This window comes from Streptomyces sp. NPDC051315 (assembly GCF_044455165.1).
GTDB lineage: Bacteria > Actinomycetota > Actinomycetes > Streptomycetales > Streptomycetaceae > Streptomyces.
This window is the reverse complement of sequence record NZ_JBITEN010000003.1, coordinates 451773-509443: the sequence shown is the minus strand read 5'-3', so window position 1 is coordinate 509443 and position 57671 is coordinate 451773. Positions and strand designations below refer to the sequence as shown.

The 57671-nt window shown below is 70.6% G+C and carries 44 protein-coding genes, 1 tRNA gene and 4 pseudogenes (2 of these 49 cut by a window edge); 22 read left to right on the top strand and 27 right to left on the bottom strand.

What is annotated here, in order from left to right; translation table 11 throughout:
* On the top strand, positions 1 to 300 hold the end of the coding sequence (locus ACIBBD_RS08690) for a pyridoxal phosphate-dependent aminotransferase (RefSeq protein WP_399418564.1). It extends 897 nt beyond the left edge of the window; the window shows 300 of its 1197 coding nt (coding positions 898–1197); the start codon falls outside the window, past its left edge; the stop codon is at positions 298 to 300.
* 300 nt (positions 301 to 600) lie between these two features.
* Here the strand turns inward: ACIBBD_RS08690 and ACIBBD_RS08685 are convergent, their stop codons facing one another.
* Positions 601 to 1134, bottom strand: a complete 534-nt coding sequence (locus ACIBBD_RS08685; RefSeq protein WP_399418563.1) for a YbjN domain-containing protein — start codon at positions 1132 to 1134, stop codon at positions 601 to 603.
* A 675-nt stretch (positions 1135 to 1809) separates the two neighbouring features.
* Positions 1810 to 4419 carry an ATP-dependent chaperone ClpB gene (gene clpB, locus ACIBBD_RS08680; protein WP_399418562.1) on the bottom strand — a complete coding sequence of 870 codons (2610 nt, stop codon included), beginning with the start codon at positions 4417 to 4419 and terminating at the stop codon, positions 1810 to 1812.
* 116 nt (positions 4420 to 4535) lie between these two features.
* On the opposite strand from clpB, the gene ACIBBD_RS08675 reads away from it, so the two are divergent.
* Positions 4536 to 4949 carry a TIGR03618 family F420-dependent PPOX class oxidoreductase gene (locus tag ACIBBD_RS08675; protein WP_399418561.1) on the top strand — a complete coding sequence of 138 codons (414 nt, stop codon included), beginning with the start codon at positions 4536 to 4538 and terminating at the stop codon, positions 4947 to 4949.
* A gap of 467 nt (positions 4950 to 5416) precedes the next feature.
* Here the strand turns inward: ACIBBD_RS08675 and ACIBBD_RS08670 are convergent, their stop codons facing one another.
* Together ACIBBD_RS08670 and ACIBBD_RS08665 are read right to left on the bottom strand one after the other, a co-directional pair.
* Complete coding sequence (locus tag ACIBBD_RS08670) at positions 5417 to 5755, bottom strand: hypothetical protein (protein WP_399418559.1); 339 nt, start codon at positions 5753 to 5755, stop codon at positions 5417 to 5419.
* Positions 5756 to 5760: 5 nt separating this feature from the next.
* Entirely contained in the window at positions 5761 to 5946 is a 186-nt protein-coding gene (locus tag ACIBBD_RS08665) for a hypothetical protein (RefSeq protein ID WP_399418557.1), read from the bottom strand.
* A 104-nt stretch (positions 5947 to 6050) separates the two neighbouring features.
* Here ACIBBD_RS08665 and ACIBBD_RS08660 point away from each other — a divergent pair, with 104 nt between their 5' ends.
* Together ACIBBD_RS08660 and ACIBBD_RS08655 are read left to right on the top strand one after the other, a co-directional pair.
* Complete coding sequence (locus ACIBBD_RS08660; RefSeq protein WP_399418556.1) at positions 6051 to 7064, top strand: helix-turn-helix transcriptional regulator; 1014 nt, start codon at positions 6051 to 6053, stop codon at positions 7062 to 7064.
* A 102-nt stretch (positions 7065 to 7166) separates the two neighbouring features.
* Positions 7167 to 8149 (top strand): annotated as a pseudogene (locus ACIBBD_RS08655) (helix-turn-helix transcriptional regulator).
* Here the strand turns inward: ACIBBD_RS08655 and ACIBBD_RS08650 are convergent.
* Together ACIBBD_RS08650 and ACIBBD_RS08645 are read right to left on the bottom strand one after the other, a co-directional pair.
* Complete coding sequence (locus ACIBBD_RS08650) at positions 8112 to 9143, bottom strand: LuxR C-terminal-related transcriptional regulator (protein WP_399418554.1); 1032 nt, start codon at positions 9141 to 9143, stop codon at positions 8112 to 8114. The pseudogene ACIBBD_RS08655 and the gene ACIBBD_RS08650 sit on opposite strands and share 38 nt — an antisense overlap.
* A 472-nt stretch (positions 9144 to 9615) precedes the next feature.
* The gene (locus ACIBBD_RS08645) at positions 9616 to 10722 is read right to left on the bottom strand and encodes a sugar ABC transporter substrate-binding protein (protein ID WP_399418553.1); all 1107 of its coding nucleotides are present in this window, start codon (positions 10720 to 10722) and stop codon (positions 9616 to 9618) included.
* Between the two features lie 313 nt (positions 10723 to 11035).
* Between ACIBBD_RS08645 and ACIBBD_RS08640 the strand changes: the two genes are divergently transcribed.
* From ACIBBD_RS08640 to ACIBBD_RS08625, 4 genes are all read left to right on the top strand, one after another.
* Positions 11036 to 12997 carry a fibronectin type III domain-containing protein gene (locus ACIBBD_RS08640; RefSeq protein WP_399418552.1) on the top strand — a complete coding sequence of 654 codons (1962 nt, stop codon included), beginning with the start codon at positions 11036 to 11038 and terminating at the stop codon, positions 12995 to 12997.
* Between the two features lie 264 nt (positions 12998 to 13261).
* Entirely contained in the window at positions 13262 to 14551 is a 1290-nt protein-coding gene (locus ACIBBD_RS08635) for a hypothetical protein (protein ID WP_399418551.1), read from the top strand.
* A gap of 111 nt (positions 14552 to 14662) precedes the next feature.
* Positions 14663 to 15325, top strand: a complete 663-nt coding sequence (locus ACIBBD_RS08630; protein WP_399418550.1) for a hypothetical protein — start codon at positions 14663 to 14665, stop codon at positions 15323 to 15325.
* 118 nt (positions 15326 to 15443) lie between these two features.
* Positions 15444 to 17495, top strand: coding sequence for a fibronectin type III domain-containing protein (locus tag ACIBBD_RS08625; protein ID WP_399418549.1), 2052 nt, complete (start codon positions 15444 to 15446; stop codon positions 17493 to 17495).
* Between the two features lie 82 nt (positions 17496 to 17577).
* Here ACIBBD_RS08625 and ACIBBD_RS08620 read toward each other — a convergent pair whose 3' ends face one another.
* The 5 genes from ACIBBD_RS08620 to ACIBBD_RS08600 all read right to left on the bottom strand — a co-directional run bounded on the left by ACIBBD_RS08620 (position 17578) and on the right by ACIBBD_RS08600 (position 22965).
* Positions 17578 to 18027 carry a heat shock protein transcriptional repressor HspR gene (locus ACIBBD_RS08620; RefSeq protein ID WP_399418548.1) on the bottom strand — a complete coding sequence of 150 codons (450 nt, stop codon included), beginning with the start codon at positions 18025 to 18027 and terminating at the stop codon, positions 17578 to 17580.
* Positions 18028 to 18032: 5 nt separating this feature from the next.
* Entirely contained in the window at positions 18033 to 19208 is a 1176-nt protein-coding gene (dnaJ, locus tag ACIBBD_RS08615; RefSeq protein ID WP_399418547.1) for a molecular chaperone DnaJ, read from the bottom strand.
* 33 nt (positions 19209 to 19241) lie between these two features.
* Complete coding sequence (gene grpE / locus ACIBBD_RS08610; protein ID WP_399418546.1) at positions 19242 to 19901, bottom strand: nucleotide exchange factor GrpE; 660 nt, start codon at positions 19899 to 19901, stop codon at positions 19242 to 19244.
* Complete coding sequence (gene dnaK / locus ACIBBD_RS08605; RefSeq protein ID WP_399418545.1) at positions 19898 to 21745, bottom strand: molecular chaperone DnaK; 1848 nt, start codon at positions 21743 to 21745, stop codon at positions 19898 to 19900. The genes grpE and dnaK overlap by 4 nt, the downstream gene beginning before the upstream one ends.
* A gap of 95 nt (positions 21746 to 21840) precedes the next feature.
* Positions 21841 to 22965, bottom strand: a complete 1125-nt coding sequence (locus ACIBBD_RS08600; protein ID WP_399418678.1) for an MraY family glycosyltransferase — start codon at positions 22963 to 22965, stop codon at positions 21841 to 21843.
* A gap of 260 nt (positions 22966 to 23225) precedes the next feature.
* Between ACIBBD_RS08600 and ACIBBD_RS08595 the strand changes: the two genes are divergently transcribed.
* Positions 23226 to 25517, top strand: coding sequence for a (Fe-S)-binding protein (locus tag ACIBBD_RS08595; RefSeq protein ID WP_399418544.1), 2292 nt, complete (start codon positions 23226 to 23228; stop codon positions 25515 to 25517).
* 287 nt (positions 25518 to 25804) lie between these two features.
* A complete protein-coding gene (locus ACIBBD_RS08590; RefSeq protein ID WP_399418543.1) occupies positions 25805 to 26845 on the top strand; it encodes a Yip1 family protein in 1041 nt (346 codons plus the stop codon).
* Between the two features lie 146 nt (positions 26846 to 26991).
* Here ACIBBD_RS08590 and ACIBBD_RS08585 read toward each other — a convergent pair whose 3' ends face one another.
* From ACIBBD_RS08585 to dcd, 3 genes are all read right to left on the bottom strand, one after another.
* On the bottom strand, positions 26992 to 29505 hold the full coding sequence (locus ACIBBD_RS08585; RefSeq protein ID WP_399418541.1) for a DUF6185 family protein: 2514 nt from the start codon (positions 29503 to 29505) through the stop codon (positions 26992 to 26994).
* Between the two features lie 296 nt (positions 29506 to 29801).
* On the bottom strand, positions 29802 to 30341 hold the full coding sequence (locus ACIBBD_RS08580; RefSeq protein WP_399418540.1) for a phosphoribosyltransferase: 540 nt from the start codon (positions 30339 to 30341) through the stop codon (positions 29802 to 29804).
* A 7-nt stretch (positions 30342 to 30348) separates the two neighbouring features.
* Positions 30349 to 30924: a dCTP deaminase gene (dcd, locus tag ACIBBD_RS08575; RefSeq protein ID WP_399418539.1), complete on the bottom strand. Its 576-nt coding sequence runs from the start codon at positions 30922 to 30924 to the stop codon at positions 30349 to 30351.
* A 519-nt stretch (positions 30925 to 31443) separates the two neighbouring features.
* On the opposite strand from dcd, the gene ACIBBD_RS08570 reads away from it, so the two are divergent.
* From ACIBBD_RS08570 to ACIBBD_RS08560, 3 genes are all read left to right on the top strand, one after another.
* A tRNA-Gly gene (locus tag ACIBBD_RS08570) sits at positions 31444 to 31517 on the top strand.
* Positions 31518 to 32344: 827 nt separating this feature from the next.
* The gene (locus tag ACIBBD_RS08565; protein WP_399418538.1) at positions 32345 to 33781 is read left to right on the top strand and encodes a hydrolase; all 1437 of its coding nucleotides are present in this window, start codon (positions 32345 to 32347) and stop codon (positions 33779 to 33781) included.
* Between the two features lie 81 nt (positions 33782 to 33862).
* Entirely contained in the window at positions 33863 to 34105 is a 243-nt protein-coding gene (locus ACIBBD_RS08560; protein ID WP_399418537.1) for a hypothetical protein, read from the top strand.
* A 101-nt stretch (positions 34106 to 34206) separates the two neighbouring features.
* Here ACIBBD_RS08560 and ACIBBD_RS08555 read toward each other — a convergent pair whose 3' ends face one another.
* The 3 genes from ACIBBD_RS08555 to ACIBBD_RS08545 form a co-directional block, all read right to left on the bottom strand.
* Complete coding sequence (locus ACIBBD_RS08555) at positions 34207 to 35397, bottom strand: HTTM domain-containing protein (protein WP_399418536.1); 1191 nt, start codon at positions 35395 to 35397, stop codon at positions 34207 to 34209.
* Positions 35387 to 36076, bottom strand: a complete 690-nt coding sequence (locus ACIBBD_RS08550) for a DUF5819 family protein (RefSeq protein WP_399418535.1) — start codon at positions 36074 to 36076, stop codon at positions 35387 to 35389. The genes ACIBBD_RS08555 and ACIBBD_RS08550 overlap by 11 nt, the downstream gene beginning before the upstream one ends.
* 159 nt (positions 36077 to 36235) lie before the next feature.
* Complete coding sequence (locus ACIBBD_RS08545) at positions 36236 to 37555, bottom strand: ice-binding family protein (protein ID WP_399418534.1); 1320 nt, start codon at positions 37553 to 37555, stop codon at positions 36236 to 36238.
* Positions 37556 to 37895: 340 nt separating this feature from the next.
* Here ACIBBD_RS08545 and ACIBBD_RS08540 point away from each other — a divergent pair.
* Positions 37896 to 38788, top strand: a pseudogene (locus ACIBBD_RS08540) (Tn3 family transposase); the annotation flags it as partial.
* Positions 38789 to 38986: 198 nt separating this feature from the next.
* Here the strand turns inward: ACIBBD_RS08540 and ACIBBD_RS08535 are convergent.
* The 3 genes and pseudogenes from ACIBBD_RS08535 to ACIBBD_RS08525 form a co-directional block, all read right to left on the bottom strand.
* Positions 38987 to 40030 (bottom strand): SGNH/GDSL hydrolase family protein, encoded by a 1044-nt coding sequence (locus tag ACIBBD_RS08535; RefSeq protein WP_399418533.1) that lies wholly within the window; start codon positions 40028 to 40030, stop codon positions 38987 to 38989.
* Positions 40031 to 40239: 209 nt separating this feature from the next.
* A pseudogene (locus ACIBBD_RS08530) lies at positions 40240 to 40696 on the bottom strand (VOC family protein).
* A gap of 57 nt (positions 40697 to 40753) precedes the next feature.
* Positions 40754 to 41035 (bottom strand): annotated as a pseudogene (locus tag ACIBBD_RS08525) (flavoprotein); the annotation flags it as partial.
* Between ACIBBD_RS08525 and ACIBBD_RS08520 the strand changes: the two are divergent.
* The gene (locus tag ACIBBD_RS08520) at positions 41025 to 41177 is read left to right on the top strand and encodes a hypothetical protein (RefSeq protein ID WP_399418685.1); all 153 of its coding nucleotides are present in this window, start codon (positions 41025 to 41027) and stop codon (positions 41175 to 41177) included. The pseudogene ACIBBD_RS08525 and the gene ACIBBD_RS08520 sit on opposite strands and share 11 nt — an antisense overlap.
* Positions 41178 to 41288: 111 nt before the next feature.
* Here ACIBBD_RS08520 and ACIBBD_RS08515 read toward each other — a convergent pair whose 3' ends face one another.
* The 3 genes from ACIBBD_RS08515 to ACIBBD_RS08505 form a co-directional block, all read right to left on the bottom strand.
* Positions 41289 to 41720: an STAS domain-containing protein gene (locus tag ACIBBD_RS08515; protein WP_399418532.1), complete on the bottom strand. Its 432-nt coding sequence runs from the start codon at positions 41718 to 41720 to the stop codon at positions 41289 to 41291.
* Between the two features lie 444 nt (positions 41721 to 42164).
* Entirely contained in the window at positions 42165 to 42329 is a 165-nt protein-coding gene (locus ACIBBD_RS08510) for a hypothetical protein (protein ID WP_399418531.1), read from the bottom strand.
* Between the two features lie 5 nt (positions 42330 to 42334).
* Complete coding sequence (locus ACIBBD_RS08505; RefSeq protein ID WP_399418530.1) at positions 42335 to 42970, bottom strand: DUF5994 family protein; 636 nt, start codon at positions 42968 to 42970, stop codon at positions 42335 to 42337.
* A 1128-nt stretch (positions 42971 to 44098) separates the two neighbouring features.
* Here ACIBBD_RS08505 and ACIBBD_RS08500 point away from each other — a divergent pair.
* The gene (locus ACIBBD_RS08500) at positions 44099 to 44299 is read left to right on the top strand and encodes a hypothetical protein (protein WP_399418677.1); all 201 of its coding nucleotides are present in this window, start codon (positions 44099 to 44101) and stop codon (positions 44297 to 44299) included.
* Between the two features lie 319 nt (positions 44300 to 44618).
* Here ACIBBD_RS08500 and ACIBBD_RS08495 read toward each other — a convergent pair whose 3' ends face one another.
* Both ACIBBD_RS08495 and ACIBBD_RS08490 read right to left on the bottom strand, forming a co-directional pair.
* The gene (locus ACIBBD_RS08495) at positions 44619 to 44948 is read right to left on the bottom strand and encodes a LysR family transcriptional regulator substrate-binding protein (protein ID WP_399418529.1); all 330 of its coding nucleotides are present in this window, start codon (positions 44946 to 44948) and stop codon (positions 44619 to 44621) included.
* Positions 44949 to 45161: 213 nt separating this feature from the next.
* Positions 45162 to 46298 carry an FAD-dependent oxidoreductase gene (locus tag ACIBBD_RS08490; RefSeq protein WP_399418528.1) on the bottom strand — a complete coding sequence of 379 codons (1137 nt, stop codon included), beginning with the start codon at positions 46296 to 46298 and terminating at the stop codon, positions 45162 to 45164.
* Between the two features lie 503 nt (positions 46299 to 46801).
* Here ACIBBD_RS08490 and ACIBBD_RS08485 point away from each other — a divergent pair.
* The 4 genes from ACIBBD_RS08485 (at position 46802) to ACIBBD_RS08470 (ending at position 52769) form a co-directional block, all read left to right on the top strand.
* Positions 46802 to 47473, top strand: coding sequence for an SGNH/GDSL hydrolase family protein (locus ACIBBD_RS08485; RefSeq protein WP_399418527.1), 672 nt, complete (start codon positions 46802 to 46804; stop codon positions 47471 to 47473).
* A gap of 393 nt (positions 47474 to 47866) precedes the next feature.
* Positions 47867 to 48889, top strand: coding sequence for a LacI family DNA-binding transcriptional regulator (locus ACIBBD_RS08480; protein WP_399418526.1), 1023 nt, complete (start codon positions 47867 to 47869; stop codon positions 48887 to 48889).
* Positions 48890 to 49308: 419 nt separating this feature from the next.
* Positions 49309 to 50436 carry a cellulose binding domain-containing protein gene (locus tag ACIBBD_RS08475; protein WP_399418525.1) on the top strand — a complete coding sequence of 376 codons (1128 nt, stop codon included), beginning with the start codon at positions 49309 to 49311 and terminating at the stop codon, positions 50434 to 50436.
* A 131-nt stretch (positions 50437 to 50567) separates the two neighbouring features.
* On the top strand, positions 50568 to 52769 hold the full coding sequence (locus tag ACIBBD_RS08470; protein WP_399418524.1) for a glycoside hydrolase family 3 N-terminal domain-containing protein: 2202 nt from the start codon (positions 50568 to 50570) through the stop codon (positions 52767 to 52769).
* A gap of 88 nt (positions 52770 to 52857) precedes the next feature.
* Here ACIBBD_RS08470 and ACIBBD_RS08465 read toward each other — a convergent pair whose 3' ends face one another.
* On the bottom strand, positions 52858 to 54054 hold the full coding sequence (locus tag ACIBBD_RS08465) for an NAD(P)/FAD-dependent oxidoreductase (protein WP_399418523.1): 1197 nt from the start codon (positions 54052 to 54054) through the stop codon (positions 52858 to 52860).
* Between the two features lie 93 nt (positions 54055 to 54147).
* Complete coding sequence (locus ACIBBD_RS08460) at positions 54148 to 55092, bottom strand: RNA polymerase sigma-70 factor (protein WP_399418522.1); 945 nt, start codon at positions 55090 to 55092, stop codon at positions 54148 to 54150.
* A 351-nt stretch (positions 55093 to 55443) separates the two neighbouring features.
* Between ACIBBD_RS08460 and ACIBBD_RS08455 the strand changes: the two genes are divergently transcribed.
* Both ACIBBD_RS08455 and ACIBBD_RS08450 read left to right on the top strand, forming a co-directional pair.
* Positions 55444 to 56181 carry a flavodoxin family protein gene (locus tag ACIBBD_RS08455; RefSeq protein ID WP_399418521.1) on the top strand — a complete coding sequence of 246 codons (738 nt, stop codon included), beginning with the start codon at positions 55444 to 55446 and terminating at the stop codon, positions 56179 to 56181.
* A 149-nt stretch (positions 56182 to 56330) separates the two neighbouring features.
* On the top strand, positions 56331 to 57671 hold the 5' portion of the coding sequence (locus tag ACIBBD_RS08450; protein WP_399418520.1) for a PA14 domain-containing protein. The gene runs 54 nt beyond the window's last position; only the first 1341 of its 1395 coding nucleotides appear in the window; its start codon is at positions 56331 to 56333; its stop codon lies off the right edge, out of view.

Below are 57671 nucleotides of genomic sequence, written 5' to 3'. Positions count from 1 at the left end.
TTCCGCGCGGACATGCTGGCCAAGCGGGACCTGCTGGCGGCGGGCCTGGCGGAGGCGGGGTTCTCGGTGTTCCGGCCGGCGGGCACCTACTTCGTCACCACCGACATCCGGCCCCTCGGCGTGAGCGACGGCTTCGCCTTCTGCCGCTCGCTGCCGGAGCGGGCGGGCGTGGTGGCCATCCCGAACGCCGTGTTCTACGACCACCGGGAGGCGGGCGCCCCGTTCGTGCGGTTCGCGTTCTGCAAGCAGACGCACGTCCTGGAGGAGGCCGTGCGGCGGCTCAAGGCGCTCGCGGGCTAGGCCCTGTCGTCACATTCCCGTCGTCGCCCGAAGGGCGGCCCTGCGGCGTCAGGTGCGTGCTCTCGGTGTGCCGGGCCCTGACCCTCGTACTGGATGTACTCGGGTCTGGGCCCGGTGCGGCGAGAGTGCGTGCATGGCGTCGCGGGGCAGACGGGAATGTGACGACAGGGCCTAGGGCCGCCCCTTCACGGCGAGAGCCCGGCCCCGGCACAACGACCGTGGTCGTGGGCCTGGCCGGGCTCTCGTGCGCGTACGGGGCGTCTGCGGCGGTGGTCGCCGGGACGCCGTTGTAGCGGGGCGTTACGCGTCGTCGCCCTCGTCGGGCTTGTCCGCGTCGTTGACCTCCTTCTCGAGGCCCAGCTGCTCCACGAGCCACTTGTCGAACTCGATGGCCGCCCGGACCCAGCTCACCGTCGAGGAGACGAAGAGCTCGATGTTGACGCCGGCGCCGATCAGCATCTGCGCCTCGCCGATGAGGCGGACGGTGCCGTCGTCGTGGGTGTGCGTGTAGACCTTGGGCCACAGGGTGCGGCGGTTCCAGTCGTCGACGGACTCCAGCAGCTGCACCTTGTCGTCGATCTGGTGGGGCCGGTCGTAGAACGTCCGTACCGAGTAGACCGCCTGGTCGCCCTCGCCGCGGAACATGAAGTACGTACGGAATTCCTCCCACGGCGCCGCGAGGTCACCCTCGTCGTCGACGACGTACTTCAGCTCCATCTGGTCGAGAAGCTGCTTCACGAGGTCCTGATCCGGAACGACGGGGCCCGCCGGTCCCTGGGGCTGCGGCTCGGGCTGGCCCCCGAAGTTCGGAATCGAGGACGGGTCGATGGTCACCGTGATTTTCCCTTCGTACGGATCCTGCCATCCTCCCCCAGAGGGGGCGGGGGATGGCAACCCCGGCTCGGTGTGTATGCCGTGGGCTGACTCGATCCGGCCGTCTCACTTCCATGGTGCGGCCAGACGGGCCGCCACCGCACGGCGGTCGGTCTTCGGTCGGGGCTCAGCGGGAACGCGTCGAAGTGGGTGAACGCGCGCGGCAGCATGTACGTCGGCAGGCGGTCCGCGAGGTGGGCGCGCAGGGCCGACGGGTCCTGGGGGCTGCCGGTGCGGGCGGGCCTCCAGGGCGGGCTCGGCGCCCTCGGCCGCGCGGACCGTCACGACCGCCTCCTCGACGCCGTGGGCCGTGCGCGGTGCTGCCTCGACGTCACCGAGCTCGACGCGGTGGCCGCGGATCTCGACCTGGTGGTCGAGGCGGCCCAGGCGGCCAGGACGGCTCCCGCGCCGACACGCCGGGGGCGAGCTGGTCGGCCGGCCCGACTACGACGTGCGGCTGGGACCGGCGGACCGTCGGATACGCGACGGCGACGCCGAGGCCCCCGGTCACCCGCCCAGACGCAGCCCCAGCCCCCACCGCCCCACCCCGACCGCGACGGGGCGGCGAGGGCGAAGAACCGCCCCGCCGCCCCGTCCGAGGCTCCGGACCCGCGTCAGACGGACCCCCGGCCCGCGTCAGAGGGCCTTCGTCGCCGTCTCCGCTGTCGCCGGACCCACGATCAGGCCGTCGCCGAAGGCGTCCACGCGGACCGTGTCGCCGTCCTTGACCTCGCCGGACAGGATCTCCTTGGCCAGCCGGTCGCCGATGGCCGTCTGGACCAGGCGGCGCAGCGGGCGGGCGCCGTACGCCGGGTCCATGCCCTCGTCGGCGAGCCAGGTCAGGGCCTCGTCGGTGACGTCCAGGGTGAGGCGCCGCTCGGCCAGCCGCTTGGCGAGCCGGTCGATCTGGAGGCGGGCGATCCGGCTCAGCTCGTCCTTCGTCAGGGCCGAGAAGACGACCAGGTCGTCGAGCCGGTTGAGGAACTCGGGCTTGAAGGAGGCCCGGACGACCTCCAGGACCTGCTCCTTCTTCTCCGCCTCGGTGCTGATCGGATCCACCAGGAACTGGCTGCCCAGGTTCGACGTCAGCACCAGGATCGTGTTGCGGAAGTCGACCGTACGGCCCTGCCCGTCGGTCAGCCGCCCGTCGTCCAGCACCTGGAGCAGGATGTCGAAGACCTCCGGGTGCGCCTTCTCCACCTCGTCGAGGAGCACGACGCTGTACGGCCGCCGCCGCACCGCCTCCGTCAGCTGGCCGCCCTCCTCGTAGCCGACGTAACCGGGCGGCGCGCCGACCAGCCGGGAGACGCTGTGCTTCTCGCTGTACTCCGACATGTCGATACGGACCATCGCCCGCTCGTCGTCGAAGAGGAAGTCGGCGAGCGCCTTGGCCAGCTCGGTCTTGCCGACACCGGTCGGGCCGAGGAAGAGGAAGGACCCGGTCGGGCGGTCCGGGTCGGCGATCCCGGCGCGGGACCGTCGTACGGCGTCCGACACCGCCCGGACGGCCTCGCTCTGCCCGATGAGCCGCCGGCCCAGCTCGTCCTCCATCCGCAGCAGCTTCTGCGTCTCGCCCTCCAGCAGGCGGCCGGCCGGGATGCCGGTCCAGGAGGCGACGACGTCGGCGATGTCGTCGGAGCCGACCTCCTCCTTGACCATGGTGTCCCTGGCGGCCTCCTCCTCGGCCTCGGACGCGGCCTCCAGATCGCGCTCGACGGCCGGGATCTCGCCGTACAGCAGCTTGCTGGCGGTGTCGAAGTCGCCGTCGCGCTGGGCCCGTTCGGCCTGGCCGCGCAGGTCGTCCAGCTTCTCCTTCAACTCGCCGACCCGGTTGAGGGACTGCTTCTCCTTCTCCCAGCGGGCGTTGAGCCCGCGCAGCTCCTCCTCCTTGTCGGCGAGGTCGCGGCGCAGCTTCTCCAGACGCTCCCGGGAGGCCGGGTCGGTCTCCTTGGCGAGCGCCAGCTCCTCCATCTTCAACCGGTCCACGGAACGCTGGAGTTCGTCGATCTCGACGGGGGACGAGTCGATCTCCATGCGCAGCCGGGAGGCGGCCTCGTCGACGAGGTCGATGGCCTTGTCGGGCAGGAAGCGGGAGGTGATGTACCGGTCGGACAGGGTGGCCGCCGCGACCAGCGCGCTGTCCGCGATCTGCACCTTGTGGTGGGCCTCGTAGCGCCCCTTGAGACCGCGCAGGATGGCGATGGTGTCCTCGACCGTCGGCTCGGAGACCAGCACCTGCTGGAAGCGCCGCTCCAGGGCGGGGTCCTTCTCGATCCGCTCGCGGTACTCGTCGAGGGTCGTCGCGCCGACCATGCGCAGCTCACCTCGGGCGAGCATCGGCTTGAGCATGTTGCCGGCGTCCATGGCGGAGTCCCCGCCGGCCCCGGCCCCCACCACCGTGTGCAGCTCGTCGATGAAGGTGATGATCTGCCCGTCGGAGTCCTTGATCTCGGCGAGGACGGTCTTCAGCCGCTCCTCGAACTCACCCCGGTACTTGGCACCCGCGACCATCGCGCCCAGGTCGAGCGCGACCAGCCGCTTCTCCTTGAGGGACTCCGGCACGTCCCCCTTCACGATCCGCTGGGCGAGCCCCTCGACGACGGCGGTCTTGCCGACGCCCGGCTCACCGATGAGGACGGGGTTGTTCTTGGTGCGGCGGCTCAGCACCTGCACCACCCGCCGGATCTCCTGGTCCCGCCCGATGACGGGGTCGAGCTTCCCCTCGCGCGCGGCGGCGGTGAAGTCGGTGCCGAACTTCTCCAGGGCCTTGTACTGCCCCTCCGGGTCGGCGGTGGTCACCCGGCGTCCGCCGCGGGCCTTGCGGAAGGCCTCGACCAGCTTCTTCGGGGTGGCGCCCTGCGCGCCGAGCACCTCACCGGCCTGCCCGCCCTTGGCGGCGATCCCGATGAGCAGGTGCTCGGTGGACAGGTACTCGTCCCCCAGCTCCCTGGCCCGCGCCTGCGCGTCGGCGATCACGGCGAGCAGCTCGCGGTTGGGCTGCGGCGGCGCGACGGTGGACCCGGTCACGCTGGGCAGCGAGCCGAGCACCCGCTCCGTACCGGCGCGCACGGCGGCCTGGTCGGCGTCGACGGCGGCGAGCAGATCGACGATGTTCTCGTTGTCCTGCCCCTGGAGCAGCGCGAGGAGCAGGTGGGCTGGGGTGAGATCGGGGTGTCCCTCGGACACGGCCCGGTTGCCGGCCGCCTGGATGGCGTCCCGGCTCCGGTTGGTCAGCTCGGCGTCCACGTTCGCTGTCTCCTCCTTGCGTCAGCCGTGAGCACTGACTCGGGCAACGTACACAAAGTTGAGTCTATTCCACTCAAGGGGGCCTGCGGGAGCCATGGAGCGGCTAAGTTCCGACCATGGCCGCATACCCTCAGAACCCGGGCGCTCCCGACGCGCCGTACCTCGCCTTCTGGCGTGAACGACACTTGTGCACCCTGACCACACCACGCCCGGACGGTTCTCCGCACGTGGTGCCGGTCGGCGTCACCTACGACCCGGAGGCCCGGCTGGCTCGGGTGATCTCCGACAAGGCCAGCAAGAAGGTCAGGAACGTCCTGGCCGCGGGTCCGGCGGGTGCGCGGGCGGCCGTCTGCCAGGTGGCCGGCCGCCGCTGGGCCACCCTGGAGGGCCGTGCCTTCGTCCGCACGGAACCGGACCGGGTCAAGGAGGCGGAACACCGCTACGAGGAGCGCTACGGCCACGCCCCACGCCCGAACCCCACCCGCGTGGTGATCGAGATCCAGCTGACCCGGGCCATGGGCCGCGGCTGAGGGGGCGACAGGCCGCGGCCGACGGGCGACGGGCGAGCCCGCCGGAGCGACCGGCGACCGGTCGGTGGCAGACGGGCGGCCGAGACCGGCGGACAGCGACCAGCAGACCGGCGACGGAGACCGGCGGACCGACGACGGAAACCGGCAGGCCGGCGATGGAAACCGGCAGCCCGGCACCGACGCGGCGACGGAATCCGGCAAGGCCGGCAACCGAGACGGGCGACCGGGAGGCCGGGACCGGCGACCGACGGACGGCAGCCCCGCCCCGGAACCCGGCACATCAGCACACCGGCGACCACGTGACCGGATGCACACCCGCCCCTTTCCAGCCACCCCGCACGCGGTCCGCGTCACCCGCGAACCCGACATGTCCCCACGAACTGCAGCGGCGTCACCGTGTTCAGGTCACGGTGACGCCGCTGCGGGGGGAAGCGCCTGAGGCGATCTGTTACGACGGGGGAATCGCGTCAGGCACTGCGGGGGGTGGCTGAAATGGTCCTGGGGGCGGTCGGACTCGCCGACTCCGCCAGCTGGTGGTCGCGCTGGTCGAGGTTCACGAAGATCATTCCGTATCGGATGGCACACCGAACCGGCTGCGGCGCCCCCCGAGGCCGTCGCAGACACCGGTAGGCCCGTACGTCCCCGTCATCGTCCCGCGTGACGACCACGGGCTCTCCGAAGACGGTCACCATCAACGAGTCACCGCTGTGGGGGATGGCGGTGACCAGGTCGATGAAGTGCCAGCCGGAGCGGTAGGCGGTGGCCATTTCGCGGCGGAACGAACGGTCGTCAGGTGGTGTGGTCATCACGATCAGTCCCACCTGCTGTCAAGGGGGACGGCCGGCGCTTCCTCGATGACGACCGCGGCGACCACGGCCTGAGCACCACCCGTCTTGTGCGCGTCGCTTCTCGCTTCGGAGAGGCCGATCAGTGTTCCGACGGCCACAACGGCGGAGAAGGCGGCGACAAGCCCCGAGCGAAGCATTCTCTTACGCATAGTCGGCTTCGTCCTCACTTGAAGGTCCCCTCTTCCCCCGTCGAGTAAGACGATGGCTCATTCAGGCACGTCATGGCCACACGATCGGTGCATCATGTTCCTGCATGTTCAGGACCCTGGGGGGTGGAGATTTGGCAACAAATGGGACTAAGGCGACACATCCCCATGCGGTGACCGAGCTGTGTGAGGAGGGAAGCCGCCTCTACGCGAACGCCCTGCGCACCGGCCGCATCCAGCGGGCGGATGTCGAGCCCGCTCCCTGCCTGATGGACTTCGCCCTCCTCCACCCCGACCCCGACGACGCCGGCTGGCTGCGTCCGGTTCCCCCCTCCGTCGCCCTCGCCCAGCGGCTGCATCCCATCGAACGCGAGATCACCGAGAGCCGGCGGCTGTCGATCGCGCTCACCGAGGTCTTCGAGCCGTTCATGGCCCTCAGCGCCCAGGAGACCGCCCCCACCCACTCCATCACGGTGCTCGAGGGCCTCGACCGCATCAACGCGGCGCTCGACCTCGCGACCTCCCAGTGCCGGACCGAGATGCTCACCGTCCAGCCCAGCGGCCGCCGCAGCCCCGAGAACCGCCTCCTGGAGGCGCTGGAGCGCGACAGGCCGCTGATCGAGCGCGGGGTGCGGATCCGCACCCTCTACCAGCACACGGCCCGCTACAGCCCCGACCGGCTGGCCTACGTGGACCAGTTCACCGACGGCAAGGTCGAGTACCGCACCATCGACGAGCTCGTCGAACGGCTCGTCATCTGCGACGACGCCGTCGCCTTCATCCCCATCCGCGAGGACCGGCAGGTGGCCCTCGAACTGCGCCACCCCGGCCTCGTCCGCTACCTGATCAAGGTCTTCGAGTTCATGTGGGGCCGCGCGGTGCCGCTGAGAGCGGGGACCCCGTACGAGACCGACCCGGACGGCATCACCGACATCCAGCACTCCATCGCCAAGCTCCTCGTCGAGGGTCACGTCGACGAGGCCATCGCCCGCCGGCTGGGGATGAACGTCCGCACCTGCCGGGCCCACATCGCCAAGCTCGCCACCGCCCTCGGCAGCGGCAGCCGCGCCCAACTGGGCTACCTCATCGCCCAGTCGGGAATCCTGGAACGGCAGCACTGACTCCGGAACCGAACCGCGCCCACCGACCCTCACACTGAACCGGGAGCACACGACCGGGAGCAGCGCCCCGGGAGCACCGACCCCCCGAGGAGAGGGCCACGCGTGACCGCCGTAGCGCACGACCATGGACCGGACGGGCCCTGCGAGGCGGCCCTGGAGCTCTATGCGCGCGCCCTGCGGTCGGGCCACCTCCCGGCGCGGGAGGCGGAGTCGCACCCCTGCCTGGTCGACACCGGGCTCCTGCGGCCGGAGCACGACGCCCCCACCGGCTGCGCCCCCTGGCCCCGGCCGTCGCCCTGCCCCGGCTGCTGCGCACCATCGCCGACGACATCGCCCGCCGCCGTCGCCGCGAGACCTGGCTGGCGGAGGCCTTCGAACCGCTCCTCGCGCTGGCCGTACCGGGAGCCGATCCGGCGGACGCCTCCGAACTCCGTCTGATCAGCGGGCTCGGCCGGATCAACCAGGTCATCACGCGGACCATGACCGAGGCCTGCGGCGAGCTGTTCACCATCCAGCCCCACGCCGGCCACGTGGGCCCGCTGCCCGAGGTCCACGCCGAGGCCCTCGACCGCGACCAGGCCTTCCTCGACCGCGGCGGCCGCATCCGCACCCTGTACCAGCACACCACGCGCCACATCCCCACGGTCCAGGCCCGCTACGAGCGGCTGCGGGGCGACGTGGAGGCCCGCACCCTCGACGAGATCACCGAACGCCTCGTCATCGTCGACCGCGCGGTCGCCTTCATCCCGGCCAGCAAGGACCGCACCCTGGCCCTGGAGGTCCGCCACCCCGCCCTCATCGGCTACTTCGCCACCACCTTCGACCGCCCCTGGCGCCTGGCGACACCGATGTACCCGGAGACCGTCCGCCGGCCCAGCCTCAACGGCGTCACCCCCCGCCAGCGCGCGATCGCCGCCCTCCTCGTCGAGGGCCACACCGACGCCGTGATCGCCGACCGCCTCGGCATGAACGTGCGCACCGCCCGCGTCCACATCGCCAAGCTGGCCGCCACCCTCGGCAGCGTGAGCCGCGCCCAACTCGGCTACCTCATCGGACGGTCCGGGATCCTCGACCGGGAAGGATGACGGGAGCCGCCACCCCGGGCAGCGGCCCGTCCAGGCCCACCTGGGCGATCCGTACGCCCAGCTGCGTACGGCTGGCCGCGCCGAGCGTCTCCGACAGACGGGCGATGTGCGCCCGGCAGGTACGGACGCTGATGCCCAGGCGTTCCGCGATCACCGCGTCCTGGTGTCCCTCCGCCAGCAGCGCCGCGATGGACTGCTCCCGGTGCGAGATGCCCTCGATGCGGGTCTCGGGCAGCGGCGCGGTCAGCGGGATCGCCAGCCGCCAGAGCCGTTCGAAGACGGTGACCAGGTAGGCGATCAGGGCCGGGTGGCGCAGCTCCAGCGCCATCGTGCGGTCGGCGTTCGCGGGGATGAAGGCGACCGTGCGGTCGAAGAGCATCAGCCGGTCGATGACCTCGTCCAGGGTCCGCGCCTCGACCGCGTCGCCCATCAGCTCAAGGTAGTTCAGCAGTCCCTGGCCGTGCCGGGCGACATGGTTGTACAGGTCCCGCATGCGCACGCCCCGCCCGCGCAGCGCCAGCGCCCGGTGCAGGCCCTCGGAGAGCTCGTGCTCGCGCCGGATACCGCCCGGCTGGACCGTCAGCACCTCCGTCGTACAGGCCTCCGTCGCCTGGTCCAGGGCCGCCTGGATGCGGGCGGCACCGTCCAGGACGCGGATCGCCGCCCCTTCCCCGGCCGCCGGGGCCGGCCCGCCCAGGCCCGCGTACCACTCGAAGGCGGCCACCGCCGAACCCATCCGCCGCTGGCTCGCGCTGACCTCGTCGTACAGTCCGCGCAGCAGCCGGGTCATGACCTCCTGCGGGGAGGTCGGCACCAGCCAGTCCATGTCGTCGGGGTCCGGGTGGAGCAGGGCGAGGTCCAACAGGCAGGGCACCGGCTCGGCGTCCCGGCGCGGCACACGGCCCCGCCGTACGGCCCGGGAATACACGCGATCCCCGGCCTCGCACAGTCGGTCAGCACCGTGAGGATGCTCCTCCGTCCCGTGCCCGGCCATCGCCCATCCCACCCCCGCTGTCCGCCTCTTCCGCAGCGCAACTATGCGCGGCCCCGGACCGGCTCCGCAACACGGCTCCGTCCGCCGCCACCGAGGAAAACCGCCCATCCGTACGGGTATCTCCCGGCCTCCGCCCCTCGCACTGCAACAAGCTGACGGTGGCGGGCCCGCGGACAGCCCGGGTCCGCCTCGGCGCGCTCTCCGACATCCCTACCCCGCTCGGGCCGTCCCACGGCGGTCACGGGGCGACGCCCGCCTCCGGCGGCAGGCGCCCGCCCGCGAGCGGGACCATGGCCGAGACGGAGCGTGGACGCCCCGGCAGGCACACCGCGCGTCCCCCGCAAGCGGGACCATGGCCGAGACGGAGCGTGGACTTCCCGGCAGGCACACCGCGCGTCCCCCGCGAACGACACGAGGGGTACGCGGTGTCGCGTACCCCTCCCGTCGACGTCCCGGCCCGCCGGGTGCCGGATCACTCCAGGTCGATCGCCTTGCAGTCCGCCGCGTACTTGGCGGTGCAGATGTCGGAGACCTTGTAGATGCCGTCCGCGATGACGGTGCTCTCGATGTTGCTCTTGGTCAGGGCGACCACCGTGATCAGCTGGGCCGGGATGTCCTTGTCGGTGGGGCTGTCGACCGTGTCGCGGGTGAGGGCGTCGAACTGGATGTCACGTCCCTGGACCCTGGCGACGGCCATCTCGGCGGCGGCCTCCGCCAGCTGCGGGTAGGGCTTGTACACGCTCATGTACTGCTCGCCGCTGACGATCCGCTGCACCGCCGACAACTCCGCGTCCTGGCCGGTGATCGGCGGCAGCTTGCTGACACCCGCGGCCTCCAGGGCCTTGATGATGCCGCTCGCCATGGCGTCGTTGGCGGAGTAGACGGCCGCGATGTTGTTCTTGCCGATCTCGTTGATCGCCTCGGTCATGTTGGCCTGGGCGGCCTCCGGGCTCCACGCCTTGGTGTCGTAGGAGGCGGAGATGGTCACCCGGTCCTTCAGCTCCGACAGCGCGCCGTCCTTGAACTGCTTGGCGTTCGGGTCGGTCGGAGAGCCGTTCATCATGACGATCTTGTCGGAGGTGTCGACGTCGCCCAGCGCCTCCACCAGGGTGCGCCCCTGCACCTCGCCGACCAGCTCGTTGTCGAAGGAGACGTAGGCGTCGATCGGGCCCTCGGCCAGGCGGTCGTAGGCGATGACGGGGATGCCCGCGTCCTTGGCCTTGCGCACGGTGTCCACGATGGCGTGCGCGTCGACGGCGTCCAGCAGGATGATGTCGACCTTCTCGTCGATCATGCGCTCCATCTGGGTCACCTGGGTGTCCGAGTCGGCGTCCGCGTTGGCGTACTCGGTCCTGCCCTTGTTCTGGGTGAGCGAGGCGACCTTGTCCCGGATGATGGGGTAGTCGAACTCCTCGTACCGGGTGTTCGTCTTCTCCGGCATCAGCACACCGACGGTGATGTCGTTGGTCTTGGTCGGCGTCGCTTCACCGGCGTCCTCCGTCGCGCTCAGCATCCCGCATCCCGCGAGCGAGAGGGACAGCGTGGAGACGGCCACGGCCATGGCGGTACGACGACGCATTCGGGGGCTCACTTCAGGTGCGTTTCGGACATGGGTGCGACATGTTGACCCAGGTGTCTGAAAAGACAACGCGTCGGCGACCGCCGACGTCAAGCCGAACTACTTAACGAAGTAACAACATCGCACTCCGCTCAGCGTGTGAAGACGCATGGAGACGGAGCGGAAACCTCTCCGGACACTCTTTACGGTCCCTCCACCGCACCGGACTTCACGGGAAGGCGAACAACCGCACAACCAACCCGGTCACTCGTGAGTCGATCTCCCGACGGCCGATTTCGCCGTTTCCACTCGAGCGGGGGACCTCATGGACCGTATGAAGCCAGCCAGACTCTCGACGGCCGTCGTGCTCGCCACGACCGGCGGTCTGCTCACCACGGTCACCGTGGCCGCCACACCCGCCTCGGCCGCCGCCAGTTGCGTCTCGCCGGTCTACCAGCGGCAGATGTTCGCCAACACCACCTTCTCCGGCGGGCCGAAGAGGACCGACTGCGACTCCGCGATCGACCAGAACTGGGGCACGGGCGCCCCGGCCGCCGGGCTGCCGTCCAACCACTTCGGTGTCCGCTGGACGGTGACGCGGGACTTCGGCTCCGGCGGCCCCTTCGCCCTCACCGCCTCCAGCCAGGACGGCATCCGGGTCTACGTCGACGGCGTCCGCAGGATCGACCTGTGGCGAAACGTCTCCGCCACGGTCTCCCGGACGCTCAACCTCACCGTCCCCGCCGGCAAGCACACCCTGCGGATCGACTACGTGAACTGGACGGGCAGGGCCGACGTCAAGTTCGCCTACGCGCCCCGCACGTCGGCGACCGTCGACAAGGTCAGGCCACTCGCCCCGACCGAGGTGGGGGTCGGCTACTACCCCGACACCAACCGGGCGAAGTACACCTGGGCGAAGAACAAGGAGATGGACCTCGCCGGGTACCGCGTCTACCGGCGCCTGGCCGGCTCCTCCACCTGGACGAAGCTCACCACCACGACGTCGAACACGTACACCGACTCCCCGCCGGCCGACGGCCGGACCTACTACTACGAGATCCGCGCCTACGACAAGGCGGGCAACGTCTCGCCCGGCTCGGCCGACCGGGGCATCATCAGTGTCGACCGGGTGGCCCCCACCGCCCCGACCGGCGTGACCGCCACGTCGACGAAGACGGCCAACACCCTGTTCTGGGCCCCGGTACCGACCGCGGTCAAGTACGAGGTGGCCCGCGCGGAGACGGTCGACGGCCCGTACACGAGCATCGTGCACGTCCCCTCCACGTCGTACGCCGACGCCTTCGCCCCGGCCGACGTGCCGGTGTTCTACAAGGTGCGGGCCCTGGACGCGGCCGCGAACCCGTCGCCGTACTCGAAGGCCGTCACCGCCACCCGCGACACCGTGGCACCCGGCGCCCCGCAGGACCTGAAGGTCGTCGCCCAGGACGTCGGCGGGGTGACCCTGACCTGGCTGAACGGCGGCTCGGACGCGACCGGTTACGTCGTCTACCGCTCGGCCACCACCACCGGCGGCCAGACCAGGATCGGCACGACCGGCACGCTCACCTACCGGGACACCACGGGCGAGCCGGGCCGGCCGTACACGTACCACGTGGCCGCCGTGGACGCGGCCGGCAACGAGTCGGCGGCGCAGGCGACGACCGCCACCCGCACCGTCGACCAGAACAGCGCCCCCGCCACCCCGACCTGGAACACCGCCAGGATCGTCGGTGACCAGCTCGTCCTCGACTGGGCTCAGGACGGCTACGTCGAGGTCGGCGGCTACCTCGTCTACCGGTCCCGCTCGGCCACCGTGGACACCTCCGAGACGGCGATGCCGTACGCCTCCGTCGACGGCCCCCTGTCCCAGTACCAGGCCACCGTCCCCGCCACCGAACGCGACTACTACTACGCCGTCGTCGCCACCTCGGCCGGCCACGGCGTCCGCTCGGCCGCCTCGAGCGCGGTCCTGCCGTCGGTGAGCGCGACACCGCCGCCGCAGCCCACCCAGGTGGACCAGGTCACCGCCGGCGACGGCCGGGTGACGCTGACCTGGGGCACCGCGCCGGACCTCCCGGGCGAGTCCCGCATCACCGGGTACCGCGTCCACCGCTCGACCACCCCCGGGGTCACCAGGGAGAACGCCGAGGCGGTCCTCTCCACCACGGCGTCCGACCTCACCGACACCGGCCTGACCAACGGCACGACGTACTACTACGCCGTCACCACGGTCAACGCGGCCGGCCTGGAGTCGACGCTGTCCTCCGAGGTCTCGGCGACCCCCACCGCGCCGTAGCGCGGAAAGGCCGTGACACGTCCGTGACCTGCGGGGTCGCCGCTTCCGGCGCTGTTGCGAAGCGGTGACGAAGTGACGGTCGATCAAGGATGAACGCCGGGTGAGGATGGGTGCACCGCGGGCCGCCGGGGGGAACGCAGGAACCGGCCGCGCGCGGGGCACCCTCTTCTTCTTTCTCAGCTCTCAGCGTCACCGCCGTCACGGATGCGGACTTCCGGCACCGTCACCGCAGTGCGCCCCTAGCGATTCCTGGGGGAATCCACCATGTCCGCGTCCGCCGTGACCGCCGCGCCCGCCCGTCCCGTCGCCGCCCGCCGCCTCCGCGCCCTGGCCGCGACCACCGTCGCCGCCGCCGTCGCCGGCACCGTCCTCGCCCCGGTGACCGCCCTCGCCGCCGACGGGGCGACCGGCGGCGCCCCGCTGACGATGACGCTGGGCGCGCCCACCCCGGACGGCCCGCTGAAGCGGGGCGGGGCGACGGAGTCGATGCTGCTGACGGTCACCAACTCCTCCGCCAAGGCACAGGAGTTCGCGGCGTGGCTGCCCGGCGAGGCGGACGGCCCGAGCCCGCTGCTCGCGGACTCGGTCGTCTTCGACGTCACCGCGGTCGACGCGCCCGCCACCACGTCCCGGGTCGGGCGGCAGGACGGCTCCTGGCAGGGCCTGTTCTTCCCCGCCTCCGGCGACGCGTCGACCAGCTTCTCGATCCCCGCGAAGAGCGAGTTCACCTGGAAGGTCACCGTCGGTCTCGGCGCCACCTACCCCACCAACGACGGCGACTTCACGCTGACCGCGGGCGCGCTGGCCGGTGACGTCGACGACGACCCGGCCCGCAACACCGTCGTCTTCACGACGGACCCGAAGATCACGCCCGGCACGCTGGACCTGACCTGGGTGCGGGACGACAACGTCGTCGCCCGCCCGGGCCGGCGCGCCGGCCTGACGCTGACCGCGACCGCCACCGGCCCCGGCGAGTTCCCCGCCGAGCTGCGCCGCACGATCTCCGCGCAGGGCTTCCGCGACGGCGCGGGCGACCCGGACTTCATCCTGGAGGCCGAGGTCGGCGGCAGGATCGTGAAGCTGGAGGAGACCAACGAGAGCCAGTGGGAACTGCCCGCCCTCCCGAAGGGCTTCGGGGCCGCCTCCGGCACCGCGAGCATCGACGTCTACCTCTCGCTGGGCGAGAACACCGACATCACCAAGGACACGGAGGTCCCGCTGGAGGCCCTGTTCTCCATGGGGGACACCTACGGCTTCACCGGCATCCCGACCGAGGTGACGGCCGGTCCCGCGAAGTCCACCCCGGGCTCCCCGTCGGCCACCCCGTCGACCGAGCCGTCCGAGTCCCCGTCCGCCCCCGCCTCCGCGACCCCGCCGGCGTCCGCCTCCACCACCCCGGCCGCCGCCACGACGACCACCACCACGACCAGCGGCTCCCTGGCCGCCACCGGTTCCGGCGGCACGGGCCGGTACGCGGCCCTCGCCGCCGTCCTGGTCGCACTGGGCGGCGCGGCCACCTGGTTCGGCGTCCGCCGCCGGGGCTCGCGCGTCTGACGGTGGGTCACCGCCCTCGCGGGCCCGGAGGGTGACGCTCCCTCCGGGCCGTTTCCCCGTGGACCGGTACCGTCGTCCCGATCATGCTTCATCACGGGGAACGGACACTCCATGCGCATCGGGCGAGCACTCACCGTCGGCGTCACCCTCCTCACCCTGACGGTGGTCACGGGGTGCGGCGGTGACGACGGGACCACCACGGACAACGGTGCGGAGGCCGCCGCCACCCCGGACCGGGCCCGCACCACGGCTCCGGCCGGCGGTGACACCGCGGGTGACGGCACGACCGGCGGCAGCTCCACTGCCGGCGGTACCACCGAGCAGGGCTTCGACGGCGCGCTCCCCGAGGCGTCGGACATCGCCACCCTCGCGCGGTACGTCGACCTCTTCACCTCCTGCAAGGAGGTGGAGACCGGTGACGCGTACGACGCCGGCCACGACGCCTCGGACGCCGCCTGGGGTTCGCAGGAGGCGGCGGACGCCTCGTGGGGCATCGGGGAGCGCGCCGTGTGCAAGGACTTCACGTACCCCATAGCCCTGCTGACGGTGTCGGACATGAGGACGTTCCAGACCGCGGCCAAGGCCGCCGGCGACGAGTTCGCCGTCGGGGAGAACATCGCGGTCGTCCCGGTCGGCGACGAACAGGTCGAGGCCCTGTCGAACTCGGAACTCGTCTTCCTCAGCTGCGACCCGGACTTCGCGCCGCCGAGCGGCTACCGGACGGAGTCGGCCCTCGTCGACGGTTGCGTGCTGAGCGACTACTGGCCCGCCTGACCCCGGCCACCCGGCCGCCCCCCGCTCGATCCCGCGCCCGTACAACCAATCCCCGTCCTGACCGGTCCTTTTCGCGACGGCTGATCTGCGCCGTCGCCGAAGAGGACCGAAGGACGGAATGAACCGAGCCAGACGCACGACCGCCGCGGCAGCGACCGCGCTCGTGCTCGCCACCGCGGGCGGCCTGATCGCCGTCACGGCCGCGCCGGCCTCCGCCGCCGGCTGCGTCCCGCCCGCCTACACGCGGCAGATCTTCGCCAACACCACGTTCTCCGGTACGCCGAAGCAGACCGGCTGCGACGCCGTGATCAGCGAGAACTGGGGCACCGGCGCACCGGCCACCGGGGTGCCGTCGAACTACTTCGGCGTCCGCTGGGCGGTGACCCGCGACTTCGGCTCCGGCGGCCCGTTCACGTTCACGGCCGCCGCCCGGGACGGCATCCGCGTCTACCTCGACGGCGTCCGCAAGGTCGACGTCTGGAAGAACGTCTCGACGACGGTGACGAAGACCGTCAACCTCAGCATCCCCTCCGGCAAGCACACTCTCCGCATCGACTACGTCAACTGGACGGGCTCCGCCGACGTCAAGTTCGCGTACACGCCGAGGACGTCCGCGACCGTCGACACGGTGGCCCCGCTGGCACCGAAGGGCGTCTGGACGTCGTACGACACCGTCGGCCTCAAGGCGTACGTGCGCTGGGCGAAGAACCACGAGATGGACCTCGCCGGGTACCACGTCTACCGGCGGCTCGCGGGAAGCACCAGCTGGTCCCGGGTGAACAGCACCCTGCTGACGGGCACGGCCCTCACCGACGCCCCGCCCCCCACCGGCCAGGGCTACTCCTACGAGGTCCGCGCCGTGGACAAGGCCGGGCGGGTGTCGCCCGGTTCGGCGGACGTCTCCGTCACCACCGTCGACCGTACGGGCCCGGCGGCACCGACCGGACTCACCGTCACCGGTGACTGCTACGGGAACAGGCTCGCCTGGAACCCCGTGGCGGGCGCCGCCGGGTACCGGGTGGAGTACTCCCCGCAGGCCTCGGGACCCTTCACCCTGCTGCAGTTCACCACGGACCCGCGGCACCGGGACCTCGACGCCCCGTGCAACGCGCCGCGGTACTACCGCGTCCTGGCCCTGGACCCGCTGGACAATCCGTCGGCCCCCTCGGCCGTGGTGCTCGGGGACGGAGTGGACCGGACCCCGCCGGAGGCGCCCTTCGACGTCGAGGCCTGGGCCGAGGCGTCGGACGTCGACGTCTACTGGAAGGTGTCGCCCTCGACCCAGGCGGACCTCTCCCAGGAGGGCACGCTGCGGGTCTACCGCTCCGCCGGCACCACGGTCGCCCCCGACGCTCAGCCCCTCGACTGCGACATCCGGTACCACGGCAGCACCTCCTCCTCCCCGTGGTACGAGGCCATCTGCCCGAGCACCGACGACTGGGCCCCCGACAGCGTCTACGCCTACGCGGTCACCGCCGTCGACCAGTTCGGCAACGAGTCGCCGCGCTCGACCGTGATCGCGCGCAACGAGGACGCGGTGCCGCCCGCCCCCGTGACCGGGCTGAAGGCCACGCCCCGCAGGGACGGCGTGCTGGTGGAGTGGAACGCCGGCCCCGAGCCGGACGTGTCGACCTACGACGTCTTCTACGGCGTGATGAAGGACGGCGAGCCCGAGTGGCTCGGCCCCTGCAACAACGGTTCCATCTGGAACACCGCCCAGCTGTGCGTCAACCTGCCCGACGGCGAGGACTACGTCTTCACCGCCGTGGCCGACGACCGTTGGGGCAACCAGCTCCCCCTCACCGACCCCTCGGTGCCCCATGTGGCCGCGACCGAGCTCGATGTGCGTCCCCCGGTCACGGCCCCCGAGGGCAGCCCGATCTCCGTCATCAGCGGCTGGACCCAGTACACGTGGATGCCCATGTACTGGAAGTGCGCGCCCGGAGCGGACTGCTCCCAGGTGACGGGCTACCACGTGGACCGCTGGGACCCGGCCCAGGGCGCGTACGTCCGCCTGACCCAGGCCCCGCTCCCCGCCGGCGCCGACCGCTACGAGGACCCGGGCGCCAAGCTCGGTGACACGTACTTCTACCGCGTCACCCCGGTCCTGGCCGACGGCTCGGAGGGCGTCCCTGCCACCGGCTGGCGCCTGTACGCCGCCACGGTCTAGCCCGGCCGGCCCACGCGGAAGGGCCCGTCACCCCACCGGGTGACGGGCCCTTCCCTTACCGCTGACGCGGCCGGAGACCGCCCTACTCCGCCTGCTGCCGCTTCGGCCGCCACACCACCAGCGCGCTGGTCTGCTGCACCTCCTGGTACGGCACCAGGTCGCGCCGGTAGGAGGCGTGCACGGCGGCCTCGCGCTGCTGCATCGCCGCCGCCGCGCCGTCCAGGGCCGCTTCCAGTTCCGCGACGCGGGACTGGAGCGCGGCGACCTGGTTCTCCAGCTCGATGATCCGCTTGATGCCGGCCAGGTTGATGCCCTCGTCCTGCGACAACTGCTGGACGGTGCGCAGCAGTTCGATGTCGCGGGCCGAGTAGCGCCGGCCCCGGCCCGCGGTGCGGTCCGGGGACACCAGACCCAGACGGTCGTACTGGCGCAGCGTCTGCGGGTGGAGGCCGGAGAGCTGGGCCGCCACCGAGATGACGTAGACCGGGGTCTCCTCGGTCAGTTCATACGGGTTACGCCGACGGCCGTCCATCACCCTCAAGCTCCCTTCGCGGCCTCGAACAGCTCCGCCCGCGGGTCCTCACCCGCGGTCGCCTCGCGATACGCCTCCAGTGCGTCACGAGCCTTCCCCGACAGGTCCTTCGGAACACTCACCTCCACGGTGACCAGCAGGTCGCCGCGGGTGCCGTCCTTGCGGACCGCGCCCTTGCCCCGTGCGCGCATGGTGCGGCCGTTGGGGGTGCCGGGCGGCAGTTTCAGCGTCAGGGCCGGGCCGCCGAGGGTGGGCACCCTGACCTCCCCGCCCAGTGCGGCCTCCGCGAAGGTGACGGGCACGGTGACGGTGAGGTTGTCGTCCTTGCGGCCGAAGACCGGGTGCGCGCCGACGTGGACGACGACGTACAGGTCGCCGGCCGGTCCGCCGCGTTCACCGGGGGCGCCCTTGCCGCGCAGCCGGATCCGCTGCCCGTCGGTGACGCCCGCGGGGATGCGGACCTGCATCGTGCGGGAGGACTTGGCCCGGCCGCTGCCCTTGCACTCCATGCAGGGGTGCTCGGCGATCAGTCCGCGGCCCTTGCAGTCCGGGCAGGGGTCGGTGAGGGAGAAGCCTCCACCGGAGCCCCGCGCCACCTGGCCGGTGCCGACGCAGGTGGGGCACACGCGCGGTGTGCCGTTCTTGTCGCCGGTGCCCGAACAGGCCTTGCACGGGGACTGCGAGGACATGCGCAGCGGAACGGTCGCGCCCTCGATGGCCTCCGTGAAGCTCAGCGTGACCTCGGACTCGATGTCCTGGCCCCGCCGGGGCTGGGTGCGCGCGCCCGTGGGACCGCCGCGGTTGAACAGGCCCCCGAAGACGTCACCGAGTCCGCCGCCGAAGCCGCCGGCTCCCCCGCCGCCCTGGGCGCCTCCGAAGAGGTCGCCCAGGTCGAAGTTGAAGGAGCCGCCGCCCGCGCCCGGCCCCGGGCGGAAGCCGCCGTTGCCGAAGAGGGCGCGTGCCTCGTCGTACTCCTTGCGCTTCTTGGGGTCGCCGAGCACGTCGTTCGCCTCGGAGATCTCCTTGAAGCGCTCCTCGGCCTTGGCGTTGCCCTTGTTGGCGTCCGGGTGGTACTCGCGGGCGAGCTTCCGGTACGCCTTCTTGATCTCGGCCTCGGTGGCGTCCTTGGGGACGCCGAGGACCTTGTAGTAGTCCTTCTCGATGAAGTCCTTGGTGCTCATCCTCGACGTCCCTCCTCTCTCATCGATTCAAGCTCAGCCCTCGTCCGGGCCACCGCTCTCCTTGTCGTCGGCCGCCGTGTCGCTCTCCTCGGCCGGCTTGACCGTCTGGGCCCCCGGCTGGGGTTCGGCCACCGCCACCCGCGCGGGGCGGATGGTGCGCTCGCCGATCCGGTACCCGGGCTGCAGAATCGCCACGCACGTCGTCTCGGTGACGTCCGGCGCGTAGCTGTGCATCAGGGCCTCGTGGATCGTCGGGTCGAAGGGCTCGCCCTCCTTGCCGAACTGCTGCAGACCCATCTTCGCCGCGACGGTCTCCAGCGACTCGGCGACGGACTTGAATCCGCCGACGAGTTCGCCGTGTTCCCGCGCGCGGCCGATGTCGTCGAGCACGGGCAGGAGCTCGGTCAGGAGGTTCGCGATGGCGATCTCCTTGACCGCGATCCGGTCGCGCTCGACCCGGCGGCGGTAGTTCTGGTACTCGGCCTGCAGGCGCTGGAGGTCCGCGGTGCGCTCACCGAGCGCGGTGCGGGTCTGGTCCAGCTGGGCCGTCAGACCGGTGATCTGTGCGTTCACGTCCCCGGCCGGGGCCGCGCCCTCCTCCGGGGAGGGGGCGGCCTTCGGCTCGGCGTCGTCGGGGGTGGCGCCGGAGGGGACGTCGGGCTTCTCCTCGAAGCCCGGGGTCTCCTCCGTCACGCGGCACCGTCCTTGCGCTCGTCGTCCACGATCTCGGCGTCGACGACGTCGTCGTCGGCGGCCTTCCCACCGGCGGCGGCACCCTCGGGACCGCCCGCGGCCTGCGCGGCCTGGGCGTCGGCGTACATGGCCTGGCCCAGCTTCTGCGAGACGGCGGCGACCTTCTCGGTGGCGGTGCGGATCTCGGCCGTGTCCTCGCCCTTGAGCTTCTCCTTCAGCTCGGCGACGGCTTCCTCGACCTCGGTCTTGACCTCGCCGGGGACCTTGTCCTCGTTGTCCTTGAGGAACTTCTCGGTCTGGTAGACCAGCTGCTCGCCCTGGTTGCGGGCCTCGGCGGCCTCGCGGCGGCGGTGGTCCTCCTCCGCGTACTGCTCGGCCTCCTGGCGCATGCGGTCGACCTCGTCCTTCGGCAGCGAGGAGCCGCCGGTGACGGTCATCTTCTGCTCCTTGCCCGTGCCCAGGTCCTTCGCGGTCACGTGCATGATGCCGTTGGCGTCGATGTCGAAGGAGACCTCGATCTGCGGGACGCCGCGCGGCGCCGGCGGCAGACCGGTCAGCTCGAACATCCCGAGCTTCTTGTTGTACGCCGCGATCTCGCGCTCGCCCTGGTAGACCTGGATCTGCACGGACGGCTGGTTGTCCTCGGCCGTGGTGAAGATCTCGGAGCGCTTGGTCGGGATCGTGGTGTTGCGCTCGATCAGCTTGGTCATGATGCCGCCCTTGGTCTCGATGCCGAGGGACAGCGGGGTCACGTCGAGGAGCAGGACGTCCTTGACCTCACCCTTGAGGACACCGGCCTGGAGCGAGGCGCCGATGGCGACGACCTCGTCCGGGTTCACACCCTTGTTGGCCTCCTTGCCGCCGGTCAGCTCCTTGACGAGCTCGGCGACGGCGGGCATACGGGTGGAGCCACCGACGAGGACGACGTGGTCGATCTCGTTGATGGAGACGCCGGCGTCCTTCATGACGTTGAAGAACGGGGTCTTGCAGCGCTCGAGCAGGTCCGCGGTGAGCTGCTGGAACTGGGCGCGGGTGAGCTTCTCGTCCAGGTGCAGCGGGCCCTCGGCGGAGGCGGTGATGTAGGGCAGGTTGATCGAGGTCTCGGTGGACGAGGAGAGCTCGATCTTCGCCTTCTCGGCGGCCTCACGCAGACGCTGGAGCGCCATCTTGTCCTTGGAGAGGTCCACGCCGTGGCCGCTCTGGAACTGCTTGACCAGGTAGTCGACGACGCGCTGGTCCCAGTCGTCACCACCGAGGTGGTTGTCACCGTTGGTGGCCTTCACCTCGACGACGCCGTCACCGATCTCCAGGAGGGACACGTCGAAGGTGCCGCCACCGAGGTCGAAGACGAGGATCGTCTGGTCGTCCTTGTCGAGGCCGTAGGCGAGCGCGGCCGCGGTGGGCTCGTTGACGATGCGGAGCACGTTGAGACCGGCGATCTCACCGGCTTCCTTCGTCGCCTGGCGCTCGGAGTCGTTGAAGTAGGCGGGGACGGTGATGACCGCGTCGGTCACCTTCTCGCCCAGGTAGGCCTCGGCGTCCCGCTTCAGCTTCTGCAGGATGAAGGCGGAGATCTGCTGCGGGTTGAAGTCCTTCCCGTCCAGCTGGATCTTCCAGTCGGTGCCCATGTGACGCTTCACGGAACGGATGGTCCGGTCCACGTTGGTGACCGCCTGACGCTTGGCGACCTCGCCGACCAGCACCTCGCCGTTCTTGGCGAAGGCGACGACGGACGGCGTGGTCCTGGCGCCCTCGGCGTTGGTGATGACGGTGGGCTCGCCGCCCTCCAGAACGCTGACGACGGAGTTAGTCGTGCCCAGGTCGATGCCGACCGCACGTGCCATGGTGATCTTCCTCCAGCTGACTTGAGTGGAACGGACTCAAGTGTGCACGAGGCTCACCGCCCGGTCAACAGACCTGAGTCGGCCGGACTCAACTCTTATCCGTTCCTTACACGCAAGGACCCGCTGACCTGCGAGGACGCCATACGGCGCGGTGTTCGCACCGGGGATTCGGCCGACCGCCTGGGGGGTTGCACCACGGAGACGTGTTGACGCCGGGCGCGGTTCCGGCCCCGCACGGCACCCTCCCCGGGGCGCGCGTACACCGGCACCCGCCACAGCCCGAGGACGACGACCAGGACGCCGCCCGCCACCCAGAGCGCGGCGTGCGCGCCCGCCCAGCCGGTGTGCACCAACGCCCCGACGAGCACCCCCGCGAAGGCCGCGGCACCGACGACGACCGTCACCCCCTGCGGCGTGAGCCCGAGCCGCCTCAGCCGGTGGGCGAGATGGTCGGGGGCGCGCCGCCGCAGCGGGCGTCCGGCGGCGCGGCGCGCCAGCAGGACGAGGGCGGCGTCGGCGGTGGCGACCGCGGTGAGCGCGAACAGCACGCCCGCGCCGGCCGCCGCGTCCTGTCCCGCGCGGAAGGTCACCGCCGCGACGGCGAGCAGGAAACCGGCGAACAGCGCGCCGCAGCCGCCGAGCGCCACGCGCGCGGGAGGCCAGTTGTGCATCAGGAACCCGGTCAGCGCGGCGGCGAGCACGCTCAGCAGCACCGCGAGCCCGTCCATCACCTCGGCCGCCGCGCACACGGCCGCGCCGAAGGCGGTGACGACCGCCACCGTGCCGGCCACGCCGTCGGCGTGGTCGAGGGACCGGAAGGCGAGCGCGACACAGGTGATCCAGCCGACGGCCACGACGCCGGCGGCGACACCGGTGTCGCCGTACGGCACCACGCAGGCCGCCGCCACGGCCGTACCGGCGACCAGGAACCGCGTCTTGAGCCGCCACACGTCCGCGATCAGCCCGAGTGCGGCGAGCCCGCCGCCCGCGGCGAGCAGCGCGCCCATGCCGTCCCCGAGCGGGGCGATGCCCGTCCAGTTCCCGACGACCGCGACGAGACACGTCGCCAGTACGACGGCCACACCCCCCGACAGGGCCACCCGTCGCTGTCGCTGGCGCCGGTCGATCAGCCCGACGCGCAGGGCGGGTACGCGCAGCAGCGCGGCGAGGACGGCGGCGAGGAACAGGGCGGAGGTGGCAGCGGCGATCCCGTAGAGCACGGACATAAATTAGTCATGAATGTACCAATTTGGTACGAATAACACGAACGGATTCCGCAGCGGTCCCGAGCGGCCCGCCGGGGCGCCCCCCGGCAGCCTCCTGAGGCAACCCTCAGCGACGCAGATCACCGCACGCCTGGCTACAGTGCGACGGAAGATGAGGGTAGTCTCAGACGGACTGCATAAGTTACCGCTTAGTAATTTCGGGGAACCCGTCGAAGGACCCCCGACGAAACCCCTCGCAGGCCCGAGGAGCCCCCATGCAACTCGCCGCGATCATCGTGTCGCTGGCCCTGACCGTGGTCGGCGTCGCCCTGCTCGCCCGCGCCATCGGCCAGTTCGTCCGGTACTTCAAGCTGGGCCAGCCGGTCCCGGCGGGAACCCGGACCGACAACCCCTACCAGCGCAGCGTGACACTGGTCCGCGAGTTCCTCGGCCATACGCGCATGAACCGCTGGGGGATCGTCGGTGTCGCCCACTGGTTCGTCGCGATCGGCTTCCTCACGCTGCCGCCGACGATCATCACCGCGTACGGCCAGCTGTTCCAGGCCGACTGGACGCTGCCCGTCATCGGCGGCTTCCTGCCGTACGAGCTGTACATCGAGTTCATCGCCGCGATGACCACCCTCGGCATCGCCACGCTGATGGTCATCCGTCTGCTGAACCTGCCCTCGCGCCCCGGCCGCAAGTCCCGCTTCGCCGGCTCCAAGATGGGCCAGGCGTACTTCGTCGAGTACGTCATCCTCACCATCGGCCTGGCCATCTACGTGCTGCGCGGCCTCGAGGGCGCGCTGCACCACGTGGAGCACTACGAGGCCGCGTACTTCGCCTCGTACCCGCTGATCCTGGCCTTCGACGGCCTGAGCGTGGCCACGCTGCAGAACCTGGTCTACCTCTTCGCGATGATCAAGCTGGGCACGACCATGATCTGGATGATCACGGTCAGCCTGAACACCAACATGGGTGTCGCCTGGCACCGCTTCCTGGCGTTCCCGAACATCTGGTTCAAGCGCAACGCGACCGGTGGGACCGCCCTCGGCGGCCTCCAGCCGATGACCTCCGGCGGCAAGCCGATCGACTTCACCGACCCCGGTGACGACGACGTCTTCGGCGTCTCCCAGGTCGAGCAGTTCTCCTGGAAGGGCCTGCTGGACTTCTCCACCTGCACCGAGTGCGGCCGCTGCCAGTCGCAGTGCCCCGCCTGGAACACCGGCAAGCCGCTCTCCCCCAAGCTCCTGATCATGTCCCTGCGGGACCACGCCCACGCCAAGGCCCCCTACCTGCTGGCCGGCGGCGGCAAGACGATGGAGGGCGAGGAGAAGGCCTCCGAGGAGCAGCTCAAGGACGTGCCCGCCACGGCTCTCGCCGAGGCCGAGCGCCCGCTGATCGGCACCGCCGAGGAGAACGGCGTCATCGACCCGGACGTCCTGTGGTCCTGCACCACCTGCGGCGCCTGCGTCGAGCAGTGCCCGGTCGACATCGAGCACGTCGACCACATCGTCGACATGCGCCGCTACCAGGTCATGATCGAGTCGTCGTTCCCGTCCGAGGCGGGCACGATGCTCAAGAACCTGGAGAAGAAGGGCAACCCCTGGGGCCTGGCGAAGAAGCAGCGCCTGGAGTGGACCAAGGAGGTCGACTTCGAGGTCCCGGTCGTCGGCAAGGACATCGAGGACCTCTCCGAGGTCGAGTACCTGTACTGGGTCGGCTGCGCCGGCGCCCTCGAGGACCGCGCCAAGAAGACCACCAAGGCCTTCGCCGAGCTGCTGCACATCGCGGGCGTCAAGTTCGCGATCATGGGCGGCGACGAGAAGTGCACCGGTGACTCCGCCCGCCGCCTCGGCAACGAGCCCCTCTTCCAGGAGCTCGGCATGGAGAACGTCATGGCTCTGAACATGGCGTTCGGCGAGGAGACGGACGACGAGGGCAACGTCACGCCCGAGTCGAAGAAGCCGAAGTCGGCGAAGAAGATCGTCGCCACCTGCCCGCACTGCCTCAACACGATCGGCAACGAGTACCCGCAGCTCGGCGGCGACTACGAGGTCATCCACCACACCCAGCTGCTCCAGCACCTGGTGGACGAGGGCAAGCTCATCCCGGTGACCCCGGTCGAGGGCATCATCACGTACCACGACCCCTGCTACCTGGGCCGCCACAACAAGATCTACACGCCCCCGCGCGAGATCATCGCCAACGTCCCGGGCCTGCGGAACGAGGAGATGCACCGCCACAAGGAGCGCGGCTTCTGCTGCGGCGCCGGTGGTGCCCGCATGTGGATGGAGGAGCGGATCGGCAAGCGCATCAACAACGAGCGCGTCGACGAGGCCCTGTCCCTCAACCCGGACATCGTCTCCACCGCCTGCCCGTTCTGCCTCGTCATGCTCACCGACTCGGTGAACGGCAAGAAGAACGACGGCAAGGCCAAGGAGTCCATCCAGGTCGTGGACGTCGCCCAGCTCCTCCTGGAGTCGGTCAAGACCCCGGTCGACGACGAGCCCCCGGCGGGCACGTCGGAGTCCGAGAGCGAGCCGGAGCCGCAGCCGGTCAAGTGACCGGCCCGGACGGCACCTCGCCGGTGCGTTGCCGACGCCCCCCTGTCCCCCGCGTGTTGCGCGGGACAGGGGGGCGTCGGCGTACGGGGAGGTCCGGGTGGGGGTGGTCGTACGGGTTGGTCGTGGAGGTGGGTCGTGCGGTCGGTCGTACCGGTTGGCCGCACGGGTCGGCCGCGCAGGTCGCTCGTCCGAGGGCGGACGTACGAGTGCGGACGTAGGAGTCTGGTCCTAGGGGTCCTGTCGTACGAGTCCGGTCGTACGGGTCTGTGCGGGTCTCCCCTTAGGGGATGTCACAGGTCGGCCGCAAAGCCGCCTCCGTAGGGCCGGGCCCCGCACGTCACTTGGCGGGACCAGGTACGTTCGATGACGTGGCTGGATTCAGGATCGGACGTGGCGGCCGGGACGGCCGCGCCCCGCAAGCGCGACCCCAAGACCCTCCGTACGGGCAGCAGACGCCCCAGGGACCGGCGTACGGCTACCCGCCGGCGCAGCAGCCGTACCCGCAGCAGCGGCCGCAGTACCGCGGCGGCCAGCAGCCCCCGTACGGCGGCGGCAGCGGCGGCGGCCAGTGGCCCGGGACGAACGGCGGCGGCCAGGGCGGCGGGTACGGCGGTGAGCCGGAGTACTTCGGCGGCGACGACCCGTACGCCCCCGGGCCGGGCGCCCCCGACCCGTACGCCGCGAACAACCCGGGTCACACGCAGGCGTTCTCGATCGACGACCACCAGCAGTACAGCCAGGGCGAGACCTACCACGCCGGCTCCACGGCCCCGTCCGGCCCGATCGGCCCGCGCCTGCACTGGAAGGAGCTGCTGAAGGGCGTCGTCCTCTCGCCCCACCAGACCTTCCTCCAGATGCGGGACTACACGATGTGGGGTCCCGCCCTCGCCGTCACCTTCCTCTACGGCCTGCTCGCCGTGTTCGGCTTCGACGACACGCGCGAGGACGCGATCAACGCGACGCTCTCCAACGCGATCCCGATCGTCCTGACGACCGCCGTCGCGATGGTGCTGAGCTCCTTCATCCTGGGCGTGGTCACCCACACCCTGGCCCGTCAGCTCGGCGGCGACGGTGCCTGGCAGCCCACGGTCGGCCTCTCCATGCTGATCATGTCCCTCACGGACACCCCCCGCCTGATCTTCGCGATGTTCCTCGGCGGCGACGCGTCGTTCGTCCAGATCCTGGGCTGGGCCACCTGGGTCGCGGCCGGCGCCCTCCTCACCCTCATGGTCACCCGCTCCCACGACCTGCCGTGGCCCAAGGCGCTGGGCGCCTCGGCGATCCAGCTGGTGGCGCTGCTGTCGATCGTGAAGCTGGGCACGTTCTGATCCACAGCTGTGGACAAGGAAGGGGCTCCCCGAACCACTCGGGGAGCCCCTTCCTGTATCCCGCTCCCGCCCAGACGTCGAGAACCCGCCCGGCCCGCGTAGGGGATCTCCGCCGCACGACGAGCGACGCGTCGGCCTGTCACGAGTCAGCGGCCCGGGGGCGGCGCCGTCGGGCCACCTTCCCTGAAGGCTTTCCAGATCGTGGCGAGCGCCACGATCTGCGCCAGGAAAAATCCGATCGAGGCGAAGCGCATCCGATAGACGTACATGACCAGGCTGGCGCTGCTCGGCCAGTAGCGTCGTTCGCTCTGAAACGTCTGCACGTCCATGACCAGGCCAGTGAATGTCATCACCGAGGCGAAGGCGGCGACGGAGCCGGTCACACCCGCCACGCTCTGACCGACGAGTTCGGCGATGATCTGGTGAGCAATGACTGGAATGGCGAACGCGACAGCGACACACAACGCTTTCGTCGGTCCGTGGCGGCCGGGAAGATCACGCCACAACGCCCCCATAAAGAATCCCCCACTCACCCAGATCACATGCCAGTACACAACGGTGAACAAAATGGAAAGAAAGCCTACGTCGCTCCGCGTGAGTGGAATCCATGTATCACTGCCGATGAGGTCGACCCAGTACATCAGGCCGGTCGCGGGGATACCGAACAGGCACGCGATCATCGCGCATCTACAAGCGTTCCCCCACCATGTGGCCATCGGGCCGCAAGCGAAGGCCACGTCGACGGGCCTGACCCCTTCCGGAAGGCACTGGTCCAGACGATCGATTTCCCGCTCGATCGCTTCGTGCGCCGACGTGTTTTCGGCCGGACTACCGGCACGGAGGTGATGAAGCTGTTCCTGGAGCTCTCGATAGTGACGCGCCAGACGCAAGAGGTCCGACCGTTCGGTCCGTGAAATGACTCGCCCCAGGGGGAGGTTGTCCACATAAGGCCGTTCCAGTACGGACCTGGAACGCGCGAAATAAAGCAGCACCCACACCACGAACATACCGAAAAGCGAAGCAAGAACAGATCCCGAGATGCCGAAGTAATAGCCATATCCAGGAAGGACGACAAAGGCGAAAAACACTACGAAGAGGAATCTCTCCGCCTCGCTGGGGGTGAACGATCCTGCCTCATGCTGTTCGGCCCTGCAGACACGGAGTGCTCCCACGAGCACCAGAGGCGTCAAGACGAGCGCAACACAGTCCCAGAGAAGAGAGAGTGAACTGTCAGGAAACCACCACCACCACAAGTCGTAGCGTTCAAGCCATTTATCCTCGTAGTTCGTCCAGGCGGTGTCGACAAGCCAAGTGAGATGATCCCAGTCGCGCCAAAATGCGATGAATGCCCACAGGAGAGTCAGCGCCGACAGCCCGGCGGAGACAGAAAGCACAGCCCACAGGGGCAACCTCCCGCCGTTCATCAGCAAAGCTCGCTGGCCCGCAAAGAACGCACCCACCCAGAAAACGAAGACCACTACCGCATAGGCAACCAATGTCAACCAGAGGCCGACGGGGGACATCGGTCTATCACTCGTGGGCAGCAATGAGAACTCAGAGACTTCAGAGGCGATGGAAACCGCGGCGATGGACAGCATGAGGGCGCAAAAGGTGATCAGCAGAGTCCTGTTCAGCCTACCGAAGAAGCACAGGAGGGCCGCGACCACAATGAGCGAAACAAGAGCTACGGTCGTCCCGTAGCCGTACTTCCAGAGGAATTCATCGCTCAAAAAGTACAGGACATTGTCGCCCATGTACACAAGCAGTCCGATGAATGTCTGCAACACCCCCCACGAGCGAAGTGTCCTCAGTGCTCCTTCTTCGTCATCGGTCGGTCGTTGCCCGCGACCTCGGCGCAGTCGTCCGGCCACGACGAGCACGCCAACACCTGTCGCGACGTACCAGGCTGCCCCTGAACCGCTGTAGGCGCCCAGCGCCTCCCAGGGTTCGTCAAGGGACAGGGTGATCGCAGCCCACCTCTGCGGCATGGGCGGGTGGAATCCGAGCCCGATACTTGCGACCGGCTTCCTGTTGTGCCACCTCAGTACGGTGCCCTCTTCGCCGATGGCAGGAGGTGGGCTGACCCAATTCGCTCCGGGGCCGCCCAGGTCGACATGCACTTCCTCCCACGTCGCCCCCACCAGATTCCGTGGTGGGAGCAAGCGCAGTTTCCACACCGGCTTTTCTGTGTCCAGTTCCCAGGGGCCCACACCGTACGTCTCGAGCCCCTGCACCCACACCACAGCCTCGTAATGAACCACAGTCCCCTGTTGGGCGGCCTCCACCGTGAGGGGCTTCAGGCGCCACTCGAAGTCGAAGAAGTCCTTCTGCTCGACTTTCCCCAAAAGGCAACGCAGTGCTTGGCGATAGCGAGACGCATGAGTGCCCAGAAGCAGATCCGGAGCGCGGACCCAACCAGGCGGAATGGTCACTTCCATACGGCTGGTCAGTATGCTGTAATCACGTCCATTGTGATCGAACTTCGCCGAGGCCCTGACTTTGACGTCACGGAGTTGATCGACTCGGCAGTCATCCGCTGCCTGATGGGCCTCATGCGCGTACGCGTCATCCGTGCCGATCGGTGCTGACAGGAGAACCAGCACAAGCGTGAGGAACGCGCAGTATCTGAGGCGGATCACCGCTCCAGGATCTTCCTTCACCCGCGTGAAGTCCCTGGTGGCACAGCAGGTGCGTGCAGGTCCACCCTGACAGCCCATGCCGGTCAGGAGCAGGACGCCGGTGGTGCCACGCAGGAGAGACGGTCATGGGGATCCGGGCGGCGTGCGGCCGAACAGATCGGCCGCGCGAAGGAGAGGACCTCGCCCGAAGGGACGGTTTCGGAGTCCTCAGCGACCGCCGTGGTGCCAAGCCGGCTCACTCCCTGCAGGACGAGAGGCCCCGGGACCCGGGGCCCCTCATTTCGTCCGCACAGCAGAGACTGCGAGAAATCCGCAGGTCAGAGAGCTTCCTTGGACGGGGTGATGGGCTCGCCGAACTTGCGTACCGGAGGCAGGACGCTCCAGGGAAAGTTGATCCAGTCGTCGGTCCGCTTCCACACGTACTCGCACTTCACGAGCGAGTGGGACTTCTCGTAGATCACGGCGCTGCGCACCTCGGCGACGGTGTCGAGGCAGAAGTCGCGCACCAGCTTGAGCGTCTTGCCCGTGTCGGCGACGTCGTCGGTGATCAGGACCTTCTTGTCGGAGAAGTCGATCAGGTTGGGGACGGGGGCGAGCATGACGGGCATCTCGAGCGTGGTCCCGACGCCCGTGTAGAACTCCACGTTCACCAGGTGGATGTTCTTGCAGTCGAGGGCGTACGCCAGCCCGCCGGCGACGAAGACGCCGCCGCGGGCGATGGTGAGCACGATGTCGGGCTCGTAGCCGTCGTCGGCGATGATCTGGGCGAGCTCACGGACGGCGGTGCCGAACTGCTCGTAGGTGAGGTTCTCGCGTGCGTCGCCGGTGGAGGCGCCGGTCGTGGAGGCGTCACTCATCGCCGGGTCACACCTGGGTCCGGTGGAAGTTGAGGTAGGACCGGGAGGCGGTCGGTCCGCGCTGTCCCTGGTACCGGGACCCGTACCGCTCGCTCCCGTAGGAGTACTCGGCGGGCGAGCTGAGCCGGAACATGCACAGCTGCCCGATCTTCATGCCGGGCCACAGCTTGATCGGCAGGGTGGCCAGGTTGGACAGCTCCAGCGTCACGTGCCCGGAGAAGCCGGGGTCGATGAACCCGGCGGTGGAGTGGGTGACCAGCCCGAGCCGCCCGAGTGAACTCTTGCCCTCGAGCCGGGAGGCGAGGTCGTCGGGGAGCGTGATGACCTCGTACGTGGAGGCGAGGACGAACTCCCCGGGATGGAGAATGAACGGCTCGTCCCCTTCCGGCTCCACGAGCCGGGTCAGATCGGCCTGCTCGACGGCAGGGTCGATATGGGGGTACCGGTGGTTCTCGAACACCCGGAAGTAGCGGTCGAGACGCACGTCGATGCTCGACGGCTGCACCATGGATTCGTCGTAGGGATCGATCCGCACCCGCCCGGCGTCGATCTCGGCCCGGATGTCCTTGTCTGAGAGAAGCACGCCCCGAGGATACGCAAGGCGCGCGGACCCGCCACAACCAGGACGGACTCCGCGCGCCAGGCCTGTCTGCCTCTGTGTCCCTAACGCTTCAGCAGGCTCACCGGCACCACGCTGCGCAACCGCGCACAACGAGGACACCGGAGAAGCCGCCCGGGGCCGAGTCGCTCGGCCTTCTGCATCGGGAACGAAGCGGTGCTGAACACGTGCCCATCGGCACAACGGACGACGGTGCGCTCCATCAAGTCCTAGAGTCCCTTCCCCAAGAGCCGCGTCACGTCTGGCTGGGATGCCGTGACGACAAACGCCACATTACGGGACGCTCGGGACGACCCTCCAGGCGGCACTCCGTCCCCGCCGGGACCCTCTCCCACCTCTCCACCGTACGCCCCAACTCCGGCCGCCCGCAGCCGGATCCCACCCCTGAAACAGACTCAGACCCCACGGCTTCAGCACCGGGGGCCTGGCATGAGGTAGAGTGACGGGGCGATCGGACACCGGTCCTCACGACCGGCGTCTTACGCGGGTGTAGTTTAATGGTAGAACATCAGCTTCCCAAGCTGAGAGCGCGAGTTCGATTCTCGTCACCCGCTCCATGAAGAAGGCCCAGGTCAGAGACCCGGGCCTTTCTGCTGTGTGCGGTGATCAGTCGTCGCGTGCCAGATCCGTGCCAGAAGACTCGGTCGAGGCCTTGTCGGCAGCTGCTCCGCTGGCCCTGCGCACAATGGCGTCCAGGTCGGCGGCCACCTCTCTCCGACGCCGCCCGTCGGAGTGCTGAGAGATCAGCGCGGCTTTCTCGGACGACTGCCCGGCCGGCCCCACGTGTCCTTCAGCGTGGCGTCCGACCGGGTGGAGAGCGTGTGCCCGGTGTGGCCCGGTGTGGCCCGGTGTGGCCGGAGGTCGTAGGACCGGAAACCCTCGGGCACGCCGACGACCTCGCGCGCCCGCCGCCACGTCCACCCGGAGGCTCTGGGCCGGAAAGGGCCCTTCTCCCCGACGAAGACCAATCCGTCCGGCCCCGGCTCGGCGTACGACTCCGGATGCCGGCGGGGCTCCCGGTGGAGGAACGCGGGAAGAATCACAGTCCGGGTTGCGGCCCCCGACGTGGTGTCGCCCTGGACCCGTCGGCCGTTCATCCGCTCCGGCTCGGCGAGACGACCCGGACCCGGACCCGGACCCGCGGGTCGTCGACGTCGACGTCCCGCCGCCCTCGGCCGGCCAGCTCCTGCGACCGCATCGCCACCGCAGGCACCGAGGTCCGGGTCCCTCCACCCGCCCCGGCGGATCGAGGTCCGGCAGCGCGGGTTCCGGGGATTCCAGGCCGTACGCGTTGGTGTGGGGGCAGCCGGGCCCGCCTCTTCGGGCACTCGTCGTGCCCCGTGGCTTCCTGACTCGGCGCCACTGCTGCGTTTAACGTCCGGGAGTGAGCCTCTGGACTTCCCTCGAGCCCGCCTCCGCGACCGTGGACCCGGGTGGTAGTACGACTGTGCGGCTGCGTCTGCGCAACACCGGTGACGTGGTGGACGAATACCGCTTCGAGGCGGTGGGCCCGCTCGCGCCCTGGGCCGTCGTGGAGCCGCAGTCGCTGCGGTTGTATCCGGGGACGACGGGGTCGGTGGAGGTGACGTTCGCGCCGCCGCGTACGCCGGATGCGACGGCGGGGCCGAATCCGTACGCGGTGCGGATCACGCCGACGGAGCATCCGGAGGCGACGGCCGTTCCGGAGGGGAACCTCACCATCACTCCGTTCACGGAGGTGCGGGCGGAGTTGGTGCCGCCGACGGTGAAGGGCCGTTTCCGTGGCCGTCCGAGACTGGCCGTGGACAACCTGGGCAATACGAAGCTGACGGCGTCGGTGAGTGGCAGCGACAACGGTGATCAGTTGTCGTACGACTTCCATCCGAGCAATGTGCAGATCGAGCCGGGCCGTGCGGCGTTCGTGGAGACGACGCTGAAGCCGCGGCAGATCATCTGGTTCGGGTCGGCGGAGCGCCGGCCCTACACCCTGGCGGTGCAGCGGTCGGGTGTGACGCCGCTGGACGTGGAGGGCACGTACGTGCAGCGGGGTTTCCTGCCGCGCTGGCTGGCGGTCTTCCTCAGTGTCTCCATGGCGCTGGCGGTCACGTGCGTGATGCTGTGGATCGCCTACAAGCCCCAGGTCCGCAGCGCCGCCGCCGAGAGACGCGAGGAAGCCGGCATCAGCACGCTGCCGCCCGCTCCCTCACCGACCCCGGGGGCGCCGAAGGCCCCGTCCGCCGACGTCACGGCACCCCCGGCCGCGACCGAGACACAACAGGCGGGCGGAGACGGAGCCGGAGCCGGGGCGGGGGGTGGCGGTTCCGAGGAGGAGACCGAGGCACCGGAGCAGACCGCGGCGACCGCCGTCCAGCAACTGGCCGCGGAGGATCCGAGCGGACGGCACATCTGCTACCGGGTCTACGCGGCGGGCCAGGGCTGGTCCGACGCCGTGTGCGACGGCGAAACAGCGGGCACAGCGGGCTCGGGGACGCCGCTCAGGGCCGTCAACATCGCCGTGTCCGGAACCAAGGGCACGTCCAGCGCCGCCTTCGTCCACGACCCCGCGTCGACCAATGGCGAGGGGCACTTCCCCGAGCCGTGGTCGGGTGTCGCCGACGGCATCGACAACTACGTCGGCAGTACCGAGGAGGACGCCCCGGACATGCTGGGGTTCACCATCAACGTCGGCGGTGGCGACGGCACCGTCTGCCAGTCCGCCCACGTCCACAACGACGCCTGGCTCGGCCTGGTGTGCGACGACCCCGGGACCGGGTACGACTTCACCTACGTCGGCACCCACGACAACAACTCGTGGATCGAGGCGGTCAAGCTCACGGTGTGATCCGCACCGTCCACCGGTGACTGCCGGCCGCCCGCGCGCCCTGCGCGGGCAGTACCACGCCCCGCTGTGGAACATCGGAGCATGAGCGCGTTCGCGAGCGACCCAGGCCTGGACGACGTCCGGGACGCAGCAGGCCACGGCGGAGAAGTCGACGTCGCCGTACACCTTCACGACGGCACGGTCAGGCTCTCGATCCTCTGGGCACAGGAGATCCTGCTGAACGCCGACGACGCCGACCAGGTGGCCCGCGCACTGCGACGCGCGGCAGAACAGGCACGCAGGATCACCGCGGCCAGACCACCGAGCGGGCCACCCGACGCCTGATTCCCGCTGAGTCACGACCGTCTCCACGGGGTCAAGAAGCCGGGCGGACGCGGGCCCTGGAGATCGCAGTCCTGCGAGCCGGGAGAACGGACGGGCCTGTCTCAGTCGGTCTTCGGGGGAGCCTGCGAGGTCGCGGGCGCGGTGGCGGGCGTGGTGTCTCTCCGCCCTGCCGGGAGGACGACTCGGTGCTTCGAGCCGAGTGCGCCGGGGCCGCCTTGCGTGGGTACGGTTCCGGATCCCGCCGCTGGTCCGCGTGCCGGGCGCCACCTGTCCGTCCGGTGGGCCGCGCGTCGGCCCAGGCGGGACAGGAAGGTGTAGAAGCGGTCGGGGAGGAACACCGCGTCCGCGATGATCATCGCGCCGGAGAAGAGGGGCAGCCCCATGAGCACGGCGATGCCGATGTGCATGCCCAGCAGGAGGGCGAGGACGGGATACTTGAGCCTGCTGAAGAGCACGAACGGGAAGGCGATCTGCAGGAGCACGGTCAGGTAGCCGACGACGGCGATCAGAAGCGTGTACTCGGCCACGAAGTGGGAGAGCGCGGGCCAGGGCCGGAAGAGTTCGAGGTTCAGGGCGTAGTGCAGGGCGGTGCCGTCACCCCACAGAGTCCCCTGGACCTTGTACAGGCCCGCTGATCCGTAGAGGAAGCAGACCTGCGCCGCGACGACGAACATGCCGCAGTTGTGCACCACCGTGACCAACGTGGTGCGGGCATCGCGGAGTTGCCGTGTGAAGGGGCTCTTCGCCGGTGCCGGCGTGTTGTCCGGGCGAAGCGCCTTCAGCCGGTTTCTGCGCGCGTCCAGGGACCAGCGCCGACCGCACGCGGTGAGGGCGAGGTAGAGGGACATCAGCAGGGCCAGGTTGTCGCCCCCGTCCGTCATGAAGATCGCCCGGGCATGGAACGAGGTCACCACGACGGCGAAGAGGACGGACATGACACGGGTGTGCCAGCCCAGCAGGAACAGCGCGGACGTGACGAGGGCCAGCGCGTAGCAGAGTTCGAAGTAGGCGCGGCTGTCGGACAGGGTCAGGACGCTGTGCCACCCCGTCGCTTCGAGGAGTTGGCGTGCCAGTCCGGGCGTCCACGGAGAGCCGGGGCCCCAGATCTCGTCGCGGTGCGGGAACTCCCGCAGCAGGAAGGCCAGGTAGAGCAGTCCGTAGCCGATGCGCAGTACCGACGCGGCGTACAGGGACACCGGTCGGCCGGTCAGGAGGCCCCACACGGTGGTGACCCGCTCGGTGAGCCACCGGTCGGCGCCCGACGGCGCGGTCTTCTGCAGCTCATTCGGCATGGCGGGTCACCTTCCACCAGGGCAGCAGCCGGTTCTCCACCGGCTTCGGCGGACGATTGCCGACCGCCGGGCCGGGTGCGGCGATGGGCAACGTGAGGACGCGGAGCTGGATGAAGTCGAAGGCGCCGCCCTTGTGGGCGGCGACGCGGTCCGCGGCGATGTTGCTCAGGTACTCCCGCATCATCACGGCGCGTTCCGAGGTCGCCTTGTCGTCTCCTCCGTTCGAGTCGACGTAGCCGACCCAGGCGCGGCGCAGCATGTTCTGCGCCGTGTGGCTGGGGAACACATGGTGCTCGACCGCGGACCTGTCCACGGCGGTCAGATCGAACCAGGAGCTCACCCGAACCGATCCGTCGGATCCGGTCCGGGCGGTTCTCGCCAGAATCTGCCGGTTGGCGGAATCGGGGTTCGGGGCGAACAGCCGCCAATTCTGTTCGAAGAAGGGGTACACCCATGCGGTGATCTGTGGGCCGTACCTTTTCGAGACGGTGTTGGCCGGTGCCACGTGAAGGAATACCAGCATCACGTGGAGGACACTTGTCACCAGACAGAGGACCACTGCGACGCACAGCCCGGCTTTCAGTGCACGGGCACTTTTCGGCACCTTGAGAGGTCCGCCCGTGTGGTGAGGACGTTCCTGCTTTTCCGGACCGGAGCCGGAGTGCTGGAGTTCCTTCACGGTCACTGATTCAATTCCGCTCGACACCGCCCACCCTGTCTTTCTCATATCCTCGCGCCCTGCCTTTTCCGCTGTGCACCACTGGTGGCGCGCGGCGGACCCGATGAGGAGTCCGCCGCGCGCCGTCATCCGGTGAGCGGGATGGCCGCGGTGCTCCGCCTAGCCCTCGTGGCTCTCGGAGTGCTTGTCGTCCGCGTAGCCCTTGGGCGCCCCGCCGTAGCCGTAGTGCTCGTCGGACGTCTTGCCGTGGTCGGGCTTGTCGTCGTCGGGCTTGTCGTCGTCGGGCTTGTCGTCGTCGGGCTTGACAGGCTGGAAGTAGGGACCGAGGTCCAGCTTGTCGCCGTGGTGCGGCTTGCCGGGCTTGTCGTCGTCGTCCCCGTGGTCGCGCCCGTCGCCGCCGATCCCGGCGGTGTTGCCCGCGGCGTTGCCAGCGGTGTTGCCGGCGGTGTTCGCCGTGTTTCCCGCGGTGGTGCCCGCGGTGACGCCCGCGGTGGTGCCGGCGATGTTGCCGGAGGTGCCGCCGGTGCTGACGAGGGGCCCGCCCACGATGCCACTGGTGAGGAGACCGCCACCGATCATCCCGCCGGTGCTGGTGGTGCTGCCCGCGGTGGTTCCGGTGGTCGCGCCCGCGGTGGTGCCGGTCGTGGTGCCCGCGGTGGTGCCGGTCGTGGTGCCGGTCGTGGTGCCGGTCGTGGTGCCGGTCGTGGTGCCCGTGGTCGTCCCACCGTTGGTGGAGGTCGCGCACCCGCTGAGGAAGATCCTGTTGTTGTCGAGCGTCACGGAGCCCTCACGGGCCAGGGCCCGGCCCTCGATGTCCGCCCCCGTGTTGGCACTGATCGAGGTCAGAGCCATGATCGTGCCCACGAAGGTGGAGTCGGTGCCGAGCGTGGCCGAGCTGCCGACCTGCCAGTACACGTTGCACGGCGAGGCGCCGTTCGTGAGGAGCACCCGGCTGGAGGACGCTGTCGTCAGGGCTTCGGGGATCTGGAACACCCAGACGGCGTTCGGGTCCCCCCCTGCGTTCAGGGTCAGGTCGCCGGTGAGCCCGACACCGGAGACAGCCGTGTGGACGCCCGGAAGCAGCGTCTGGCCGTTGCCGATGGCCGCCGGAAGCGCGAAGTCCGTGGCCTGGCCGGCCGCGTTGTTGTACGCCGTGACCAGGTCGGACTTGGCCTGCTGCGCGACAGCGTCCCCGGCGTGCACGGCTCCGAGCACGAGGCCGGGCGGGAATCCGGTGATGGACGGATTCGGGTGCGTGCCGAGGTCCTGGCTGAGCACCGTGGGGCCGGTGTTGGTTACTCCCTGCCCTGCGAGAACGGAGAAACTCGCGGCCGTGGCCAAAGGCACGGGCGTAGCGATGGCGAGCGCCTGCGTCGGCGTCAGCGCGACCATCGCGGCGGCAACCGTTGCGGCAAGAGCCGAGGCCAGCAAACCGGACAAAGTGCGGCGGTGAGCTGCGTGAGGGATCTTCAGCTTCATCGAAAGGCCATTTCCTGTGGGGGCCGTGGCGTACCGGGCCCTTACCGATCACCCGGGAAGCCTTGTTGCTGTTGGTACTGCCGCATATTACGCAGAAATATCCTTTGCCCGACTTAAACAGGACGGGGGAAATTCTCACTCATTCGAACGGCGCAGAGCGCTACGGAAATACTTTGATTTGTCTTTCCGACCATCGCCATAGCCTCGGACGGGGGCATCCGCCGACACCGGCCTCGGGGAACATCGGTACAGCGGTTGGCGCTGAGATCGATCAGGCTCGACTGGCACACCGTCTGGGGGCTCCGCTGGGGTTCGCGGAAAGATCGCGGGCGGGTGCCGGGGCTGGCTGCGCCGCAACCGGGTGCTGCTGGCGGGGGTGAGCGTGCTGGCCCGGCAGGTGTCGGAGGTCCGGAAGATCGCGGACAAGAGGCCGCACGCCACCGTCGCGGGCGCCGCCCGTCGCGCGGACCCCGCGCTGCCCGGTGACCTGGTGGCGACGCTCAAGACGCCGGAGGGTTCCCGGTTCTCGCAGCTGGAGCGGGCGGCGGAGCCCAAGCGCACGGCGGTGCTCACCGCGGTGATGCGGCACCCGGAGGCGAAGCCGATCGACGAGGCCCTGGACCTGTTCCAATTCCTGATGGCCACCCGGCTGCTGAACACGGGGAAGCGGAAGACGGAGAAGGCGTCGCGCACGCTCGCGCGGGCGGCGAAGGTGTTGTTCGAGGAGCTGGAGCTGGTCGAGGAGCACGGCACGGACCTGGACGTGGCCGCTCTGTGGGCGGCGCTGGAGGAGGTTGCCCCTCGCGCCGCCGTACTGACGGCGGTGGCCACGGTGGTCTCGCTGGTGCCCGAGGACGAGGGCTCGGCCGAGGTCGCCATGCGGGCCGCGCTCGCGAACCGGTACGCCGCGGTGAGGCCGTTCGTGTCGCTGCTGGGCGGGTCGAAGACGCTGGCGCCTGGACCAGCTTCCTCGGCGACTTCGTCCACCTCGGCGACGGCACCACCCGGATGAAGGACCTGCCCACCTCGGTGGTCACGCTGCTGGTGTCCGAGGCGCGCGACATCGGCCTGGCCCCGGTGGTGCATCCCGGCTACGAGGCGCTCTCACGGGCCCGGCTCGTGCACGTCGACCAGTACTACCTGCGCGCCGACACCATCGCCGCGGCGAACGCGCGGCTGATCGAGGCGCGGGCCGCCCTGCCCGTCGTGACGTTCTGGGACGAGGGGCTGCTGCCGCTGACCGGGCCGGCCCCCGCAGACGACACCTGGCCGCAGCTGCACGAGAACCGGGCCGATTCCTCACGCGGAGTACCGGCCCGCCTGACCGCGTACCCATGGCCGTTTCGAACTCGGCGTGACCGCGTGGACGCCCCGACGCCGGAGCCGTCGGCCGGGGGGCCGGGCTCCGGCGTCAGGGTTCGGGCCGGTGGGTCAGTGTTGGCGGAGGGCGATGCGGATCGCTCGCTCCACCTGGACCGCGGTGTTGGCGTGTCCCGCGGCGTTGGGGTGGATCATCGTGGCGCGCTTCTCGATGGGACCGCAGTCCACCGACGTGCCGGGGAACGTGGTGGGCCAGTAGTCCGCGGCGTCGCCGCAGATTCCCTCCATCCACTTGGTGCCCGCGGGCTGACAGACGTCGTGGTCCTTGCTGGAGGAGTAGACGTTGACGTAGCGGTCGCCGAAGAACGACGCGGCCCGCTGGATCGTTTTGTTCAGCGGCTTGAGGACGTCGTCACGGAGCCAGTCGATGTCGGCGTGGGTGGTCGTGCCGAGTTCGGTGAGGGACCCGCGGTCGCAGTCACTGGCCTGGGCCGGCATGATGGCCGGGTAGCCGACGCTGATCACCTTGGCGTTGGGCGCGGCCTGGTGTACCTCGGCCAGCATCTCGATGTACTCGTCCTGGACCCGGGCGAGCCTCTCCCGAACGCTCTCCACCCCCTCCGGCGGGTCGGTGAAGTACTCGCGGCAGGACTTGTCGATCGCGCCCAGTTCGAGGCACTTGGGGAAGATGTCGCCGAAGGGCAGGCTGTTGCCGCCGATGGCGATGGTGACGACGTCGGTCTCGTCGTCGAGCCCGGCCCGCTTGATCTGCGTGTCCACCGCGGGCCAGCCGCCGGCAGGGGTCTCGACCGGGCTGATCGGCGTCTGCTTGACCTTGGCGATGTTCGCGATGACGGCGCTGCTACAGGCGACGTTGGTCAGGCGGACCTTCTTGCCCGGCGGGGACTCGGCGAGTTCCCTTTCGACCACGCTGGGGTAGGAGTCGCTGGTCCGGGCACAGCCGTCCTGCGACGGATCCCCCAGCGGGGGCTGCGGGTCGCCGACGAAGACGCCGGCGGTGAACGAGTCGCCGAGCGCGGCCCACTCGTACTGGTCGGCCGCACCGGCGGAGCCGGAGGGTAAGAGTGTGGCCGCGGCGAGCGCGAGCCCGACAGCCAGGGCTCGCGTGCGCCGGCGGGGGACAGGGTGTCGCATGGACCCTCCAGGATCGGTGGAAGACGTCCGGGCGGCCGGAACGCGACGCCCGGGGCGGAACGCACCTCAGCCGAGATCATTCGCGCCGTCGCCCCGCCCTGTCCGGTGAAACGGTTCGCCGTCACCCGATCGGGTTAATTGATCGATCTTTCGCGTCGGTTCCCGGCACAGCCTGCTAATGTCGCGCGCGCGAGACGAGGCGACCGGGGTCAGTGGACGCAGAATGTGTTGCCCTCGGGGTCCGTCATGACCGTAAAGGAGTCGCCCTGTTCCGTTTCCTCGCGGACGGGGGCGGCGCCCAGAAACTCCAGGCGGGCGACCTCCTCCTTGCGGATGCCGGGGGACGGGTGGAGGTCGAGGTGGAGGCGGTTCTCGCCGGACGGCTTCGGCTCCGGGACGCGCTGGAAGGGGCTGCGGCGGCCGAGACCCGTGTCCGAGACCTCGTCGAAGGGCTCGTCCGAGTGGCGGACGGCGGCCAGGTCGCGCCAGGCGCGGGGCGGCCGTCGACGGTGAGCGTGGCGGCGGGCGGGACGGCGCCCGCGTCCAGGAGCCGGGAGACGAGGGCGCTGTGGCCTCGCGGTGGTAGTCGAGGGTGGTGGCACAGAAGGCGGCCTGCGCGTGCGGGGCCGTCGCGCCGACGACGGGCTTCCAGTGAAGTGCGGTCATGCTCCCTTCCACCTCGAACGGGCTGAGCGGGTCGGGCGGTTCACCATGAAGGGACGGTCAACAGCCGGAGGGGTTCCGGGTGGTGCCGAGCCGGATCAGCCGCGGGACGGGCGCTGGTGCCGGGGGAAGGCAACAGCCCCTGTCGGCCCGGTCGTGGCCGGCGGGCTGGTCGAAGAGGCCCGGGCCGCCGCAGACTCCGGTGTCGGGGAGGGCGAGTTCGACGCGTGCGGCGGCCTCGTGGTCTCGGGTGAGGGCGGCGCAGGCGACGGAGCGGACCTGCTCGTACGCGGTGAGGGCGAGGAAGGTCGGGGCGCGGCCGTACGACTTCATGCCGACCAGGCTCCTCGCCCGCTGCCGGCCGCTCGACGGCGGCCAAGGTGTCCCCGCGGTCCCGGCCCAGCGCAAGACCCGCCGCGAGTACGAGAACCGAGTCGGCACCCTCACGCCCTGGCTGGATCATTCCCAGCGCCAACGGCTGTAGCGATGTTCCCCGGGGCCGGGCACCTCCCTTGCCCCTGCCAGGCACCGCCCGGACGGCGCCGGCACGTCCCTTGAGGGTCTCGGCCTGCCGGTGGTTCAGCGAGCGCGGGCGTTACGCGTCCATGGCGGACGGGGTGCTTCCGTCCCCGTGCGGCGACTGCTCCCGCCGGGAGCGTCGTGGCGCCCCGTCCGGGACTACGGCGATCCGAGACGGTCGTCCGCCGGCGGCGTGGAACGAGTGGAGCAGGAATCCGGAACCGGTGATCTCGATGACTCGGGCCATGCCCTGTGACGGGTGGTGCAGTCGCAAGGTCCTGCCGGTATCTGCGGCGAGCCGGGATGCCATGAGGAAGGCGTTGAGTCCGCTGGCGTCGCAGAAGGTGACCGCCGTGAGGTCGACATCGATACGGCGGATGCCGTCGCGCAGGCACTCGGCCAGCCCTTCGCGCACCAGCGGTGCGGTGACCAGGTCGATCTCTCCCGCGAGGGTGATCAGAGCGCGGGTGCCGCGGTCGTGACGGTAGAGGTTCAGCTGTGGGGCCATGGCTCCTCTGAGGGGACGCGTAGGTGCGGGTGAGGGTGTGCGGGTGACGGACGCGGCGACGAACTTCCGGGCCGGCGAACCGAGTTCCTGCCCTCGGTTCCTGAACTCGCTTTCGGTACCTGAACTGGCTTTCTGAACGCGGCCTTCGGCACCGGGCAGTACGCGCGCGCGTCCGGCTGTCAGGGGTGACGCCGGTGGCGGTGGGAATCCGTTCGGCCGAGGCGTCGTTGTCGTCCCGTACGGCCATGGCCATCGCGGCGCGGGCGCGTGAGGGGGCGGTCTGTCGAGGGCTCACCAGGAACGAGAAGCGGTCGGCTCACCAGGAACGAGAAGCGGTCCTAGTCCTCCGGGTGGCGATCACGGTGTCGTCGCCGGACCGCCGGACCGGTCGATGCGGACGGTTCGACCGGTGTCTGCCAGAAGCCTGGCGGGCATCCCGAAAATTCATTCCACTCCCTTCCGGGTGCGGCGTTCCCGCGCGGTCGCGCGGAAGCCGCCGTAGTGGAAGGCTGCGATGCGTTCGCTGTGCTGCCTGTTGAGCAGGTGGATGAGGAGCACGCCCAGAGCGATCATCGCCATGACGACGACCACGGTCATGAAGGTCTCCATGGTCCTCACATCCCCATCGGCCGATTCAGGACCGCGGCGGGCGCAGCGGGTCCATCTCCCCCCTCGGCCATGACTGCAGGGAGCCGTGGCCGGGCGGAGGGATCGCGGGGCGCATGACCGCCTTCGGAGTCCCAGGCCGCTTCCACGGCCCGGTCGGTCTCCGCCATCGTCCACAGGCGCGCCGCCTCCTCCATCAACCGGCTCGCGGTCGACGTACCCAACGGGTCGCTCGCGGCGGCCATCAGCCAGGCGGCCGAGACGGGGTCCGTCCGCGGCGGGATCACCAGCAGGTTCCAGCGGCCCACGTGGTAGGAGAGCAGCAGCAGTTCATGCTGATCCTGCTCGGGCAGGAACCAGCCCACGTTCACCACATGCCCGGCCACGGGCACCTTGCGCGGAACGACCGGCCAGTGGGTGGGATTCACCGTCACCCGGGTGATCCGCCCCCACAACGGATCCAACACGGCTGTCAGGGTGGGTAGTTCCGCCGCGAGATCGCGGGAGCGGGGCCACCATGCGCCGTCCAGGAGAGCCGGCGCGACGCCGACGGGAGCCAGCGACAGGCGGAGAGAGGAAGAACCGGGGGAGGACGACGACAGCCGATCTTCGAATGTCGGCGAGCGGGAAATGGTCGCAGTCATGACGCGAACCCTGCCCCGGGCCGACGGCAGCCGGCCCGGCCTATTCGATCGCCGAAAACGACACGAGCTTGGCAGCCGGTGCACGAAATATCCTCGGTAATTCGAGCATACTCCTCGGACAAGCCGAACGGACCGTGGCGCCGGAGGAAGCCCTCCTCGCCCCTCCTCCGGGCGCGGCCCAGGGGGTCGGCTCTGTCACGAGAGGGCTCGGTCACGAGAGGTGGTCCTGCCGACTGTAGGCAGTGGGGACGGGCTGACGCATGAGCGGGCGGGCCACCCGGAGGGCGAGACCGGCGTCGCCGATGGACACCGGCGCGCTGACCTCGTGGTGTGGCGAGCCTGGGGACGGTTCGGCGCGCGAGGCGTGGAATCGTTTCGCCACACCTGTTCGGGTGACAAAGGGGATCCAGGTATGGGAATGAGGGCAGGCTGTCGGCAATTACCCCTCTCCTGGAGGAAGTTCATGCCTCGTTTCGCAGCCACTGCACTGGTAGCCGTCACGATCGCCGGGTGTCTTGCGACACCCGCCGCTGCCGTGCCGGACCCGGTCGCGACGGTCGACTGCGCCGTTCAAGAAGTCACGGGCCTCGTGGACCTGGCCAGTCCCGGAGTTCCCACCGAGGTGCCAGGCACGGGTTGTCTGGCCCCCTGACCTGCCATGGCGTGGCCCTCGGGCGTGCCACTTTCGTGCCACGACGGGCGGGGAGGCACGGGGAACCGGGGAACGCGGGGTGACTTCGGCCGGAGTCCGGTCGAGACAGGGAATCGGCAGGTCACGCCTGTGATCGCCCACCCTCGCTTCTGAATGCGGGACCCTGGCATCAAAGAGTCCTCATCCGCTGAGCATCCCCCGGGCCGTCCCGGGGCCGTCCGGGGGTGCTCCACGGTGACCAACGCGGAGGACCACCCACGACTCATCCGCGAGTGACAGCATCGATCGATCACAGGGCCGCAGGTCACAGACCCGGCCCTTTACTTCTTCGGCCGCTGAAACCCCTCGGGGCAGCCTGACACCGCCCGTTGGGACTCCGTCGCTCACGCGGGCAGGCGGCCCCGAAGCATGACGTAAGGACCTGCGAGTCGTTGACCGGCCCGCATCCTGTGATCGCTGATCTCGTTGATCCGATCATGAACAGGATGATGACCGTCATGTCCTTCGCAGCGGGCCTCGTTGCCGTGACTGCGGGCTCAGCAATCGCGGACGAAACCCACACGGATTCGCACAACGCGCCGGTGGTCGCGCTCATCAGCACCGGGCAGATCGACGATCCTATGGAAGACGTGCTCGAACACACGCTCAACTTCGGCGACGGATACAAGTGGGGCTAGGGCCTGTCGTTCGGATCAGGTCGCAGACGCGGAGCCTGGCACGCGCATCTGCGGCGTCGAGAAGCACCGCCGATTCCCTGCGACCTCCGAACGACAGGCCGTAGGCCCCAATCCGGCGGGAGGTGCGTGGTGCGGTCCTGCCGCGCGGCGGTGCGCAGCGCATCGATGACGGCCGTGGTCGTCGGGTTCGCGGTCTCGGTGTGACGGGTCGCGGCAACAGCAGGCGCAGGATGGGGCGGCCCTCGATGGGCGCCGTGCGGATTCCGGGTGTGGCCGGGTCGATGGCCGTCCGGGGGACGAGCGCGGTGGCGAGGCCGGCCTATGCGAGGGCGAGCTGGGCAGCGACGTCGGCGGTGACGTAGCGCGGTGTGGGGGCGAAGCCGGCCTCCTGGCAGGCGTGCAAGACCGCCTGTCCGCAGTCCGTGGTCGGCGGCGGTACGGCGAGACTGCGCGTGGCCAGTTCCCGCAGGGTGACGGGCCGCTCCTCGGCTCGGTCGGCCGCGGTGACGGCGAGCAGCGGATCGTCGAGCAGCGGGAAGACCTCGATGCCCCGGGGTGTGGTGTCGGGCAGGTGGTGATACCGCTGTCGTCCGGCTCGTCCACGCGTTGACCGCCTCCCCGACCCCGTGACCGCGGTCGGGACGTCCACAGGAGCGCGAAGCCCCCGCCGGTCGTCGCCAGCCGCCCCGGGCGCCGGCCCGAGCCACATCCGACGCTTCGGGCGGGCAGCGGTCGACGACCGATTGTCGGCTCCGGGTCTCTGCGGCCTCGGGCGCGAGGCGAGCCCGAGGCCGCGCCTCGTCCCGGCCGGTTCGTCGACACCCCGGGGACCGCACGACGGCGGACAGTCCGGGCGGATGCCTCACCGGGACTGATCGTGCCGGGTGAACGCGGCGATCAGGTCGTGGGCTGGGTCGGTGCCGGAGTCGGTCCCGTGGGCCTCGGGCCCTCCGAAGGTGGCGGCCTCGGCGCTGCGGGGGAACATGGCCTGCTCGTATGCGGTGAGCGCGGCCTCGATGTCGTCGGGGTGCTCCGCGAGGGCCTTGCCGAGTTCGGCGCCGTCGAGCATGGCCAGGTTGGCGCCTTCGCCGTTCGGGGGCGACAGGTGGGCGGCGTCACCGAGCAGGGTCACCCCCGGCACCCGGTCCCACCGGTGCCCGGTCGGCAGAGCGTAGAGGGGGCGCAGGACCGGCGCGGTGTCGCCGTCGGTGATCAGCGCGGTGAGCTCCGGCGCCCAGCCGTCGAACTCCTGGGCGATCCGCGCGGTGGCCACGGCCGCCTCGGTGAAATCGATGGCGGCGAACCAGTCCTGCGTCTCGGCCAGCCCCACGTAGGCGTGCAGAGTGTCGCCCCTTTCCCGGTGAGCGAAGATCTCCCTGCCCGGCCCGACCGCGATCATCGACCCGCCGCCGACCGCTTTCGCGGCGGCCGGGTGCCGGGTGTCGGCGTCGAACAGGTAGGTCTCGACGACCGACTTGCCGACGTACTCGGGTGTGGCGGCGCGAAGCAGCGGCCGGACCCGTGACCACGCGCCGTCCGCGCCGACCAGCAGGCTGGTGACGACAGTGCCGCCGTCGGCGAACGTCACCTCGTGGCGCCCCTCGCCGAGGGTCCGGGTGCCGCTGGCCTTGTGCCCCCACTGGACGGTGCCGGCGGGGAGCGAGTCGAGCAGGATCTGTCGCAGCTCACCGCGTTGCACCTCGGGTCGTCCCCCCGTGCCGTCGTCGGCTTGGTCGAACAGGACGGTCCCGTCCGGGTCGAGGACCCGCATGGCCTGACGGCCCTCCAGGATGAGGCCGCGGAACTCGTCCATCAAGCCGGCCGTTTCGAGGGCCGGTTGGCCGTTGTAGTCGTGGATGTCGAGCATCCCGCCCTGCGAGCGCGCGGTCGGGGAGGGCTCCGCCTCGTGGACGGTGGCCGGTATTCCGTGGACGTGCAGGACGCGGGCGAGCGTGAGGCCGCCGAGCCCGGCGCCGATGATCGTGACGTGAGTGGTCATGAGGGCTGCCTTCCTGAGCGTGGACCGCCGGGCGCACCACCCGGCAGGTCACGCCGGGAGCGCCGTTCCCGTGAGCCGGGGCGATGCGGTGCTGGGGGCCGGTGCCGTTGTTGGCCGGCGCCGACAGCTCCAAGGTCCCGGCGGCCGTCGACAGATCACCGACAGATCGCCGACCACGCCGACGACCTCCCGACACCGGCCCGGTCCGCTCGCGGGCTCACGTATGCGCCGGTGGTCAGGTCTCCGAGGGGTCCGGCCTGGTGGTGATCGCAGTGGCCCAGGGACGTATCGGCTCCGGATGCCTCCGGCCTCGGAGTCCGGCTCGGCCGTCATGACCGGTGGTGGCCCAGGCCTCCCGAGGACCAGGCCGACGCCTCTCCCGCGGCGGAGCCGAGCACCAGGAGCAGCACCCGGTCGGCGTAAAGGCGGTGGGCGCTCCCGCGATACCCCCTTCGGAGTAGTCCAATGGTGACGCCTCCGTCAGGCGCATTAGCTTCTGCAGCATGGGCATATCTGCAGCGCGGCTGACAGGCCGCGCCATGGTGCTGGTGACCCTGCTCTGCGCCCTCGTGGCCACGGACGCCAACATTCCAGCCAACGCTGCCGCCCGGCGGCTGAGCCTGTTCGTCCTGGGTGACAGCATCGCCGGCGGCAGCTCACAGGGCGGTAATGGACCGCGTGGCTGGCCCTCGCTGGTCGCTCGACAGCTGGGGCTGACGCTGCGTCTCGACGGCAAGGGTGGCACCGGCTACACCACTGGTGGCCGGCAGAAGGGCGGACGGCCGTACCCACAACGGGTCGCCGACGCCATCGCCGCGAAGCCGGACCTGGTGATCGTCGAGGGCTCCCGCAACGACTCCGGCCCGACGAGGACCAAAGCCGCCGCGGTCGACACGCTGCGCCGTCTCCGGGCGGGGCTGCCCCACGCGCGCATCCTGGTCGTCGGGCCGATCTACTCGTATCCGCGGCCGATCGGCTCGCACCCGATCGACGAGGCGGTCTCGGCCGCGGCGAGGAAACTGGGCATGCCTTACGTGTCCGCGGTGCGCCGTGGGTGGTTCACCGGATCCGCCCACCGGTACATCGGGAGCGACGGCGTGCACCCCACGAACGCCGGACACGCATACCTCGCCCAGCGGATCCGCCCCGAACTGTCGCGGCTGGTGCGCACGTAGGACCGGACGGCTGATCGCCGGCAGAGGTGCGGGACCGGCTCGGCCCGTTCCCGACACCGCGCCGCCCGGTCATCCATCCCCCCCCGGTCTGTCCGGGGGGCCCGGGAAGTGTCCGGGACCCTACCGACGGCCGGTCTTCGTCGACGGCCAGGGAACGATCTGCCGGGGCCGGCCGCGCACCACGTGTCGCACGGGCCGAAGGCAGGCGGCGACGACCAGGTACCGGTTACCGGTTACCGGCCGCGTACCGGAGTGACGGATACGGCGCAGCGGGCGTCCAACCAGGCGACGGAGAACGGGCTCTGACGTCGCATCAGCCGCGTCCGAAAGCAGTGCCGGGGCATTCGGCCGCCGGGGCTCGGCCCGTAAGATCGGGGGCCTTTGGGGGTGAACATGGTCAAGCGGCGTCCCGGCACTCCGACGCTGGAGGAGGTGGCCGCGCTGGCCGGCGTCGGGCGGGGCACGGTCTCCCGTGTCATCAACAACGAGGCGGGCGTGAAGGAGTCCACGCGCCACGCCGTGCAGCGCGCCATCGCCGAACTGGGATACGTGCCCAACCTGGCGGCGCGCTCCCTGGCCGGGCGGCGCGCGGACGCCGTCGCGCTGGCGATGACGGAGCCGGACTGGCGGCTGTTCGGTGAGCCGTTCTTCTCCGAGGTCGTCCGGGCCGTCGGCGATGCCCTGTCCGACACGGCGGTGCAGCTGCTGCTCACCCTCGTCCGTACGGACGCCGAGCGGCAGCGCTTCGTCGAGTACGCCCGGGGCGGCCGGGTCGACGGGGTGCTGCTGGTGTCCGTGCGCGCCGAGGACCGGCTGCCGGACATGCTCGCCGACGCCGGGCTGCCCACCGTGCTGCTGGGCCGGCGCTCGGGTGACGAGCAGGTCACCTACGTCGACGCGGACAACGCCGGCGGTGCCCGTGCGGCGGTCGCCCACCTGGTGCGCGGCGGCCGGAGAACCATCGCCGCCATCACGGGCCCGCCCGGCATGTACGTCGCCCGGTGCCGGCTGCGCGGATACCGGGAGGCGCTGGAGCAGGCGGGACTCGACGCGGGTCCGTCCCTGGTCGCCGAGGGTGACTTCAGCGAGGCCAGCGGGCGCCGGGCGATGGCCGAGCTCATCGAGCGGCATCCGGGGATCGACGCCGTGTTCGCCGCGTCCGACACCATGGCCGCCGGGGCACTGGCCGTCCTGCGCGCGGCGGGCCGACGGGTGCCGGACGACGTCGCGGTCATCGGCTTCGACGACTTTGAGCTCGCCGAGCACACCGATCCCCCACTGACCACCGTCCGCCAGCCGTTGGAGGAGATCGGCCGGACCATGGTGCGTCTCCTCCTGGAGGAGATGGAGCAGCCCGAGGTGGCCTGGCGGCACGTGATCCTCCGGACGCGGTTGGTGCTCCGGGAGTCGGCCTGAGCCGGCGGCTCCGGCGGCTCCGGCACTGACGGCTCCGTCGGCTCACGGGTCGGCCCGACACCGCCGCCCCGCCGGCTCACGCCTGTGCCGGTTGCGGTGCCCCCGGGGCCCGTTGTCCTGAGCCTCGGCGTGCCCGTCGGCTTCCCCGGCACAGGCCCCCTCACCCAGGGAGCGCCCTCCTGCTGGGAGCGCTCCCAACCCCCTCACACCCGCCGGACGCGCCCCCACCCCCGCACAGCGACCCCGGCGAGCTGGAGCTTCGAAACCCGTTCGACCCACAGGGTTGTCAGGAGCATGAGGCACTTCTACAGTCCCCCTTCAGAGCCAGTGGGTGGGAGCGCTCCCATCGCGTAGCGGGGTGGGAGCGCTTCCGAACGCGCGTCACCCGAACCGGTCGTCCCTCCCAGAGAGGCCCCCACATGCGATCGTCACCCCACCGCCCCCGCACCGCGCGCGCCCTGTTCGGCGCGCTGCTCGCCGTTCTCGCCACCCTGGGCACCCTGGTCGTCGCCGCGCCGACGGCGCAGGCCGACACCACGATCTGCGAACAGTACGGCTCGACCGTCATCCAGGGGCGCTACGTCGTCCAGAACAACCGCTGGGGCACCAGCGCCACGCAGTGCGTCACCGCCACCGACACGGGCTTCAGGGTCAGCCAGGCCGACGGCTCCGTGCCCACCAACGGGGCCCCGAAGGCGTACCCGTCCGTCTTCAACGGCTGCCACTACACCAACTGTTCCCCCGGCACCAACCTCCCGGCGCAGATCAGCGGCATCACCAGCGCGCCCAGCAGCATCTCCTACGGCTATGTCGGCGACGCCGTCTACAACGCCTCGTACGACATCTGGCTGGACCCGACGCCCCGCACCGACGGCGTGAACCGGACCGAGATCATGATCTGGTTCAACAAGGTGGGCCCGATCCAGCCGATCGGCTCCCAGAGCGGCACGGCCACCGTGGGCGGGCGCACCTGGCAGGTGTGGACCGGCAACAACGGCTCCAACGACGTGATCTCCTTCGTCGCGCCCTCGGCGATCACCAGCTGGAGCTTTGACGTCATGGACTTCGTCCGGCAGACCGTCTCCCGCGGGATGGCGCAGAACACCTGGTACCTGACCAGCGTGCAGGCCGGTTTCGAGCCCTGGCAGAACGGCGCGGGGCTCGCGGTGAACTCCTTCTCCTCGACCGTCAACACCGGCGGCGCCGGTGACCCGGGTGGTCCCGGGGCCCCGGCGGCGAGCTGCAGGGTGACGTACGCGACGAACGTGTGGGAGGGCGGCTTCACCGCCAACGTGACGATCGCCAACACCGGTTCGTCCACCGTGGACGCCTGGAAGCTGGCCTTCGCCCTGCCCTCCGGGCAGCGGATCACCCAGGCCTGGAACGCCACCGTCTCCCCGTCGTCCGGAGCCGTGACGGCGAGCGCCCTGGCGCACAACGGGCAGATCGCGCCGGGCGGCAGCCAGACGTTCGGCTTCCAGGCCACCCACAGCGGCACGTTCGCCCAGCCGGCCGGGTTCAGCCTGAACGGCACCAGCTGCGCGTGACCCGACGCGGCACGCCGCACCGGACCGCCCCGGGGCCCGCCCTCCCCTTCCCCCGCGCCGACGGGGTGGGCCCCCGGGGCGACCACCCGCTCCCTCGCTCCTCCGGCCGACACCGGAAAGGCCGCCCCGCCATGAGCCAGAGCCCCGCACCGACCTCCCGCCGCCCCGCGTTGTTCACCGCCCTGTGCGCCGCCGCTCTCGCCGTGACCGGCGTGACCGGAGCGGCAGCGCCGGACGAACCGGTGGTGGCCGCCGCCCTGCCGTACCAGGACCCCGCCCTGCCGGTGGCGGACCGGGTCGCGGACCTGCTGTCCCGGATGACGCTCGACGACAAGCTCGGCCAGATGACGCAGGTCGAGAAGGACGCGCTGGTCCCGCCGTCCGACCTCGCCACCTACCGCATCGGCTCGGTGCTCTCCGGCGGCGACTCCACGGTCAGCCCCAACAACGCCCGGACCTGGGCCGACACCTACGACTCGCTCCAGCGCACCGCCCTCGGCACCCCGCTCGGCATCCCGATGATCTACGGCATCGACGCGGTGCACGGCCACAACGCGGTGCGCGGCGCCACGGTCTTCCCGCACAACATCGGCCTCGGCGCCACCCGCGACCCGGCGCTGGTGCAGCGCGTCGGGCGCGCGGTGGCCGAGGAGGTGGCGGGCACCGGCATCGACTGGTCGTTCGCGCCCTGCCTGTGCGTGGCCCGCAACGACCGGTGGGGCCGCACCTACGAGTCGTTCGGCGAGAAGCCCGAACTGCCCACCTCGATGGCCATCTTCGTCACCGGCATGCAGGGCGAGACCCTGGGCGGCGACCCGGCCTCGGTGCTCGCCACCGCCAAGCACTACCTCGGCGACGGCGGCACCACCGGCGGTGTCGACCAGGGCACCACGGAGCTGTCCGAGGCCGAGCTGCGCGCGATCCACCTGCCGCCGTTCAAGGAGGCGGTCCGGCGGGGCGTCGGCTCGGTGATGCTCTCGTACAGCAGCTGGAACGGCGTGAAGTCGCACGCGCACAAGTACCTGGTGACCGACGTGCTCAAGGGCGAGCTGGGCTTCGGCGGGTTCGTCGTGTCCGACTGGGCCGCCGTCGACCAGCTCGACGGGCTCAGCGGCTTCACCGGAGCCGAGATCACCACGGCCGTCAACGCCGGCGTCGACATGGTGATGGTCCCGCACGACTACCGGAAGTTCCTCACCCTGCTGCGCGGCGAGGTGACCGCCGGGCGGGTCCCCCTCGCGCGCGTCGACGACGCCAACCGCCGCATCCTGACGAAGAAGTTCCAGCTCGGCCTGTTCGAGAAGCCGCTCACGGACCGTTCGCTGACCCCGGGCGTCGGCTCCGCCGGGCACCGGGCGCTGGCCCGGCAGGCCGTGCGGCAGTCGCAGGTGCTGGTGAAGAACGACGGCGGTGTGCTGCCGCTGGCGAAGAACGCCAGGCTGTTCGTGGCCGGCAAGTCCGCCGACGACATCGGCAACCAGAGCGGCGGCTGGACCGTGGGCTGGCAGGGCCGCAGCGGCCCGGTCACCGAGGGCACCACGATCCTCCAGGGCATCCGCGCCGCCGCGACCGACCCGTCCCGGGTCACGTACGACCGTTACGGCAACGGCGTCGACGGCAGCTACACGGCCGCCGTCGCGGTCGTCGGGGAGACGCCGTACGCCGAGATGCGCGGCGACCGGCCCGGGAGCATGGGGCTGGACCAGGAGGACCTGCAGACCCTCGCCCGGCTGAAGGCGAGCGGGGTGCCCGTCGTCGTGGTCCTGGTCTCCGGGCGCCCGCTCGACATCGCCGCCCAGCTGCCCGACTGGAAGGCTCTCCTGGCCGCCTGGCTGCCCGGCACCGAGGGCAACGGCGTGTCGGACGTGCTCTTCGGCGACCACGCCCCCACCGGCAAGCTGCCCATGACGTGGATGCGCAGCGCCTCCCAGCAGCCGGTCAACGACGGGGACGGCAAGACCCCGCTCTTCCCGTACGGCCACGGCCTGACGTACGCCGGCACGGACCCCGGTCCCGGCCCGGACCCGGAGCCCGCGCCCGAGGCCTGCACCGCCCAGTTCAGGACCGCCTCGTCCTGGTCCGGCGGCTACCAGGCGGAGGTCACCGTCAAGAACACCGGCACCGGCCCGCTCACCGGCTGGTCCGTCGGCTGGGACCTGAACGGCTCCACCGTCACCAGCCTGTGGAACGGCTCCCTCACCGTGGCCGCGGGCCGCGCCACCGTGCGTGCCGCGGCCCACAACGGCGCCCTGTCACCCGGCGCCACCACCTCGTTCGGCTTCACCGCCGACGGCGGTGCGGGCACGCCCGCGCCGCAGTGCACCGGCTCCTGACGTCCGATGCGGTGCGGGCAGCCCCTGCGGCCGGGACAGCGGAACGGGCGCCCTCGTGTCGTCGAGGGCGCCCGTTCCGCTGTGTGCGTCAGGCCTGCGCCTCGACCGCCTGGGCCGCCTGGGCCGCCTTCCGCACGACGGGGCGGCGCCGGGTGGGCATCCCGAACGTGGGGTTGGCGACGCTCCAGACCGCGCCCTTGCAGACCAGCTCCTTGTAGACGGCGGCGATCCGTCCCGTCAGGGCCGCCCGCACGGCGCGGTCGTCGGGGGTGACGTACTGGATCAGGCCTTCCTTGCGGCCCAGCGAGATGCACTGGTTGAAGTACTTGAGCGGCACGGTCGGGATCTTCCCGCCGGTCAGGCGCGCGGCGATGGTGTCGGCGGCCTGCCAGGCGGTGAAGCCGCCCGAGGCGCACGACATGCGCAGCGGCTTGTCGCCGGCGCCCGTCGCCAGGGCCGCGTCGCCGATGACGTACACGTCCGGGTGCGAGACCGAGCGCATGGTCCGGTCGACCACGATCTGGCCGGTGTCACCGACCTCCAGGGTGGTGGCCCGCGCGATCGGGTGGACGGCGAAACCGGTGGTCCACACGGTGACCGCGGCCGGGACGGACGTGCCGTCGGCGGTGGTGACGCGGTCGGCCTCGACCTCGGTGACGGCGGCGTGCTCGTGCACGGTGATGCCGAGCTTGTCGAACACCTTCCGCAGGTGCCGGCCGCCCTTGGGCGAGAGCCAGTCGCCGAGGCCGCCGCGGGCGACGAGGGCGACGTCGAGGTCGGGACGGGCCTCGGCGATCTCGGTCGCCGCCTCCAGGCCGGTGAGGCCGCCGCCGACCACGACCACGGGCTGTCCGGCGGCCAACCGCGCGAGGCGCTCACGCAGCCGCAGCGCTCCGGGTCGGCCGGCGATTTCGAACGCGTGCTCCGCGGCGCCGGGAACGCCCTGGTCGTTCCAGGCGCTGCCGAGGGCGTAGACGAGGGTGTCGTACCGCAGCTCCTCGGCGCCGTTCGCGTCGCGGACGGTGACGGCCTTGCGGTCGACGTCGACGCCGGTGACCTTCGCGACCCTCAGGTCGACGCCGGTGCCCGCGAACAGCTCGCTGAGGGGCCGGGGCTTGAGGGACTGGCCGACCGCGAGCTGGTGCATGCGGACGCGCTCGACGAAGTCGGGCTCGGCGTTGACGAGGGTGATGGCGACGTCTTCGGGGCGCAGCCGCCTGGCGAGGCGACCGGCGGCGACGGCTCCGGCGTATCCGGCTCCGAGGACGATGATGCGGTGCTGCATGTGCCTGCTCCTGTCGTCAGCGGGTTCGCCCCTTGAACCGGGCGGCCCGCCGTTTCCTGACAGGAGCGGGATGTGAAGCGGCTCACACCGCGGTCAGAAGGCGTCGAACAGGGGCTCGCCGCGGTCGGCGGCCGCCCAGCGGCGGGTCGCGCGTTCGAGCTTGTCGGGGTTGACCTGGCTGCGGACGGCGGCGATGCCCTCGGCGGTGACCTCCAGGCACATGACGCCGATGACCCGGCCGTCGAGGACCACGACGACGGCGGGTTCGCCGTTGGCGGTCGTGGCGTACACCCCGGGCGAGCCGCCGACCAGGTCGCGCTTGGCCTTGCCGGGTTTGAACAGGCCCCGCAGGAACTTCGCGACCGCGAGAGCGCCCTCGAACGCCTTGGCACGGGCCGGGACCTTCCCGCCGCCGTCGCCGATCGAGACGGCGTCCTGGGTGAGCAGCCGTACGAGCGGCTCGGTCCGGCCGCTGGTGGCCGCCGCGAGGAACTCGTCCACGATCCGCCGGGCGGCGGCCTCGTCGACCTCGGTGCGGGCCTTGCCGTCCGCGACGTGCTTCTTGGCGCGGTGCAGGATCTGCTGGCTGGCCGGCTCGGTGATGTCGAGGATCCGGGCGATCTCCCGGTGCGGGTAGTCGAAGGCCTCCCGCAGCACGTACACCGCCCGCTCGTTGGGGGAGAGCCGCTCCAGCAGGGCGAGGACGGCGTACGAGACCGACTCGCGCTGTTCGGCGGTGTCGGCCGGACCGAGCATCGGATCACCGGCGAGCAGCGGCTCGGGCAGCCACTGGCCCACGTAGGTCTCGCGCCGCGCGCGGGCCGACGTGAGCTGGTTGAGACAGAGGTTGGTGAGCACCTTCGTCAGCCAGGCCTCGGGGACCTCGACGTGGTCGACGTCGGCGGCCTGCCAGCGCAGAAACGTCTCCTGCACGGCGTCCTCGGCCTCGCTCGCGGAGCCGAGGAGGCGATAGGCGATGGCCTCCAGGCGGGGCCTGGAGGCCTCGAACCGGTCCACGTCGTGCATGGTCATGGCCATGGCTCGGATCCTAGCCCGCGCGGCACGCCGAGACCGCCGCATTGCGGGCCTGCGCTGGTCGGGGGGTACGCCGGGGGGCTCGGGTGGTGACGGGCGGTACGCCGGGGCGGTCGGGCGGTGACGGACGGTACACCGGGACTGGGTCGGTGACGGCTCCCGGCGGAGCCCCGGGGTCCTCGTGCGGCTTGGTGGGGTGGGGAAGGAGGACCCGGCCTGTCGTGGGTCGTTCGGCTGTCGGGGTGGTTGCCGGGGAACGGCCGGGGCGCAGCCGCCGCGACGGCCGCCGCGCCAGCACGATGGAGGCGTTGCGCCACCGTGAGGGCACGGTGGCACGTACCGCCGGGAGGGCCCGTGACCGACTCCGCACCGATCGCCGACGTCCCGCCCGCGCGCTACGACGACCTGCGCGCCCTCGTCTTCAACTGCACGCTCAAGCGGTCACCGGAGAGCAGCAACACCCAGGGCCTCATCGACCGCAGCGCACGCATCATGCAAGCGCAGGGCGTCCGGGTCGACGTCGTACGCGCCGTGGACCACGACATCGCCACCGGCGTCTGGCCCGACATGACCGAGCACGGCTGGCGGAGCGATGCCTGGCCTGCGCTGTACGAGAAGGTCCTGGCGGCGGACATCCTCGTGCTGGCCGGGCCGATCTGGCTCGGCGACAACAGCTCGGTGACCAAGCAGGTGATCGAACGCCTCTACGCCTGCTCCAGCCTCCTCAACGACGCCGGACAGTACGCCTACTACGGGCGCGTCGGCGGCTGCCTGATCACCGGGAACGAGGACGGCGTCAAGCACTGCGCCATGAACGTCCTCTACAGCCTCCAGCACCTCGGCTACACCATCCCCCCGCAGGCCGACGCCGGCTGGATCGGCGAAGCCGGACCCGGGCCCTCCTACCTCGACCCCGGTTCCGGCGGCCCGGAGAACGACTTCACCAACCGCAACACCACCTTCATGACCTGGAACATGCTGCACCTGGCGCGCCTCCTCAAGGACGCCGGGGGCATCCCCGCCCACGGCAACCAGCGCACCGCCTGGGACGCGGGCTGCCGCCACGACTACGAGAACCCGGAACACCGCTGACGCCGTGAGGGCCCCTCCCCCCTCCGGCTCGTCGCGGGCACCGTGCAACCCTCCTCCGCCCTCACCGGTCTCCACGCCGTACGTCCCGCACAGCGTGAAAGGCCCCCGTGCTTCAGAAGAGTCCCGTCGCCGCCCGGACCGGTGGTGTCATGGCCGCCGTCGTTCTCGGTGGCCTGCTGGTCGCCGTCCCGCAGGCGGCGGCCGCCGACGTCAGCTGCTCGACCAACGTCTACCAGCGGTCGTTCTACAAGAACACCTCGTTCTCCGGCTCCCCGGTGAGGACCGACTGCGACAGCGTCGTCAGCCAGAGCTGGTCCGGCAGCCCGGTCTCCGGCGTGCCGTCGGACAACTTCGGTGTCCGCTGGTCGGTGACCCGCGACTTCGGTTCCGGGGGCCCCTTCACGTTCGCCGTCTCCGCCACCGACGGCGTGCGCGTCTACCTGGACGGCGTCCGCCGGATCGACCTGTGGACGGGCACCGGGGACACCGCCCGCTCCAGGAGCGTCGACCTCACCGTCCCGTCGGGCAGGCACACCCTCCGCGTCGACTACGTCAACTGGAGCGGCGCCGCCAAGGTGAAGTACACGTACACGCCCCGCACGTCGGCCACGTACGACAAGACGAAGCCGCTCGCCCCCACCGGTGTGAAGACCGCCTACAACACCACGACCCGCAGGACGACCGTCTCCTGGTCCGCCAACAAGGAGATGGACCTGGCGAGTTACTCCCTCTACCGGCGGCCGGTCGGCTCCGGCACCTGGACGAAGGTCACCACGACCACCGCTCGCAGCCACACCGACCCCCTCGTGAACCCCGACGACCGCACGCCCTACTCCTACGAGGTCCGCGCCCGGGACAAGGCGGGCAACACCTCGTCGGGCAGCACGGACACCCTCGTCCGTCCCCTCCCCGTCGTCACCTCCCTGACCGGCGCCTACGACGAGGCGACCGGCACGGTCACCCTGACATGGCCCCTCAACACCGAGCCGCACTTCGACCACTACACGGTCCTGAGCAACGACAAGGTGGAGGGCTCCTACGTCTGGGTCCCGCTCGGCACCACGCGGGGCAACACCTGGACCACCGGCCCCGTCACCGCCGACGGCGAGACCCGTCACTACCGCGTCCTCGTCACCAACGACGGCGGCACCACCACCTACAACCCGGCCTGGCTCGACGCCTACGCCACCAACGAGCTCTGGCTCGCCGTCCCCGACGGCATCGCCCCCGCCTACGCCCCCGACCTGACCCTGGGCACCTGCGCGGGCGGCGTCCAGGCGACCGCCACCGACTACACGCCCGGCCCGGTCCGTGACTTCACCGGCTTCGAGATCGAGCGCAGCGAGGCGGGGACGGACACCTGGTCGGTCGTCCTGCACCAGGCCTACACCGCCAACCCGCGTTCCGACTTCGCCACGGCCACCGTCTGCGATCCGCTGCCCGCCGGCGGACGCACCTACGAGTACCGGGCCCGCACCCATGACGCGGCC

Bases quoted from the DNA above. Each gene is read 5' to 3' on its own strand.
- ACIBBD_RS08675 (WP_399418561.1), top strand. From the start codon at position 4,536: ATGGCCGCATACCCTCAGAACCCGGGCGCTCCCGACGCGCCGTACCTC.
- ACIBBD_RS08670 (WP_399418559.1), bottom strand. From the start codon at position 5,755: ATGACCACACCACCTGACGACCGTTCGTTCCGCCGCGAAATGGCCACC.
- ACIBBD_RS08665 (WP_399418557.1), bottom strand. From the start codon at position 5,946: ATGCGTAAGAGAATGCTTCGCTCGGGGCTTGTCGCCGCCTTCTCCGCC.
- ACIBBD_RS08660 (WP_399418556.1), top strand. From the start codon at position 6,051: ATGTTCAGGACCCTGGGGGGTGGAGATTTGGCAACAAATGGGACTAAG.
- ACIBBD_RS08650 (WP_399418554.1), bottom strand. From the start codon at position 9,143: ATGGCCGGGCACGGGACGGAGGAGCATCCTCACGGTGCTGACCGACTG.
- ACIBBD_RS08645 (WP_399418553.1), bottom strand. From the start codon at position 10,722: ATGCGTCGTCGTACCGCCATGGCCGTGGCCGTCTCCACGCTGTCCCTC.
- ACIBBD_RS08640 (WP_399418552.1), top strand. From the start codon at position 11,036: ATGAAGCCAGCCAGACTCTCGACGGCCGTCGTGCTCGCCACGACCGGC.
- ACIBBD_RS08635 (WP_399418551.1), top strand. From the start codon at position 13,262: ATGTCCGCGTCCGCCGTGACCGCCGCGCCCGCCCGTCCCGTCGCCGCC.
- ACIBBD_RS08630 (WP_399418550.1), top strand. From the start codon at position 14,663: ATGCGCATCGGGCGAGCACTCACCGTCGGCGTCACCCTCCTCACCCTG.
- ACIBBD_RS08625 (WP_399418549.1), top strand. From the start codon at position 15,444: ATGAACCGAGCCAGACGCACGACCGCCGCGGCAGCGACCGCGCTCGTG.
- ACIBBD_RS08620 (WP_399418548.1), bottom strand. From the start codon at position 18,027: ATGGACGGCCGTCGGCGTAACCCGTATGAACTGACCGAGGAGACCCCG.
- dnaJ (WP_399418547.1), bottom strand. From the start codon at position 19,208: ATGAGCACCAAGGACTTCATCGAGAAGGACTACTACAAGGTCCTCGGC.
- dnaK (WP_399418545.1), bottom strand. From the start codon at position 21,745: ATGGCACGTGCGGTCGGCATCGACCTGGGCACGACTAACTCCGTCGTC.
- ACIBBD_RS08595 (WP_399418544.1), top strand. From the start codon at position 23,226: ATGCAACTCGCCGCGATCATCGTGTCGCTGGCCCTGACCGTGGTCGGC.
- ACIBBD_RS08590 (WP_399418543.1), top strand. From the start codon at position 25,805: ATGTCACAGGTCGGCCGCAAAGCCGCCTCCGTAGGGCCGGGCCCCGCA.
- ACIBBD_RS08580 (WP_399418540.1), bottom strand. From the start codon at position 30,341: ATGAGTGACGCCTCCACGACCGGCGCCTCCACCGGCGACGCACGCGAG.
- ACIBBD_RS08560 (WP_399418537.1), top strand. From the start codon at position 33,863: ATGAGCGCGTTCGCGAGCGACCCAGGCCTGGACGACGTCCGGGACGCA.
- ACIBBD_RS08555 (WP_399418536.1), bottom strand. From the start codon at position 35,397: ATGCCGAATGAGCTGCAGAAGACCGCGCCGTCGGGCGCCGACCGGTGG.
- ACIBBD_RS08545 (WP_399418534.1), bottom strand. From the start codon at position 37,555: ATGAAGCTGAAGATCCCTCACGCAGCTCACCGCCGCACTTTGTCCGGT.
- ACIBBD_RS08535 (WP_399418533.1), bottom strand. From the start codon at position 40,030: ATGCGACACCCTGTCCCCCGCCGGCGCACGCGAGCCCTGGCTGTCGGG.
- ACIBBD_RS08520 (WP_399418685.1), top strand. From the start codon at position 41,025: ATGCCGACCAGGCTCCTCGCCCGCTGCCGGCCGCTCGACGGCGGCCAA.
- ACIBBD_RS08515 (WP_399418532.1), bottom strand. From the start codon at position 41,720: ATGGCCCCACAGCTGAACCTCTACCGTCACGACCGCGGCACCCGCGCT.
- ACIBBD_RS08510 (WP_399418531.1), bottom strand. From the start codon at position 42,329: ATGGAGACCTTCATGACCGTGGTCGTCGTCATGGCGATGATCGCTCTG.
- ACIBBD_RS08505 (WP_399418530.1), bottom strand. From the start codon at position 42,970: ATGACTGCGACCATTTCCCGCTCGCCGACATTCGAAGATCGGCTGTCG.
- ACIBBD_RS08500 (WP_399418677.1), top strand. From the start codon at position 44,099: ATGAACAGGATGATGACCGTCATGTCCTTCGCAGCGGGCCTCGTTGCC.
- ACIBBD_RS08490 (WP_399418528.1), bottom strand. From the start codon at position 46,298: ATGACCACTCACGTCACGATCATCGGCGCCGGGCTCGGCGGCCTCACG.
- ACIBBD_RS08485 (WP_399418527.1), top strand. From the start codon at position 46,802: ATGGGCATATCTGCAGCGCGGCTGACAGGCCGCGCCATGGTGCTGGTG.
- ACIBBD_RS08480 (WP_399418526.1), top strand. From the start codon at position 47,867: ATGGTCAAGCGGCGTCCCGGCACTCCGACGCTGGAGGAGGTGGCCGCG.
- ACIBBD_RS08475 (WP_399418525.1), top strand. From the start codon at position 49,309: ATGCGATCGTCACCCCACCGCCCCCGCACCGCGCGCGCCCTGTTCGGC.
- ACIBBD_RS08470 (WP_399418524.1), top strand. From the start codon at position 50,568: ATGAGCCAGAGCCCCGCACCGACCTCCCGCCGCCCCGCGTTGTTCACC.
- ACIBBD_RS08465 (WP_399418523.1), bottom strand. From the start codon at position 54,054: ATGCAGCACCGCATCATCGTCCTCGGAGCCGGATACGCCGGAGCCGTC.
- ACIBBD_RS08460 (WP_399418522.1), bottom strand. From the start codon at position 55,092: ATGGCCATGACCATGCACGACGTGGACCGGTTCGAGGCCTCCAGGCCC.